At 57.8% G+C, this 52960-nt stretch carries 46 protein-coding genes (1 of these 46 running past the window's edge); 36 read left to right on the top strand and 10 right to left on the bottom strand.

All coding sequences use genetic code 11. The features are described 5' to 3' along the window. The 4 genes from HII27_RS14325 to HII27_RS14310 form a co-directional block, all read left to right on the top strand. The coding region (locus tag HII27_RS14325; RefSeq protein ID WP_185668503.1) for a prolipoprotein diacylglyceryl transferase at window positions 1–3711 on the top strand (3711 nt) is incomplete at its 5' end. A 160-nt stretch (window positions 3712–3871) separates the two neighbouring features. Further along, window positions 3872–5224, top strand: coding sequence for a TolC family outer membrane protein (locus HII27_RS14320; RefSeq protein WP_185668501.1), 1353 nt, complete (start codon window positions 3872–3874; stop codon window positions 5222–5224). A gap of 99 nt (window positions 5225–5323) precedes the next feature. Then, window positions 5324–7510: a type I secretion system permease/ATPase gene (locus HII27_RS14315; RefSeq protein WP_185668500.1), complete on the top strand. Its 2187-nt coding sequence runs from the start codon at window positions 5324–5326 to the stop codon at window positions 7508–7510. Beyond that, window positions 7497–8852 carry an HlyD family type I secretion periplasmic adaptor subunit gene (locus HII27_RS14310; RefSeq protein ID WP_185668499.1) on the top strand — a complete coding sequence of 452 codons (1356 nt, stop codon included), beginning with the start codon at window positions 7497–7499 and terminating at the stop codon, window positions 8850–8852. The genes HII27_RS14315 and HII27_RS14310 overlap by 14 nt, the downstream gene beginning before the upstream one ends. Window positions 8853–8933: 81 nt before the next feature. On the opposite strand, the gene proP is transcribed toward HII27_RS14310, so the two are convergent. Next, a complete protein-coding gene (gene proP, locus HII27_RS14305; protein ID WP_185668498.1) occupies window positions 8934–10436 on the bottom strand; it encodes a glycine betaine/L-proline transporter ProP in 1503 nt (500 codons plus the stop codon). Between the two features lie 683 nt (window positions 10437–11119). Here proP and kdgT point away from each other — a divergent pair. The 17 genes from kdgT (at window position 11120) to phnP (ending at window position 24247) form a co-directional block, all read left to right on the top strand. Next, window positions 11120–12118 carry a 2-keto-3-deoxygluconate transporter gene (gene kdgT / locus HII27_RS14300; RefSeq protein ID WP_185668497.1) on the top strand — a complete coding sequence of 333 codons (999 nt, stop codon included), beginning with the start codon at window positions 11120–11122 and terminating at the stop codon, window positions 12116–12118. Window positions 12119–12363: 245 nt separating this feature from the next. After that, window positions 12364–12699, top strand: a complete 336-nt coding sequence (locus HII27_RS14295) for a zinc ribbon domain-containing protein YjdM (protein ID WP_185668496.1) — start codon at window positions 12364–12366, stop codon at window positions 12697–12699. A 122-nt stretch (window positions 12700–12821) separates the two neighbouring features. Further along, on the top strand, window positions 12822–13268 hold the full coding sequence (gene yjdN, locus HII27_RS14290; RefSeq protein ID WP_185668495.1) for a VOC family metalloprotein YjdN: 447 nt from the start codon (window positions 12822–12824) through the stop codon (window positions 13266–13268). A 132-nt stretch (window positions 13269–13400) separates the two neighbouring features. Further along, entirely contained in the window at window positions 13401–14189 is a 789-nt protein-coding gene (phnC, locus tag HII27_RS14285; protein WP_185668494.1) for a phosphonate ABC transporter ATP-binding protein, read from the top strand. Between the two features lie 23 nt (window positions 14190–14212). After that, window positions 14213–15229 (top strand): phosphonate ABC transporter substrate-binding protein, encoded by a 1017-nt coding sequence (gene phnD / locus HII27_RS14280; RefSeq protein ID WP_185668493.1) that lies wholly within the window; start codon window positions 14213–14215, stop codon window positions 15227–15229. A 122-nt stretch (window positions 15230–15351) separates the two neighbouring features. After that, window positions 15352–16134: a phosphonate ABC transporter, permease protein PhnE gene (gene phnE, locus HII27_RS14275; RefSeq protein WP_185668492.1), complete on the top strand. Its 783-nt coding sequence runs from the start codon at window positions 15352–15354 to the stop codon at window positions 16132–16134. 20 nt (window positions 16135–16154) lie between these two features. After that, a complete protein-coding gene (gene phnF, locus HII27_RS14270) occupies window positions 16155–16880 on the top strand; it encodes a phosphonate metabolism transcriptional regulator PhnF (RefSeq protein ID WP_185668491.1) in 726 nt (241 codons plus the stop codon). Next, the gene (gene phnG / locus HII27_RS14265; protein ID WP_185668490.1) at window positions 16881–17333 is read left to right on the top strand and encodes a phosphonate C-P lyase system protein PhnG; all 453 of its coding nucleotides are present in this window, start codon (window positions 16881–16883) and stop codon (window positions 17331–17333) included. It abuts the gene before it with no gap. Further along, on the top strand, window positions 17330–17914 hold the full coding sequence (phnH, locus tag HII27_RS14260; RefSeq protein ID WP_185668489.1) for a phosphonate C-P lyase system protein PhnH: 585 nt from the start codon (window positions 17330–17332) through the stop codon (window positions 17912–17914). The genes phnG and phnH overlap by 4 nt, the downstream gene beginning before the upstream one ends. A 1-nt stretch (window position 17915) precedes the next feature. Beyond that, window positions 17916–18980 carry a carbon-phosphorus lyase complex subunit PhnI gene (locus HII27_RS14255; protein ID WP_185668488.1) on the top strand — a complete coding sequence of 355 codons (1065 nt, stop codon included), beginning with the start codon at window positions 17916–17918 and terminating at the stop codon, window positions 18978–18980. Then, window positions 18973–19818 (top strand): alpha-D-ribose 1-methylphosphonate 5-phosphate C-P-lyase PhnJ, encoded by an 846-nt coding sequence (gene phnJ, locus HII27_RS14250; protein WP_185668487.1) that lies wholly within the window; start codon window positions 18973–18975, stop codon window positions 19816–19818. Before HII27_RS14255 ends, phnJ begins: the two co-directional genes overlap by 8 nt. Beyond that, on the top strand, window positions 19815–20573 hold the full coding sequence (gene phnK / locus HII27_RS14245) for a phosphonate C-P lyase system protein PhnK (protein WP_185668486.1): 759 nt from the start codon (window positions 19815–19817) through the stop codon (window positions 20571–20573). Before phnJ ends, phnK begins: the two co-directional genes overlap by 4 nt. 108 nt (window positions 20574–20681) lie before the next feature. After that, window positions 20682–21368, top strand: a complete 687-nt coding sequence (phnL, locus tag HII27_RS14240; protein WP_185668510.1) for a phosphonate C-P lyase system protein PhnL — start codon at window positions 20682–20684, stop codon at window positions 21366–21368. Further along, window positions 21365–22501, top strand: a complete 1137-nt coding sequence (phnM, locus tag HII27_RS14235; protein WP_185668485.1) for an alpha-D-ribose 1-methylphosphonate 5-triphosphate diphosphatase — start codon at window positions 21365–21367, stop codon at window positions 22499–22501. Before phnL ends, phnM begins: the two co-directional genes overlap by 4 nt. After that, window positions 22501–23058 carry a ribose 1,5-bisphosphokinase gene (gene phnN, locus HII27_RS14230; RefSeq protein ID WP_185668484.1) on the top strand — a complete coding sequence of 186 codons (558 nt, stop codon included), beginning with the start codon at window positions 22501–22503 and terminating at the stop codon, window positions 23056–23058. Before phnM ends, phnN begins: the two co-directional genes overlap by 1 nt. Continuing rightward, the gene (phnO, locus tag HII27_RS14225; RefSeq protein WP_185668483.1) at window positions 23045–23479 is read left to right on the top strand and encodes an aminoalkylphosphonate N-acetyltransferase; all 435 of its coding nucleotides are present in this window, start codon (window positions 23045–23047) and stop codon (window positions 23477–23479) included. The genes phnN and phnO overlap by 14 nt, the downstream gene beginning before the upstream one ends. A gap of 9 nt (window positions 23480–23488) precedes the next feature. Further along, entirely contained in the window at window positions 23489–24247 is a 759-nt protein-coding gene (gene phnP, locus HII27_RS14220) for a phosphonate metabolism protein PhnP (protein WP_185668482.1), read from the top strand. On the opposite strand, the gene yjdP is transcribed toward phnP, so the two are convergent. Next, complete coding sequence (yjdP, locus tag HII27_RS14215) at window positions 24244–24582, bottom strand: DDRRRQL repeat protein YjdP (protein WP_185668481.1); 339 nt, start codon at window positions 24580–24582, stop codon at window positions 24244–24246. The two genes, phnP and yjdP, sit on opposite strands and share 4 nt — an antisense overlap. A gap of 315 nt (window positions 24583–24897) precedes the next feature. On the opposite strand from yjdP, the gene HII27_RS14210 reads away from it, so the two are divergent. The 6 genes from HII27_RS14210 (at window position 24898) to HII27_RS14185 (ending at window position 32847) form a co-directional block, all read left to right on the top strand. After that, window positions 24898–25173 (top strand): YtcA family lipoprotein, encoded by a 276-nt coding sequence (locus HII27_RS14210; protein WP_185668480.1) that lies wholly within the window; start codon window positions 24898–24900, stop codon window positions 25171–25173. Window positions 25174–25192: 19 nt separating this feature from the next. Then, a complete protein-coding gene (gene mdtN / locus HII27_RS14205; protein ID WP_185668479.1) occupies window positions 25193–26224 on the top strand; it encodes a multidrug transporter subunit MdtN in 1032 nt (343 codons plus the stop codon). Beyond that, window positions 26224–28179, top strand: coding sequence for a multidrug efflux transporter permease subunit MdtO (gene mdtO / locus HII27_RS14200; RefSeq protein ID WP_185668478.1), 1956 nt, complete (start codon window positions 26224–26226; stop codon window positions 28177–28179). Before mdtN ends, mdtO begins: the two co-directional genes overlap by 1 nt. Further along, window positions 28176–29630: an MdtP family multidrug efflux transporter outer membrane subunit gene (locus tag HII27_RS14195; protein ID WP_191092094.1), complete on the top strand. Its 1455-nt coding sequence runs from the start codon at window positions 28176–28178 to the stop codon at window positions 29628–29630. Before mdtO ends, HII27_RS14195 begins: the two co-directional genes overlap by 4 nt. 287 nt (window positions 29631–29917) lie before the next feature. Further along, complete coding sequence (fdhF, locus tag HII27_RS14190; protein ID WP_185668477.1) at window positions 29918–32065, top strand: formate dehydrogenase subunit alpha; 2148 nt, start codon at window positions 29918–29920, stop codon at window positions 32063–32065. 92 nt (window positions 32066–32157) lie between these two features. Further along, window positions 32158–32847, top strand: coding sequence for a tetratricopeptide repeat protein (locus tag HII27_RS14185; RefSeq protein ID WP_185668476.1), 690 nt, complete (start codon window positions 32158–32160; stop codon window positions 32845–32847). 127 nt (window positions 32848–32974) lie between these two features. Here the strand turns inward: HII27_RS14185 and gltP are convergent, their stop codons facing one another. Beyond that, on the bottom strand, window positions 32975–34288 hold the full coding sequence (gltP, locus tag HII27_RS14180; RefSeq protein ID WP_185668475.1) for a glutamate/aspartate:proton symporter GltP: 1314 nt from the start codon (window positions 34286–34288) through the stop codon (window positions 32975–32977). 414 nt (window positions 34289–34702) lie between these two features. Here gltP and acs point away from each other — a divergent pair, with 414 nt between their 5' ends. The 3 genes from acs to actP all read left to right on the top strand — a co-directional run bounded on the left by acs (window position 34703) and on the right by actP (window position 38794). Next, a complete protein-coding gene (acs, locus tag HII27_RS14175; RefSeq protein ID WP_185668474.1) occupies window positions 34703–36661 on the top strand; it encodes an acetate--CoA ligase in 1959 nt (652 codons plus the stop codon). 172 nt (window positions 36662–36833) lie between these two features. Next, window positions 36834–37148, top strand: coding sequence for a DUF485 domain-containing protein (locus HII27_RS14170; RefSeq protein ID WP_106928512.1), 315 nt, complete (start codon window positions 36834–36836; stop codon window positions 37146–37148). After that, window positions 37145–38794: a cation/acetate symporter ActP gene (gene actP, locus HII27_RS14165; protein ID WP_185668473.1), complete on the top strand. Its 1650-nt coding sequence runs from the start codon at window positions 37145–37147 to the stop codon at window positions 38792–38794. The genes HII27_RS14170 and actP overlap by 4 nt, the downstream gene beginning before the upstream one ends. Before the next feature lie 207 nt (window positions 38795–39001). Here the strand turns inward: actP and HII27_RS14160 are convergent, their stop codons facing one another. Then, a complete protein-coding gene (locus HII27_RS14160; protein WP_185668472.1) occupies window positions 39002–40567 on the bottom strand; it encodes a hypothetical protein in 1566 nt (521 codons plus the stop codon). A gap of 47 nt (window positions 40568–40614) precedes the next feature. Between HII27_RS14160 and HII27_RS14155 the strand changes: the two genes are divergently transcribed. Together HII27_RS14155 and HII27_RS14150 are read left to right on the top strand one after the other, a co-directional pair. Then, entirely contained in the window at window positions 40615–41910 is a 1296-nt protein-coding gene (locus HII27_RS14155) for a Gfo/Idh/MocA family protein (protein ID WP_185668471.1), read from the top strand. Between the two features lie 109 nt (window positions 41911–42019). Beyond that, on the top strand, window positions 42020–43303 hold the full coding sequence (locus tag HII27_RS14150) for an ABC transporter substrate-binding protein (RefSeq protein ID WP_396401357.1): 1284 nt from the start codon (window positions 42020–42022) through the stop codon (window positions 43301–43303). An 85-nt stretch (window positions 43304–43388) separates the two neighbouring features. Here the strand turns inward: HII27_RS14150 and HII27_RS14145 are convergent, their stop codons facing one another. Both HII27_RS14145 and HII27_RS14140 read right to left on the bottom strand, forming a co-directional pair. Continuing rightward, entirely contained in the window at window positions 43389–44078 is a 690-nt protein-coding gene (locus tag HII27_RS14145; protein WP_185668469.1) for an LrgB family protein, read from the bottom strand. Continuing rightward, the gene (locus HII27_RS14140) at window positions 44071–44481 is read right to left on the bottom strand and encodes a CidA/LrgA family protein (RefSeq protein WP_185668468.1); all 411 of its coding nucleotides are present in this window, start codon (window positions 44479–44481) and stop codon (window positions 44071–44073) included. Before HII27_RS14140 ends, HII27_RS14145 begins: the two co-directional genes overlap by 8 nt. A gap of 102 nt (window positions 44482–44583) precedes the next feature. On the opposite strand from HII27_RS14140, the gene HII27_RS14135 reads away from it, so the two are divergent. Then, window positions 44584–45468 carry a LysR family transcriptional regulator gene (locus HII27_RS14135; RefSeq protein ID WP_185668467.1) on the top strand — a complete coding sequence of 295 codons (885 nt, stop codon included), beginning with the start codon at window positions 44584–44586 and terminating at the stop codon, window positions 45466–45468. Window positions 45469–45550: 82 nt separating this feature from the next. Here the strand turns inward: HII27_RS14135 and HII27_RS14130 are convergent, their stop codons facing one another. The 3 genes from HII27_RS14130 to soxR form a co-directional block, all read right to left on the bottom strand. Then, window positions 45551–47197 (bottom strand): Na+/H+ antiporter, encoded by a 1647-nt coding sequence (locus HII27_RS14130; protein WP_185668466.1) that lies wholly within the window; start codon window positions 47195–47197, stop codon window positions 45551–45553. Between the two features lie 251 nt (window positions 47198–47448). Next, window positions 47449–48798 (bottom strand): NCS2 family permease, encoded by a 1350-nt coding sequence (locus tag HII27_RS14125; protein ID WP_185668465.1) that lies wholly within the window; start codon window positions 48796–48798, stop codon window positions 47449–47451. 409 nt (window positions 48799–49207) lie between these two features. Further along, on the bottom strand, window positions 49208–49666 hold the full coding sequence (gene soxR / locus HII27_RS14120) for a redox-sensitive transcriptional activator SoxR (RefSeq protein WP_185668464.1): 459 nt from the start codon (window positions 49664–49666) through the stop codon (window positions 49208–49210). Window positions 49667–49753: 87 nt separating this feature from the next. Between soxR and soxS the strand changes: the two genes are divergently transcribed. Further along, the gene (soxS, locus tag HII27_RS14115; RefSeq protein WP_185668463.1) at window positions 49754–50083 is read left to right on the top strand and encodes a superoxide response transcriptional regulator SoxS; all 330 of its coding nucleotides are present in this window, start codon (window positions 49754–49756) and stop codon (window positions 50081–50083) included. A gap of 252 nt (window positions 50084–50335) precedes the next feature. Continuing rightward, a complete protein-coding gene (locus tag HII27_RS14110; protein WP_185668462.1) occupies window positions 50336–50617 on the top strand; it encodes a YjcB family protein in 282 nt (93 codons plus the stop codon). A gap of 47 nt (window positions 50618–50664) precedes the next feature. On the opposite strand, the gene HII27_RS14105 is transcribed toward HII27_RS14110, so the two are convergent. Then, window positions 50665–51408 (bottom strand): IclR family transcriptional regulator, encoded by a 744-nt coding sequence (locus HII27_RS14105; protein WP_185668461.1) that lies wholly within the window; start codon window positions 51406–51408, stop codon window positions 50665–50667. Between the two features lie 155 nt (window positions 51409–51563). Here HII27_RS14105 and HII27_RS14100 point away from each other — a divergent pair, with 155 nt between their 5' ends. Further along, window positions 51564–52960: the 5' portion of an MltF family protein gene (locus tag HII27_RS14100; protein WP_317983853.1), read on the top strand. 115 nt of this gene lie beyond the right edge of the window; 1397 of the gene's 1512 nt are visible here — the first part of the coding sequence; its start codon is at window positions 51564–51566; its stop codon lies beyond the right edge, outside the window.

Genomic DNA, 52960 nt, shown 5'->3' with positions numbered 1-52960 from the left:
GATGCCGACGCCGATGCTGATGCAGACGCCGATGCCGACTCGGATGCTGATGCAGATGCGGATGCCGACGCAGATGCAGACGCCGATGCCGATGCCGATGCCGACGCGGATGCCGACGCCGATGCAGATGCCGATGCAGACGCGGATGCAGACGCGGATGCTGATGCAGACGCCGATGCCGACGCCGATGCGGATGCGGATGCCGACGCTGATGCAGACGCCGATGCGGATGCCGATGCGGATGCCGATGCCGACGCTGATGCCGATGCCGACGCAGATGCCGATGCCGATGCCGACGCCGATGCGGATGCGGATGCGGACGCAGATGCCGACGCTGATGCAGATGCAGATGCCGATGCCGATGCCGATGCCGATGCCGATGCTGATGCTGATGCAGATGCTGATGCAGACGCCGATGCTGATGCAGACGCCGATGCTGATGCAGATGCCGATGCCGACTCGGATGCGGATGCCGACGCCGATGCGGACGCCGACGCGGATGCGGATGCCGACGCGGATGCGGATGCCGACGCAGATGCCGACGCCGACGCGGATGCCGACGCCGACGCAGATGCTGATGCCGACGCAGATGCCGATGCCGATGCCGATGCGGACGCAGATGCCGACGCGGATGCCGATGCGGATGCAGACGCCGATGCCGACGCAGATGCGGATGCTGACGCCGACGCGGATGCCGACGCAGATGCCGATGCCGACGCTGATGCCGATGCGGATGCGGACGCCGATGCCGACGCAGATGCGGATGCTGACGCCGACGCTGATGCAGACGCCGACGCCGATGCGGATGCAGATGCCGATGCCGACGCTGATGCCGATGCGGATGCGGATGCGGACGCAGATGCCGACGCTGATGCTGATGCCGATGCGGACACTGATGCCGACGCGGACGCCGACGCTGATGCCGATGCGGATGCCGACGCTGATGCAGACGCCGATGCGGATGCAGACGCAGATGCCGATGCGGACGCCGACGCTGATGCCGACGCAGATGCGGATGCAGATGCGGATGCCGACGCGGATGCGGATGCCGATGCCGACGCTGATGCAGACGCCGATGCGGATGCGGATGCCGATGCGGATGCCGATGCGGACGCAGATGCGGACGCCGACGCTGATGCCGACGCCGATGCCGATGCCGATGCGGACGCTGATGCCGATGCGGACACTGATGCCGACGCGGACGCCGACGCTGATGCCGATGCGGATGCCGACGCTGATGCAGACGCCGATGCGGATGCCGATGCGGACGCAGATGCCGATGCGGACGCCGATGCGGACGCTGATGCAGATGCTGATGCGGACGCCGATGCGGATGCCGATGCGGATGCCGATGCGGATGCCGATGCGGATGCCGATGCGGATGCCGATGCGGATGCCGATGCGGACGCGGACGCCGATGCCGATGCCGACGCAGATGCGGATGCCGACGCGGACGCCGACGCAGATGCGGATGCTGACGCCGACGCGGATGCAGACGCAGATGCGGATGCTGACGCGGACGCCGATGCCGATGCCGATGCCGATGCCGACGCAGATGCGGATGCGGACGCCGATGCCGACGCAGATGCGGATGCTGACGCCGACGCCGACGCCGACGCTGATGCCGATGCGGACACTGATGCCGACGCGGACGCCGATGCCGATGCGGATGCGGATGCCGACGCTGATGCAGACGCCGACGCCGATGCGGATGCAGACGCGGATGCGGACGCAGATGCCGATGCAGACGCAGATGCCGATGCGGACGCCGATGCGGACGCCGACGCGGACGCCGACGCGGATGCCGACGCAGATGCAGATGCGGATGCCGACGCGGATGCGGATGCGGATGCCGATGCCGACGCTGATGCAGACGCCGATGCGGATGCCGACGCGGACGCCGATGCCGACGCTGATGCAGACGCTGATGCAGACGCCGACGCCGACGCCGATGCGGATGCGGATGCCGATGCGGATGCGGACGCAGATGCCGACGCCGACGCGGATGCCGATGCAGACGCCGATGCTGATTCAGACGCCGATTCAGACGCCGATTCCGACATCACCCTCAACGTCAACTTTACCGCCTCTAACCCTACAAAGGTCATCGAGGTTAACGGCGGTAGCAAAGATCCTAGCGGTAACGGCTTTGATATCGACGGCAGCGGTATGATTGTGGCGGTTGGGGCGAATGTCGTTGTATGGGTGTCTCAAGGCGATGTTGGGAAATATGTTTCTAAGGATATCCCTTCATCCAACATCCATGAATACACCTCCGGTAACGCGAATGGTACCGTGGGTAAGTCCGATATCTTTATTCTGCACGATGGCAGTACCTACACGCAGGGAGATAACACCCAGCACGCAATGAATGCGGTCAACGGCAACCGTGAAGCCAGCAGCAGTACTGCGCACGACTACATCTTTGTCCCTGGCGACTCATCGTGGAGCAACACGGATGGCACAAAAAACGTCAATGGCAACATTAACTACATCGAAAGCGTCAACCTTACCGTTAATGGACAAACGTTTTATGGTAATAACCGCTTAACTGAAATTATCTCCGGAACGGGGAAAGAAGGCCTGGATCCCGGCCATTCCGACAGTAAAGTCTCCTGGCAATACGACCTGAATATTGATGCCAACATTGAGGGAAGTAGCGATCACAACATTACCTCGATCAAATTCAGTGGGTTAGCGCCGAAAGCTACCGTCAACTATCAGGGCGTTAACTATACGGCGGACGACAATGGGAATCTGACCATCGATGTTCCAGATGGCACCCATCTGGATGCGCATTTAACCCTGACATCACCGACGCAGATAACCGATCTGGGCTCGGTCAAAGTCGATGTTGTCACCGACGTCGACGACTCATCGCCGTCTTCCGGGCCGATTGATGCCAACAGCGGCGATCACTCAATCGTCCTCGGTGGCGGTGAAGATAACCACGCGGACGACTCGACTCATACGCTATCGACGGAGGGAGACGTTCACCACGCGACTCTGGCACACGTCAGCACCGTTGGCTCAACCGAACATACCGATGATGTATCGGCAAACGATCATTCAACGGAAAGCGACTCCGCAAATCTGGCGGCGTTGAGCGGCAACGATACGCATACGGCCACAACCGATCCTGGCGATACCGCGAATACCGGTGAAACCGACACCAGCGAACCGGCGGATAACCTTGCCGGAAACCAGACGATCGACACCGCAGGTCAGGCAGAGGAAACGGATTCAGCGAACGACCATGCCGCAGCAGATCAGGATACCGCTGGCCTGTTGGCCGACAATGAAACTATCGATCTCAGCGCGATTGAGCAGGATACATCCCAGGTGCAGAGCGTGGCTAACGAAAGCCCTGAGACATCGCTGAGCATGCTGCTGGACGATATTGATAGCCAACTGCATGAGGCCGATACCGCCCAGAACGCCGAGCCACTAGAGGATAAACCAGCCTCAACGGCGACGACAGATACGCATCAAGTGGAGACTATCGATCTCAGCGAGATTATCCACGATGACAGCACCAATGATGTCAGCTCAATGATTCAGGTAGAAGCGCCAGCGGAAAATACCGAGGCGGCGGGACACGTTCAGGATGTTCCGGCGGAAAGTTCTGCCGGTGAGGGGGCGGATAGCTGGAATGCCCATAATATTGCGGAGCTGGATCATTTAATACCGCAGCCGGATACGGACGCCTGATGCGTTAGGGTCGGCTACCGCCGACTCTTTTTATTAATAGTTCGTCATAGCCACCGTTATTGGTCTGGATGAACCCTTAGCAGTAAATGATATTAATGACATTGCCTCTGGTGGCCAAAACCCGTAGCCAGGGAAATAAACGTAAGGAAAGGGCGACATCATGAACAAACACATTCGGGTATTCACCAGCTTCTCTCTGCCGCTGCTGTTCGCCAGCAGCGTAAGTGCGGCCACGCTCGAACAGGCCGTGAAAGACAGCTTGCTCTGGCACCCGCAGGTGAGCGCGTCGGTCAACAGCCGCTATTCTGCCGATGAGGATTTGCGGGCGGCAAAAGGCGGCTATCTGCCTACCTTAAACCTCTCCGCCGGTACCGGCTGGGAGCAGACCGATAACGCCAGCACCCGTGCGGCTAACGATCATCGTCGCAACCTGAACCGCAGCGAATCCAGCCTTAATCTGCGCCAGAATGTGTTTAACGGCTTTGCCACCACCAGCGAAGTGGCCCGGCAAAAGGCGACAGTGAACTCCCGGGCCTACACGGTGATGAACACCAGTGAATTGACTGCGCTGAATGCGATTCAAAGCTATCTCGACGTTCTGATGCGTCAAAAAATGGTGCAACTGGCGCAGGATAACCTGAAAAACCACGAACGCGTTTTTGACCAAATTCGCCTGCGCACCGAACAGGGCGTAGGCCGTAAGGCTGACTATGAGCAGGCGCAGGCGCGTCTGGCGCAGGCGAAAAACAACCTGCTGACCGAACAAACCAACCTCGAAGATGCCCAGGCCAACTACTACAGCGTGGTCGGTAAAGAGGCGAGCGGCCTGTCAATGCCGATGACGACCAAAGTTCCAGGCTCTCAGGCTGAAGCCCGTAAGCAGATGCTGGAAAACAGCCCGCTGCTCAAGCAGGCCGATGCAGATGTTGAAGCCACCCGTCAGCAGTATGAAGCCGCGAAATCCCGCTTCTACCCGAGCGTGGATGTCGACCTCGGCCGCCGCATGGATAACAACACCGACGGTACGCGTGGTCACGATCAGGAGTGGCAGGCGATGGTTCGCATGAACTACAACCTGTTTAACGGCGGCAGCGATAAAGCACAGCTGTCATCTTATGCCTATAAAATGCAGGAAGCGCAGGACGTCAAACGCAACGCCCTTCGCCAGTTGGATGAGGAGCTGCGTCTGTCCTGGAACGCCTGGCAGAACGCCAAACAGCAGGTGCCGATCGCCAAAGATTACGCCGATCGCAGTGCCGTGGTGCGCACCGCATATCAGGAGCAGTTCAGCATCGGTGAGCGTAGTCTGCTGGATATGCTGGACAGCGAAAACGAAGTGTTCACCGCCCAGCGCCGCTACGTCGAAATGCAGTTTGTGGAGATGTTCACCACCTACCGCATCAACGCCCGAATTGGCGATCTGCTAAAACAGCTGAATATTCAGGCGCCAACGGCCGCACAGCCGGTGGATGAGCAGCAGACGGCACACAACAACTTACCCGAACTGAAATAATCGATTTTGGGCCTGCGGGTTATCTTACTTTACGGTGAGGTAACCCCTTATACTCTTCAGCCTGTGCGAGTTTTATTCGCTGGTATATAAGGTCTGACTATGGCGTCTTATACTGATCCACTTGAGCAAGTGACTGCTTCTGCTGATAACACCATCAGGCACGATCCGCGGCAACATCATGACGATCCCCTGCTCGATTCACTGATGATCGTCTGCCAGTTGCACAACATCGTGACCAGTCGCAACGTATTAACCGGCGGTTTGCCGCTGGATGAACATCGACTTACGCTCAGCGCATTCCCACGCGCGGCGAAACGCGCGGGGCTAAAAGCACGCGTACTGCAGCGGCCGCTGGAAAAAATCACCGCCATTTCGCTACCCGCTATCGTACTCCTCAAAAACGATCAGGCCGCCGTGCTGATCGGATGGGACGACCAGCAGCGCGCCCGTCTTCTGACAACCGAAACGGAAGGCGGTGAAATAGTGCTTGAGCGTGAAGCGCTGGCAGAAAACTACAGCGGGAAAACCATTTTTATCCAGCCAGGACACGAATACGACCGCCAACCGACGGCAACGATTCCACGTACCCGCTCCTGGTTTAAAGACACGTTAAAACTGTCGAAATTCCTTTACCTGGATTCGGTTGTCGCCAGTTTTATCATCAACGTGATCGCGATTGCGACGCCGCTGTTCGTGATGAACGTCTACGATCGCGTGGTGCCAAACCAGGCCACCGCCACGCTCTGGGTGCTGGCAATCGGCATCTCAATCGCCTTTGTGTTTGATCTTATTTTGAAGGTATTACGCGGTATTTGTCTTGATATCGCGGGGAAAAAGACCGATCTCATCGTTTCGGCAGCGCTGTTTGAACGCCTGCTGGGCATGAAGATGAAAGAGCGGCCACAGCGAGTTGGCGGCTTTACGCAGCAGTTCCAGGAGTATCAGTCGGTACGCGATTTCCTCTCGTCATTCACCCTGACGGCGCTCATCGACTTCCCGTTTACCTTATTGATTTTATTGGTTATCGCTATTATTGGCGGCCCACTCGCCCTGATTCCGCTGCTCTGTTATCCGATTGCGCTGGGCATTAACTGGATGCTCCAGCGTCCGCTGCTGGAACAGGTGCAAAAAACCTATCGCCTCTCCACTGAACGTCAGGCCATGCTGGTTGAGACGATTACCGGCCTGGACGCGATTAAGGTCAACAACGCGCAAAGCGAACGTCAGTATCAGTGGGAACAGATTATCGGCCAGTTGAGCAAGCTGGAGCTGCGGGTTAAATCGCTCTCCTATCTTGCAGTCAACTTGACGGCATGGATCCAGAAAATTGCCGGCGTCGTGATGATTGTTGTGGGCGTGTACAGCATTATTGCCGGTAACCTCAGTATGGGCGGCCTGATCGCCTGCTACCTGCTCAATCGCCGTGCCATGATGCCCATTGGCCAACTTTGCAGCCTGATAACCCGCTACCAGCGCGCCAAAATGACCAAGGCCACCATCGACCGCATGATGGATCTTGACCAGGAAGTGCAGGAGGACGAAGTGCCGCTAAAGCGTGAAACGCTGTCTGGCGCTATCGAGTTCCGCGACGTGACCTTCCACTACCCGCAAAACCAGTACATGTCGTTAAACGGCATTTCGCTCAAAATTGAGCCGGGCGAGAAGGTGGGGATTATCGGCCGTAGCGGTTCCGGCAAAAGCTCGCTGGCGAAGCTGCTGGTTGGTTTCTACCAGCCAGATGAGGGCACCATCCTGATTGACGGCATTGATGCCCGCCAGCTCGACGTCCACGATGTCCGGCATAACATCGGCTACGCACCGCAGGATATCCACCTGTTCAGCGGTACGCTGCGCGATAACCTGTTGAGCGGCGCCAGCTACGTTGATGAAGAGACGATGCTGCGCGCGGCCACGCTGGCTGGCGTACATGAGTTCGCCCGTCGCCACCCTTCCGGCTACAACATGCAGGTTGGGGAACGCGGGATGAATCTTTCCGGCGGCCAGCGTCAGGCCGTCGCGCTGGCGCGGGCGCTGCTGCTCGACCCGCCGGTGCTCCTGATGGACGAACCCACCAGTTCGATGGACAACACCAGCGAAGATTTGATTAAAAAAGCGCTAACGCCGCTCGTGAGCAATAAAACGCTGCTGCTGGTCACCCACCGCGCCTCACTGCTGACGCTGGTTGATCGCCTGATTATCCTCGATAACGGCAAAATCATCGCGGATGGTCCGAAAGAAAGCGTCATGACCGCACTGAAGAAGGGACAAATTCATGCGCAACGTTAACCGAATGATGAAGTGGCTTTTTGGCGACAGAAACGCCTCAACGCTCACCTCAAACGAGGTGAACAAAGCGCTACTCGATGACTCTCCGCGCGTGGTGCGTATCACCCTGTGGGCGATCCTCGGCTTCTTTATCATCATGATTGCCTGGGCATCGCTGGCCGAAATCGACGAAGTGACGCGCGGCGACGGCAAAGCGATTCCCTCTTCCCGTCTGCAAAAAATCCAGAACCTGGAAGGGGGAATTGTCGCTGAAGTGTTCGTGCACGAAGGGGAAGTCGTCAAAGCAGGCGCGCCGTTGTTGCGTCTCGACGATACCCGCTTTCGTTCTAACGCCGGGGAGTCCGAGGCCGACCGATTGGCGCTGGAGGCGCGTATTCAACGCCTGACCGCACAGCTGGATGACAAAGAAACCCTCACCCTGTCACCCGATATTGTGGAGAAGTCGCCGGATATCGCTAACGGCGAAATGGAGCTCTTTGCCAGCGTGAACAAACGGATTCAGAGCGAGTTATCAGGCCTCGATGAGCAACTGGTGCAGAAGAAACAGGAGCTGCTGGATTACCAGGCCAAAGGCGAGCAGTACCGCCGTAGCCTGGGGCTGCTGCAACAGGAAATCAGCATGTCTGAACCGCTGGTTGCCAAAGGGGCCATCTCGAAGGTCGAGGTACTGCGCCTGCGCCGCTCCGAGGTGGAAACCCGCGGGCAGCTGGAGTCGGTCACGCTGTCAGTGCCAAGAGCCCAGGCGGCGATTAAAGAGATTGAAAGTAAAATGGGTGAGACGCGCGGCCGCTATCGCAGTGAAGCGCTGTCCCAGCTCAACGAAGCCCGCACCGAACTCAGCAAGCTCACCGCCACCGGCAAGGCCATCGAGGACCGGGTTAACCGTACGCTGGTCACTTCACCGGTACGCGGCATCGTCCAGCAACTGATGGTCAACACCATCGGCGGCGTTATCCAGCCGGGCAACGACCTGGTCGAGATTGTCCCGCTGGATGATACGCTGCTGATTGAAGCCAAAATTCGCCCGCAGGATATCGCTTTCCTGCGCCCAGGACAGGAAGCGATGGTCAAGTTCACCGCCTACGACTTCACCATCTATGGCGGCCTGAAGGCTAAGCTGGAGCAAATCAGCCCGGATACGGTGACGGACAAAGACGGCAAGAGCTTCTATGTTATTCGTCTGCGTACGGAGAAAAACCACCTCGGCAGCGATGAAAAACCGCTGATTATTATTCCGGGGATGGTGGCATCGGTGGATATTATTACCGGCAAGAAAACCATTCTGGCCTATTTGCTGAAGCCGATTCTGAGGGCCAAAGCCGAAGCGTTCCGCGAACGATAAGCACAAAAAACCCGGCGTCATCAGCCGGGTTTTTTATTGGTATGTTTCGGTGCTTACGCCGACCCTGGGATCGGGCACGGCCTACTCGTTAATTTTCGGATGCTGCATCACCAGCTGCGAGCGTTTCTCCTGCAGCGCGGCAATCTCGGCATCGATATCTTCAATCTTATGCTCGATATGGTCGTGATGCTCCTGAAGGATCTCCTTCGCTTCGGCCATATCCGATGCCGCAGGCGTTGCGCCTTTCAGCGGCCGGTTGGCGGTCTCTTTCATCATCACACCGGTCATCAGGCCGATTACCGCCACCACCATCAGATAGTAAGCCGGCATCATCAGGTTCTGCGTTGACTCCACCAGCCAGGCGGCCAGCGTCGGCGTTACACCGGCAACCAGCACCGAGATGTTAAAGGCACTCGCCAGCGCGCTGTAGCGGATATGGGTTGGGAACATCGCCGGTAACGACGACGCCATCACCCCGGTGAAGCAGTTCAGGATCACCGCCAGCAGCAGCAGGCCGGAGAAAATCAGACCAATCGAGTTGCTGTTAATCAGCACGAAGGCCGGAATCGAGAACACCAGCAGCGCAATGCTACCCACCACGATAAACGGACGACGACCAAATCGGTCGCTCAGCAGACCCATCACCGGCTGCACGAACAGCATACCGATCATAATGGCGATGATAATCAGCACACCGTGGTCTTCCGAGTAGTGCAGGTTATGCGACAGGTAGCTCGGCATGTAGGTCAGCAGCATGTAGTAGGTCACGTTGGTGGAGATAACCAGACCGATACATGCCAGCAGGCTACGCCAGTGCTTGGTGGCAATCTCTTTAAACGATACCTTTGGTCCATCCTGCAGACCCTGACGATCGCCCTGCTCCAGCTTATCGACGTGCTGCTGGAACGCCGGGGTCTCTTCTAACGCATGACGCAGATAGAGGCCGATAATCCCTAACGGCAGCGCAACGAAGAACGGAATACGCCAACCCCACTCAAGGAAGTTCGCCTCACCCACCGCAGTAGAGAGCAGTACCACCAGACCCGCACCCATCACGAACCCGGCAATCGAACCGAAGTCCAGCCAGCTGCCCATGAAACCGCGCTTACGGTCAGGAGAGTATTCAGCGACAAAGATAGACGCCCCGGTATATTCACCGCCGACCGAGAAGCCCTGCGCCATTTTACACAGCAGCAGCAGGATCGGTGCCCAAATACCGATAGTCTCGTACGAAGGAATAAGACCAATACAGAATGTACTGAGCGACATAATAATAATGGTGATGGAGAGAATCTTCTGGCGGCCGTATTTATCCCCCAGCATCCCGAAGAACAGACCGCCCAGTGGACGAATCAGGAAGGGAACGGAGAAGGTACCCAATGCGGCAATCATCTGCACGCTGGGGTCGGCATCCGGGAAGAAGACTTTACCCAGCGCATAGGCCACAAACCCATAAACCCCGAAGTCAAACCACTCCATCGCGTTACCCAGTGAAGCCGCGGTAATCGCTTTGCGCAGCTTGGCATCGTCGATGATAGTGACGTCACGAATCGTGATCGGTTTTACTTTTTTCCTTTTAAGCATGGTTTTCCTCGTTCAATTTCGCCTTGAACGCACACCCAGTGGCGACAAACACACGATGTGTTTGCGAGGATGCGTAAAGGGAACCGTGGAGATGCTGGTTCCGTTTATCCAAGCGTAGCAGGTTTGCATGTCTGCGTGAGTCGATGTTTGCGGACAATCAAACCTGTTGGGCCTGCTGGCGAGTCAGTTAAAAAGCCGCCCCTCGGAAAATGACCGTTTGAGGGACAATCCTATTTACCCTAACAGCGATTAATATTGTGATCAACTTAACAAAAGATTGAATCATGCTACCAAAGCGAAATATTCCGCTCACATTTACCTGCTCATTTCCCGCTCAACGCTAGACCCACCGCATGCTTCGCGATGTTTTTTCACCTCAATTTCGAAAAGAGTTTTTTCAGAATTTTTCACATTCACTTCACACCGTTTTTATCTTTTAGGTGCGCTCAATGTCAACATTTGAAATATGTGATCTATATATATAAAACACTGTTTTATTTTAATTGAATCATCATTTCTACAAATGCATTATAACTTCCGAAACAGCGTTAAATATGTCGATAAGTTTCCCTTAACACGAAAGCTGACTGACATAAGAACACCAGATGATAGCCATATAACACACTGAAATTATTATACTTAACCTCTTCTGTCGCCTGGGCGATACGAAGCGAGGATGTCACATGAAAATCAAAGCAACAATGGAACGAATCCCTGGCGGGATGATGCTTATCCCGTTACTGTTAGGCGCGGTATTAAATACCCTGGCCCCAACAACCGGTGAATATTTCGGCTCTTTCACGAAAGGTATGATTGGCGGAACGGTACCGATTCTGGCGGTGTGGTTCTTCTGTATTGGGGCATCCATTGATTTACGCGCTACCGGCACGGTATTACGCAAATCCGGCACGCTGGTGCTGACCAAAATCGCCGTCGCCTGGGTCGTTGCCATGATTGCGGCATCCTTTATTCCTGACACAGGTATTCAGACCGGTTTCTTTGCTGGCCTCTCCGTGCTGGCGATCGTTTCAGCCATGGATATGACCAACGGCGGCCTGTACGCCAGCCTGATGAACCAGTACGGCACCAAAGAAGAGTCCGGTGCGTTCGTGCTGATGTCGCTGGAATCCGGCCCGCTGATGACCATGGTGATCCTCGGTTCCGCAGGCCTGGCCTCCTTTGAGCCGCACCACTTTATCGGCGCCGTGTTGCCATTCCTGATTGGCTTCACCCTCGGCAACCTGGACCACGACCTGCGTGCGTTCTTCAGCAAAGCCACGCCGGTCCTGATTCCGTTCTTCGGCTTCGCGCTGGGTAACACCATCAACCTGAAAGTGATCCTCGACACCGGCCTGCTGGGTATCGTACTGGGCGTGGCGGTTATCGTTATCACCGGTATTCCACTGATTATTGCTGACCGCGTGATTGGCGGTGGTAATGGTACCGCAGGCGTTGCCGCCTCTTCTGCAGCCGGTGCTGCCGTGGCGAACCCGGTTATCATTGCACAGATTAACCCGTCGTTTGCCCCGGTTGCGGCATCCGCTACGGCACTGGTCGCCGCCAGCGTGATTGTCACCGCGATTCTGGTACCGATTATTACCGCGCTGTACGCCAAACGTTATGGCGCACCGCAATCCGCAGAAAATAAACCAGAAACGGCACCACAGCCCGCGCACCACTAATCGGTCCCCTCTCCCCCTGGGGGAGAGGGTTAGGGTGAGGGGAAATGCGCCCGCTGTACCCTCACCCCGGCCCTCTCCCTACAAGGGAGAGGGGGAAACCCACCCCTCGTTTTCTAACCATTCGTCAACCAATTCCTGGATACCACCGACAATTGCAGGGTTTTATTGTATAATCAGGGCTATTTTCGGCGATTTGCCGTTTTACAGGCCTTTGCCTTTCGCACTGCACTTTTGAGGATATATCCATGTCATTACCCCACTGCCCACAATGCAACTCCGAATACACCTACGAAGACAACGGCATGTTCATCTGCCCGGAGTGCGCGCATGAGTGGAACGATGCTGAACCGGCACACGACGGCGACGAACTGATCGTCAAAGATGCCAACGGCAACCTGCTGGTCGACGGCGACAGCGTCACCGTGATTAAAGACCTGAAGGTCAAAGGCAGTTCTTCGATGCTGAAAATCGGCACCAAAGTGAAGAACATCCGCCTGGTGGAAGGCGACCACAACATCGATTGCAAAATCGACGGTTTCGGCCAGATGAAGCTGAAATCTGAGTTTGTGAAAAAGAACTGATTTAACACGTAGTCTTGCCGGATGGCGCTTCGCTTATCCGGCAATACGCCCCCCGCCCCGCTTCGCCCCCAGAACCGACACGCACTACACTTAATGAGCACTTCTTACCTGAGGTAACGATCATGCCGTTAAGCCCCTATCTCGCCTTTTCCGGAAACTGTGCCGATGCCATTGCCTATTATCAGCAGGCGCTGGGTGCGGAACTGCGCTACAAAATCACCTTCGGCGAAATGCCGCCCTCCGCCATGGATGAAGAAGGCGGCTGCCCGTCCGGCCTGAAGTTTCCCGATAGCGCCATCGCCCACGCCAACGTCCACATCGCGGGCAGCGATATCATGATGAGCGACGGCACCTCGCCGGATGCCGTTAACTACGCTGGCTTTACGCTGGTGCTCGACACCCAGGACGTAAAAGAGGGTAAACGCTGGTTCGACAATCTCGCCGCCAACGGCAAGGTTGAAATGGCCTGGCAGGAGACCTTCTGGGCGCACGGCTTCGGCCGCGTCATCGACCGCTACGGCGTGCCGTGGATGATTAACGTGGTCAAACAACAAGCGCCCACGCTCTAACCACGCGGGAGGCCACGGCCTCCCGCGCTGTCATCAAATCCCGGTCAATTATTCATCTTCAAGTAACTATCTCTTAACCCAAATGTCACATTAATTCGCCACGATGAGGCCACCTTAAATGAGGGTCTCAGCATGCAAACGATTATTCGCGTTGAAAAGCTCAACAAAACGTTCAATCAGCAACAGGTACTCCACGCCATTGATTTGAACGTCCACGCTGGTGAGATGGTGGCTTTGCTTGGCCCATCTGGTTCTGGCAAATCCACCCTTTTACGTCATCTGAGCGGCCTTATCGTCGGCGATAAAACGCCGGGCAGCCGCATCGAACTGCTGGGTAACACCGTGCAGCAGTCGGGCCGTCTGGCCCGTGATATCCGCAAAAGCCGCGCCCACACCGGCTACATCTTCCAGCAGTTCAACCTCGTTAACCGTCTGAGCGTGATGGAGAACGTGCTGATTGGCGCGCTCGGCAGCACGCCGTTCTGGCGTACCTGCTTTAGCTGGTTCACCCGCGATCAGAAGCAACGCGCCCTGCAGGCGTTAACCCGCGTAGGCATGGCACACATGGCCCACCAGCGCGTTTCGACCCTCTCCGGCGGCCAGCAGCAGCGCGTGGCGATTGCCCGTGCGCTGATGCAGCAGGCGAAGGTGATCCTTGCCGATGAGCCTATCGCCTCGCTGGACCCGGAATCCGCGCGCATCGTGATGGACACGCTGCGCGACATTAACCAGACCGACGGCATCACCGTCGTGGTGACGCTGCACCAGGTCGATTATGCGCTGCGCTACTGCGAACGCATCATCGCGCTGCGTCAGGGACACGTGTTCTATGACGGCAGCAGCCAGCAGTTTGATAACGAACGATTTGACCATCTCTACCGCAGCATTAATCGCGTCGAAGAGAACGCGCAGGCTGCTTAACGTCCCCACAATGAGGAATGGAAATGAGTTATAAAGCCGTTGCCGCGCTGGCCTTTACCAGCATGTTTAGCCTCAGCACCCTGTTAACCCCAGCCCACGCGGAAGAGCAGGAAAAAGCGCTGAACTTCGGCATTATTTCGACGGAATCACAGCAGAACTTAAAGCCGCAATGGGAACCGTTCCTGAAGGATATGGAAAAGTCGCTGGGCGTGAAGGTCAACGCCTTCTTCGCACCGGACTACGCGGGGATCATCCAGGGGATGCGCTTTAACAAGGTCGATATCGCCTGGTACGGCAACCTCTCCGCCATGGAAGCGGTGGACCGCGCCAACGGTCAGGTATTCGCTCAGACCGTCGCCGCCGACGGCTCCCCAGGCTACTGGAGCGTGCTGATCGTCAACAAAGACAGCCCAATCAACAACCTCAACGACCTGCTCGCCAAACGTAAAGAGCTGACCTTCGGCAACGGTGACCCGAACTCCACCTCCGGTTTCCTGGTCCCTGGCTACTACGTCTTCGCCAAGAACAACGCCTCCGCCAGCGACTTTAAGCGCACGGTTAACGCCAGCCATGAAACCAACGCCCTGGCCGTTGCCAACAAGCAGGTGGATGTCGCCACCAACAACACCGAAAACCTCGACAAGCTGAAGGTCTCCGCGCCGGACAAGCTGAAAGCGCTGAAGGTTATCTGGAAGTCACCGCTGATCCCAGGCGACCCGATTGTGTGGCGTAAAAACCTGTCTGAATCCACCAAGGACAAGGTGTACAGCTTCTTTATGAACTACGGCAAAACGCCGGAACAGAAAGCGGTGCTGGAACGTCTGGGCTGGGCGCCGTTCCGCGCCTCCAGCGACCTGCAACTGCTGCCGATTCGCCAGCTGACGCTGTTTAAAGAGATGCAGACCGTGAAGGGCAACGGCACGCTGAACGACGCGGAAAAGGCCACTAAAACCGCCGAGATCCAGGCGCGTCTGAGCGACCTTGACCGTACCACGGCGGCAATTGGCGCGATGACGTCGGTCACCAAAGCGGTGCAGTAACCCTTTCCCCCTCTCCCTCAGGGAGAGGGCCGGGGTGAGGGGAAATCGGCACTGAGCTGACCCCCTCACCCTAACCCTCTCCCCAAAGGGGCGAGGGAACTCAGGAAACCCGGAGCTCAACCATGCAACACACCATCACCGTTCCCCCGCCCAAGCGCAGTTGGTTCTCGCTGATCAGCTGGGCCATCCTGCTGGCAGTGCTTGTCGTCTCCTGGAAAGGGGCGGAAATGAACCCGGTCACGCTGTTCAAAGACGCGGGCAACATGGCGACCTTCGCCGCCGACTTCTTCCCGCCGGATTTTAGCCAGTGGCAGGACTATCTCAGCGAGATGGCCGTGACCCTGCAAATCGCCGTCTGGGGTACCGCGCTGGCGGTGGTGCTATCCATTCCCTGTGGCCTGATGAGCGCCGAAAACCTGGTGCCGTGGTGGGTTTACCAACCAATGCGCCGCCTGATGGACGCCTGTCGCGCCATCAACGAAATGGTCTTCGCCATGCTGTTCGTGGTTGCCGTCGGTTTAGGCCCGTTTGCCGGGGTACTGGCGCTGTTTATCCACACCACTGGCGTCCTCTCCAAGCTGCTTTCCGAAGCAGTGGAAGCCATTGAACCCGGCCCGGTTGAAGGTATCCGCGCCACCGGGGCGAACAAAATTGAAGAGATCCTCTACGGCGTACTGCCGCAGGTCATGCCGCTCTTAATCTCCTACTCGCTCTACCGTTTCGAGTCCAACGTCCGCTCCGCTACGGTGGTCGGGATGGTGGGCGCAGGCGGCATCGGCGTGACGCTGTGGGAGGCGATTCGCGGTTTCCAGTTCCAGCAAACCTGTGCGCTGATGGTCCTCATCATCGTCACCGTCAGCCTGTTGGATTTCCTCTCTCAGCGTTTGCGTAAGCACTTCATCTGATTAGCGAGGTCTTGTTGGCTATGCACTTGTCTACACATCCGACCAGTTATCCGACGCGTTATCAAGAGATTGCGGCTCGTCTGGAACAGGAGCTGCGCCAGAACTACCGCTGTGGCGACTACCTGCCCGCCGAGCATCAGTTGGCGGCGCGCTTTGAAGTGAACCGTCATACCCTGCGCCGCGCCATCGACCAACTGGTAGAGAAAGGCTGGGTTCAGCGCCGTCAGGGAGTTGGCGTGCTGGTGCTGATGCGCCCGTTCGACTACCCGCTGAACGCCCAGGCGCGCTTTAGCCAGAATCTGCTCGACCAGGGCAGCCATCCCACCAGCGAAAAGCTGCTGTCGGTGCTGCGCCCGGCCTCCAGCCATATAGCCGAAGCGCTGGGCATTACCGAAGGCGACAACGTGATTCACCTGCGCACCCTGCGCCGGGTCAACGGCGTGGCGCTGTGCCTTATCGACCACTACTTCGCCGACCTCACGCTCTGGCCCACGCTGCAAAACTTCAGCAGCGGTTCGCTGCATGACTTCCTGCGTGAGCAAACCGGCATTGCGCTCAAACGCAGCCAGACCCGTATCAGCGCACGCCGGGCACAGGCCAAAGAGAGCCAACGCTTAGAAATTCCCAATATGGCGCCCCTGCTGTGCGTGCGCACCCTGAACCATCGTGAAGGCGATGACCAGGCGATGGAGTACTCCGTCAGCCTGACCCGCGCCGACATGATCGAATTTATTATGGAGCACTGAATGCACCTCGATACCGCGACTCGTCAGCACTGGATGTCGGTGCTGTCCCACAGCGACCCCGCCAATCTGGCGGAGAAAATGGTCGCCCTGAACATTACCGCCGACTACGAAACGATCCGTGCCCCGGAAACCGGTCTGGTCCAACTCCAGGGCCGCATGGGCGGCACCGGAGAACGTTTTTTTGCTGGCGATGCCACCTTAACTCGCGCCGCCGTGCGTTTGAGCAACGGTACCGTAGGCTACAGCTGGGTGCTGGGGCGCGACAAACCGCACGCCGAGCGCTGCGCGGTGATTGATGCGCTGATGCAGCAGCCAACCCATTTTCAAACCTTATTAGAAACCCTGATTACCCCGCTGGAAGCCGACCGTACCGCGCGCATTGCCGCACGTCAGGCTGAAATCAACGCCAGCCGGGTCGACTTCTTTACGCTGGTTCGCGGAGATAACGCATGACCCTGGAAACCGCTTTTACCCTTCCCGTGCAGGATGACCAGCACAGCTTTCGTCGCCTGTTAAAAGCCATGAGCGAGCCGGGCGTGATCGTCGCGCTGCACCAGCTCAAGCACGGCTGGCAGCCGCTGAACGTCGCCACCACCAGCGTGCTGCTGACCCTTGCCGACAACGACACGCCGGTGTGGCTATCCAACGCACTGCTTAACGATATCGTCAGCCAGAGCCTGCGCTTTCACACCAACGCGCCGCTGGTTGAGCAGCCGCAGCAGGCAACCTTTGCCGTCTCAAGCGACACCATCAGCAGCGAACAGCTGAACGCCCTGTGCGAAGGCAGCGCCGTCGCGCCGGAAACCAGCGCCACGCTGATTGTGCAGGTCTCAAGCCTCAGCGGCGGCCGCATGCTGCGCCTGACCGGTGCGGGCATCGCCGAAGAGCGGATGATCGCCCCGCAGCTGCCGAACTGCATTCTGCATGAACTGACCGAACGCCCGCACCCGTTCCCGCTCGGCGTGGATCTGATCCTCACCTGCGGCGAGCGTCTGCTGGCCATTCCGCGCACCACTCACGTCGAGGTTTGCTGATATGTACGTTGCCGTCAAAGGGGGCGAGAAGGCGATAGCCGCCGCCCACGCGCTACAGGAACATCGACGCCGGGGCGACACCGCGCTGCCGGAGCTCAGCGTCGCCCAGATTGAACAGCAGCTTAACCTGGCGGTGGACCGGGTGATGACCGAAGGCGGCATCGCCGACCGCGAACTGGCCGCGCTGGCGCTGAAGCAGGCGAGCGGCGATAACGTTGAAGCGATTTTTCTGCTGCGCGCCTACCGCACTACGCTTGCCAAGCTGGCGGTGAGCGAGCCGCTGGAAACCAGCCGCATGCGCCTGGAGCGCCGCATCTCCGCCGTTTATAAAGACGTACCCGGCGGCCAGCTGCTTGGCCCCACCTACGACTACACCCACCGCCTGCTGGACTTTACGCTGCTGGCGAACGGCGAAGCGCCAACCCTAAAAACCGACGACGGTGAGCAGTCTGCCGCGCCACACGTCTTCAGCCTGCTGGCACACCAGGGGCTGGCGAAAGCGGAAGAGGATAACGGCGCCACGCCGGATGACATCACCCGCACGCCGCCGGTCTACCCCTGCTCACGCTCCTCTCGCTTACAGCAGCTGATGCGTGGCGACGAAGGCTACCTGCTGGCGCTGGCCTACTCCACCCAGCGCGGCTACGGGCGCAACCACCCGTTCGCCGGGGAAATTCGCAGCGGCCATATTGATGTCGAAATTGTGCCCGAAGAGCTGGGTTTTGCGGTGAACGTCGGCGAACTGCTGATGACCGAATGCGAAATGGTCAACGGCTTCGTTGACCCAGCGGACGAACCGCCGCACTTCACCCGCGGCTACGGCCTGGTGTTCGGCATGAGCGAGCGCAAGGCCATGGCAATGGCGCTGGTCGACCGCGCATTGCAGGCGCCAGACTATGACGAGCACGCCGTCGGCCCGGCGCAGGACGAAGAGTTTGTCCTCGCCCACGCCGATAACGTTGAAGCCGCCGGTTTCGTCTCGCACCTGAAACTCCCCCACTACGTCGATTTCCAGGCCGAACTGGAACTGTTGAAACGCCTGCAACGGGAGCAGAAAAATGACTAATCTCAGCGGCTATAACTTCGCTTATCTCGATGAGCAGACCAAGCGCATGATCCGCCGCGCCATCCTCAAAGCGGTGGCGATCCCCGGCTATCAGGTGCCGTTCGGCGGCCGCGAAATGCCGATGCCGTACGGCTGGGGCACCGGCGGGATCCAGCTGACCGCCAGCGTGATTGGCGAAGCGGACGTGCTCAAGGTGATTGACCAGGGCGCGGACGACACCACCAACGCCGTGTCGATTCGCCAGTTCTTCCAGCGCGTGACCGGGGTGAACACCACCGAACGCACCGAAGACGCCACCTTGATCCAGACGCGTCACCGGATCCCGGAAACGCCGCTGGTTGAGGATCAGATCCTGATCTTCCAGGTGCCGATCCCCGAGCCGCTGCGTTTTATCGAACCACGCGAAACCGAGACCCGCACCATGCACGCGCTGGAAGAGTACGGCGTAATGCAGGTGAAGCTGTATGAAGATATCGCCCGCTTCGGCCATATCGCCACCACCTACGCCTACCCGGTGAAGGTGAACGGCCGCTACGTGATGGACCCGTCGCCGATCCCGAAATTCGATAACCCGAAGATGGACATGATGCCCGCGCTGCAGCTGTTCGGTGCCGGGCGCGAAAAACGCATCTACGCCGTGCCGCCGTTTACCCGCGTCGAGAGCCTCGATTTTGACGACCATCCGTTCACCATCCAGAGCTGGGACGAGCCGTGCGCCATCTGCGGGTCGCAGCATAGCTACCTCGATGAAGTGGTGCTCGATGACAGCGGCAAACGGATGTTTGTCTGCTCCGATACCGATTTCTGCCGCCAACAGAGCGAGGCAAAAAACGCATGACGCAACCATTACTCTCCGTTGACCGCCTGACCCATCTCTACGCGCCCGGCAAAGGCTTCAGCAACGTCTCCTTTGACCTGTGGCCGGGCGAAGTGCTGGGTATCGTCGGCGAATCTGGCTCCGGTAAAACCACGCTGCTGAAATCCATTTCGGCGCGTCTGACGCCGCAGGAAGGGGAAATTCGCTATCAGGACAGTTCGCTGTACGCGATGACCGAAGCCGACCGTCGTCGCCTGCTGCGCACCGAGTGGGGCGTGGTACATCAGCATCCGATGGACGGCCTGCGTCGTCAGGTATCGGCGGGCGGCAACATTGGCGAACGACTGATGGCTACCGGCGCGCGCCACTATGGCGATATCCGCGCCACCGCCCAGCGCTGGCTGGAGGAAGTGGAGATCCCGGCGTCGCGCATCGACGACCTGCCGACCACCTTCTCCGGCGGGATGCAGCAGCGCCTGCAGATTGCCCGCAACCTCGTCACCCACCCGAAGCTGGTGTTTATGGATGAGCCTACCGGCGGCCTGGACGTGTCGGTGCAGGCGCGCCTGCTCGACCTGCTGCGCGGCCTGGTGGTGGAGCTGAACCTGGCGGTGGTGATTGTCACCCATGATTTAGGCGTTGCACGCCTGCTCGCCGACCGTTTGTTGGTAATGAAGCAGGGTCAGGTGGTGGAAAGTGGGCTCACCGACCGGGTGCTCGACGATCCACACCATCCGTACACCCAGCTGCTGGTGTCGTCGGTGTTGCAGAACTAACCCTCGGTGCCATTCCCGGCGGCGCTGCGCTTGGCCGGGCTACTCCGAATTTGTAGCCCGGCCGAGCAACGCGACACCGGGGAGGCTCAAATGTTAAAGAGGCAAAAAATGAACGCGATCCGCGTCGAAAACGTCAGTAAAACCTTTGTTCTGCACCAGCAAAACGGTGTCCAGCTGCCGGTGCTGCGCGAAGCCTCGCTCACCGTCAACGCCGGGGAGTGCGTGGTGCTGCACGGCCACTCCGGCAGCGGTAAATCTACCCTGCTGCGCTCGCTGTATGCTAACTACCTGCCGGATGAAGGGCATATCCATATTAAACATGGCGACGAATGGGTCGATCTGGTCAGCGCCCCCGCGCGCAAAGTGGTGGAAGTGCGTAAGACCACCGTCGGCTGGGTCAGCCAGTTTCTGCGCGTGATCCCCCGTATCTCCACGCTGGAGGTGGTAATGCAGCCACTGCTCAACATCGGCGTGCCCCGTGAAGCCTGCGCCGCGAAAGCCGCTCAGTTGCTGACGCGCCTCAACGTGCCGGAGCGCCTGTGGCACCTCGCGCCGTCGACCTTTTCCGGCGGCGAACAGCAGCGCGTCAATATCGCCCGTGGCTTTATCGTCGACTACCCAATTTTGCTGCTCGACGAACCCACCGCCTCGCTGGACGCCAAAAACAGCGCTGCCGTGGTTAGCCTGATTACCGAAGCCAAAGCCCGCGGCGCGGCTATCGTCGGCATTTTCCATGACGAATCTGTCCGCAACCAGGTCGCCGACCGCCTCCACCCAATGGGTACACCCGCATGATTATCAATAACGTAAAGCTGGTTCTTGAGAACGACGTGGTTCACGGTTCCCTTGAGGTACAGGACGGCGAAATTCGCGCCTTTGCCGAAAGCCAGAGCCGCCTGCCCGAAGCGATGGACGGCGAAGGCGGCTGGCTGCTGCCGGGGCTGATTGAACTGCATACCGATAATCTGGATAAATTCTTCACCCCGCGCCCGAAGGTTGACTGGCCTGCCCACTCGGCGATGAGCAGCCACGACGCGCTGATGGTCGCCAGCGGCATCACCACCGTGCTGGATGCGGTCGCCATTGGCGATGTGCGCGACGGCGGCGACCGTCTGGAAAACCTCGAAAAGATGATCAACGCCATCGAGGAGACGCAAAAGCGCGGTGTTAACCGCGCCGAGCACCGCCTGCATCTGCGCTGCGAGTTGCCGCATCACACCACCCTGCCGCTGTTTGAAAAACTGGTGGGCCGCGAGCCGGTATCGCTGGTCTCCTTGATGGACCATTCGCCGGGCCAGCGCCAGTTCGCCAACCGTGAGAAGTACCGTGAATACTATCAGGGCAAATACTCGCTGACCGATGCGCAGATGCGTCAGTACGAAGAAGAGCAGCTAGCACTGGCAGCCCGCTGGTCGCAGCCGAACCGTACGGCGATTGCCGGGATGTGCCGCGAGCGCAATATCGCGCTGGCAAGCCATGACGATGCCACCCACGATCACGTGGTTGAATCGCACCAGTTGGGCAGCGTGATCGCCGAGTTCCCCACCACCTTTGAAGCGGCGGAATCCTCGCGTCGCCACGGCATGAACGTGCTGATGGGCGCGCCGAACATCGTGCGCGGCGGCTCGCACTCTGGCAACGTCGCAGCGCACAAACTGGCGGCGCTGGGGCTGCTGGATATTCTCTCCTCCGACTATTACCCGGCGAGCCTGCTGGACGCGGCATTCCGCGTCGCCGATGACGATAACAACGCCTTCACCCTGCCGCAGGCGATCCATCTGGTGACCCGCAACCCGGCACGCTCGCTGAATCTGCACGACCGTGGAGTGATTGCCGAAGGAAAACGGGCCGACCTGGTGCTGGCGCACCGCAAAGGCGAGCATATTCATATCGACCACGTCTGGCGTCAGGGAAAAAGGGTGTTCTGATGAAGGGAAAACTGGTCTGGTTAATGGGGCCGTCCGGCTCCGGGAAGGACAGCCTGCTGGAAGTGCTTCGCCAGCAGGAGCTTTCCCAGCTGTTAGTGGCACACCGTTATATCACCCGCCCGGCCAGCGCCGGGTGTGAAAACCATATCGCGCTGAGCGAACAGGAGTTTTTCACCCGCGCAGGGCACAATCTGCTGGCGCTAAGCTGGCACGCCAACGGCCTGTACTACGGCGTGGGCGTGGAAATTGACCTCTGGCTGCACGCCGGGTTTGATGTGGTGGTGAACGGCTCACGCGCCCATCTCGCCCAGGCCAAAGCCCGCTATACTGAGGCGCTGCTGCCGGTCTGTCTGCAGGTCTCACCAGAGATCTTGCGCCAGCGGCTGCACGCCCGCGGGCGGGAGAACGGCGTGGAGATTGCCGCCCGCCTGGAACGCGCCGCGCGCTATACGCCGTCGGAGTGCCACACGCTCAACAATGACGGCAGTCTGCTACAGTCGGTAGAGACCCTCCTCATGCTGATGGGGAGAAAGGAGCCACGCTATGCTTGTCTGTGAACTACGCCATGCCACCTTCGAGGACATCGAGGACGTTTACGCGCTGATGTGCGAGCTGAAACAGGCCGAATACGACAGAGACGCCTTTTACACCGGCTTCGCCGCCAATCTTCAGGATAGAAATCTGCACTATCAGCTGGCGCTGCTCGACGACGAGGTGGTGGGCATGGTGAGTTTGCATTTGCAGTTCCACCTGCATCACGCCAACTGGATAGGCGAAATTCAGGAGCTGGTGGTGATGCCACAGGTGCGCGGCACCGGCATTGGCAGCCAGCTGCTGGCGTGGGCGGAAGAGACCGCACGCGATGCGGGCGCGGAGATGACCGAGCTGTCCACCAGCGTCAAACGTCTTGATGCCCACCGTTTTTATCAGCGTGAAGGCTATGCCCCGAGCCACGTTCGTTTCACCAAAGCGTTATGAGGATGCTGTATGAGTTTGAGCCTCACCCTCAGCGGTACCGGCGGCGCGCAGGGCGTGCCCGCCTGGGGCTGCGACTGCCTGGCCTGTATGCGGGCACGACGCGCCCCGCAGTATCGGCGGAAAGCCTGTAGCGGCGTGGTCCGCTTTAACGATGCCGTGACCCTGATCGACGCCGGGCTGCACGATCTTACCGATCGCTGGCCCGCCGGATCTTTTCAGCAGTTTTTGCTCACCCACTACCATATGGATCACGTGCAGGGGCTGTTTCCGCTGCGCTGGGGCGTGGGTGACACCGTTCCGGTCTACGGCCCGCCGGATGAACAGGGCTGTGACGATCTGTTCAAACATCCCGGCCTGCTGGATTTCAGCCACACCGTGGAACCGTTCGTAGTCTTTGATTTGCAGGGATTGCAGGTCACGCCCGTACCGCTCGAACACTCGAAGCTCACCTTTGGCTACCTGCTGGAAACGCCGCATAGCCGCGTTGCCTGGCTCTCGGATACCGCCGGGCTGCCGGAGAAAACGCTGACCTTTTTAAGCAATAATCGCCCGCAGGTGATGGTGATTGATTGCAGCCACGCTCCACGGGAGCAGACGCCGCGCAACCATAGCGATCTGGCGACGATTCAGGTACTTAACGACGAGATCCGCTGCCCGCGCGTTATCCTGACGCATATCAGCCACCAGTTTGATGAATGGATGATGACCCACCTGCTGCCGCCCGGCATTGAGGCAGGCTATGACGGTATGGAAATTCGCCTGGATTAACGGTCGTAATCGTCGTCGAGGCGCTGCTCGTCGTCCGACAGCTGACGGCGTTCCTGGTCGAGCTGGCGTTGGCGATCGTCAAGCTGGCGTCGGCGGTCATCAAGCTGCCGACGACGATCGTTATATTGCTGGCTGCTCTGCGTACTGCGGCGATCGTTATAGGATCGATCGTCGTCATCCCGATCGCGGCTGGAGCGATCGCTGCTGCCCAGGTTGTAGGCATCGTTGATCGCCTGCTGAATATTGCCAATGGCGTCATCGATAATATCGGCATGCGCGAGCTGGCTGGTCAGCGACAGCGCGCAGAAGCATACGGCGGTGAGGTAACGTTTCATAGGGCCAGTCTCGTCAGGGAGCTGGCGGTAGGTTATGCAAGTGTGCACCATCGGTGTAGCGGAGGAATCTCAATTCAGCCAGCAAACAGCGAGATGCAGACGATACCAAAACAAGCCTAAAATAAGCCCGCCGGCATTCAAATTCATAATAAATATAATAACGACCACAAGAAATATAAAATATAAATAAGTTATGAATGCGATAGGAAAATAAAGCTATTTTTCTCCTGAGAAAAAATAGCCATACTGTCTCTTCTCATGGCTATTTTATATTCATCATAAATATTGTTAGAAATACACAGGATGTATTCTATTATGCAAATCATAAAATCCAGGATTAGGATAGCGCTAGAAAAAATGGCCTGGCTGATGCCTGCGCTAGGGCTGACGGGGTGTTCGTTATCCCCCGCCATCCCGGTCATTGGCGCCTATTACCCTGGCTGGCTGTTCTGTCTTATTATCGGCGTTATCCTCACGCTTATTTCACGGCGAATTATCCTTAATCGATACCCCTCATTGGCATTGGCCAGCGTGATTTATACCGCCCTCTTTGCTCTTTACTCCATGCTGGTCTGGCTGGTCTTTTTCTAACTCACATTGAGATGCGCTCATGGAAAGCTCGCAGAATAAAACTCTTCGCAACAAAATACCGGCCCTGGCGCTGACGCTGCTCGCGTTAATTGTCCTGATCTGGGTTATCTGGCGTATTGATAGCGCGCCTTCAACTAACGATGCCTATGCCGCTGCCGACACTATCGACGTGGTCCCGGAAGTGAGCGGGCGCATTATTGAACTGGCGGTGCACGATAACCAGCAGGTCAAGCAGGGCGATCTGCTTTTCCGCATCGACCCTCGCCCTTATGAGGCCAATCTGGCAAAGGCCGAAGCCTCACTGGCGGCGCTGGATAAACAGATCATGCTGACCCAGCGCAGCGTCGATGCGCAAAAATTTGCGGCGGGCTCCGTTGAGGCGTCCGTCGGCAAAGCGCGCGCAGCGGCTAAACTCGCCAGCGACACGCTGCGCCGCACCGAACCGCTGCTATCGCAGGGTTTTGTCTCGGCGGAAGACGTTGACCGTGCGCGCACCGCGCAGCGCGCCAGCGAAGCCGATCTCAACGCCGTGCTGCTGCAGGCGCAGCAGGCCGCCAGCGCCGTCAGCGGCGTGGATGCGCTGGTCGCCCAGCGTGTGGCAGTAGAAGCGGATATCGCGCTGACTAAACTGCACCTCGAGATGGCCACCGTGCGCGCGCCGTTCGACGGCCGCGTGGTATCGCTGAAAACCTCCATCGGGCAGTTCGCCTCCGCCATGCGCCCTATTTTCACCCTCATCGACACCCGCCACTGGTACGTGATTGCCAACTTCCGTGAAACCGAGCTAAGCAACATCCACGCGGGTTCCCCCGCCACCCTGCGCCTGATGAGCGACAGCGGCAAAACGTTTACCGGCAAGGTCGATTCCATTGGCTTCGGCGTGCTGCCAGACGACGGCGGCATCGTGCTCGGCGGCCTGCCGCGCGTCTCCCGCTCCATCAACTGGGTGCGCGTGGCCCAGCGCTTCCCGGTGAAAATCATGGTCGATAACCCGGACGCTGACATGTTCCGCATCGGCGCGTCGGCGGTTGCCAGCCTTGAGTCACAATAATGAACGCGCTCCATTACCTGCCGCTGCCGCTGGTCAGGCTGCTGGCGTTTTTCCATAAGGAGCTGAGCGAGCGTCGTCCCGGCCGGTTGTCACAGACGCTGCAGCTGTGGATTGGCTGCCTGCTGGTCGTGCTTATCTCGATGACCTTCGAAATCCCGTTTCTCGCCGTTTCGCTAGCGGTGCTGTTCTATGGCATTCAATCGAACGCGTTTTACACCAAATTCGTGGCGATACTGTTTGTCGTCGCCACGGTGCTGGAGATTGGCAGCCTGTTTCTGATCTACAAATGGGCCTACGGCTACCCGCTGGTGCGCCTTATCATCGCCAGCCTTATCCTGCTGGGCTGCATGTTTATGATGCGCACCCATCGGCTAGGGCTGGTCTTCTTCGCGGTGGCTATCGTCGCCATTTACGGTCAGAGCTTTCCCGGCATGCTCGACTATCCCGAAGTGGTGATGCGCCTGACGCTGTGGTGCATCGTGGTGGGCCTGTACCCTACGCTGCTGATGGTGCTGATGGGCGTGTTGTGGTTCCCCAGCCGTGCCGGAAGCCAGATGCGAGAAGCGCTCTGCGCCCGGCTGGATGACGCCCTCAAACGGCTGGCAGGCGAAGGCGCACCGCGGGCGGAAACCGACGTCGAGCGGGAAATTCTGGCGCTGCAAAAGCTGAATGTTTTCTGTATGGCCGATGATGCTGGCTGGAAAGCACACTGCGCCTGGTGGCAAAACGGCGTCAATACCGTGAGCTATCTGTACAGCACGCTGAACCGCTACGATGCCGCCACTGCCGCGCCAGCCCCGGCGTTCGTCGCACGGCTGAGGGCGGAAATCCTCTCACTGCGGCAGTCAATCACCGAAGGTAAACCGTGGCAAAGCGCATGGCAGCTCAGCGCCGAGGAACGCGCAGCGGCAAAGGCCTGCGGGCTGGAGAATCTCTGCGAGCAGCTGCGCCAGCTTGGCCTGATGGACCCCAACACGCCGCCATCGCCCGCCGTCAAAGCGCCGTCATTCGTCGCGGATGCCTTTACCAACCCGGCCTACCTGCGTTATGCCCTCAAAACGCTGCTGGCCTGCCTGATCTGCTTTATCTTCTATTCCGGCGTCGACTGGGAAGGCATTCACACCTGTATGCTGACCTGCATTATTGTCGCCAATCCCAGCATCGGCTCTTCCTACCAGAAAATGGCGCTGCGCTTCGGCGGCGCGCTGGCCGGCGCACTGCTGGCGCTGCTGGTGACGATCGCCATTATGCCGTGGCTGGACGGCATCGTTGAACTGCTCGCCGTACTGGCGCCTATCTTCCTGTTTGGCGCCTGGATAGCGACCGGATCGGAACGATCGTCCTATATTGGCACCCAGATGATCGTCACTTTCGCGCTTGCCACGATCGAGAACGTTTATGGCCCGGCCTACGATCTGGCGGAGATCCGCGATCGCGCCGTCGGGATCCTGATTGGCACCGCCGTCTCCGCCGTTATCTACACCTTTATCTGGCCGGAAAGTGAAGCCGTCCCTCTGCGGCACAAGCAGGCTGGTGCGTTAGGGATGCTCGGCAAACTGCTGCGCCTTCCGCAGCAATCTCCGGCAACGCAGCGTGACTATCTCAAGCTGCGCATTGGCTGCCACGCGGCCTTTAATGCCTGTGAGGAGATGGGCGAGCGCGTGGCGCTGGAACCCCATCAAGCCACCCATCTTGCTCACTGTCAGAGCGTGATTCGTTCGGGCCGCGAGATCCTCTACGCCTGGGATGGTGCTGAGGCACCGGAACCGGCGCTTGCCGAAGCGCTGGAGCAGTATGCCGCCGCGCTGGCGCAGGGTATCGCCTCCGCCCCGCCGCTCTCACCGCAGCAGAGCGAACCCGCACAGCGCGTCGCGCAGCAAATAGCCCGTTTACCCGATTGGACCTCCCCGGCCGAACGCGCCGGGGAACAGGCGCAAGGAGCCACCCCATCATGACCCGAACCCTTTTTCGCATCCTGCTGTGTAGCCTGTTGAGCAGCACCGCTACGCTCTCCGGCTGCGCGCTAATCCGCAGCGATTCCGCCCCCCATTCACAGCTGCAGCCGGGGCAGATAACGCTGGCTGACGATATCCATCTCGCCAGCCAGGGCTGGCCGCAGGCGCAGTGGTGGCAGCAGTTTAATGACCCACAGCTCACGGCGCTGATTGAAAAAACGCTGACCGGGTCGCACACGCTAGCCGAAGCCCGGCTACGCGAAGAGAAAGTGCAGTCGCAGGCCGATTTACTCGAGGCCGGGTCGCGGCTACAGATGGCGGCGCTGGGGATGGTTAACCGCCAGCGCGCGTCGGCCAACGGCTTCCTCGGCCCCTACGCCCTGGACGCGCCGCGCCTGGGCATGGACGGCCCTTACTACACCGAAGCGACCGTCGGCCTGGTGGCCGGGTTGGATTTCGATCTATGGGGCGTACACCGCTCTGCCGTCTCGGCGGCCATTGGCGCGCAAAACGCTGCGCTGGCCGAAACGGCGGCGGTAGAACTGGCGCTGTCGACCGGCGTAGCGCAGCTTTATTACAGTATTCAGGCGAACGACCAGATGCTCGACCTGCTGCAGCAAACCCACGACGTCATTGACTACGCGGTGCGAGCGCACCAGAGCAAAGTCGCGCAGGGGCTGGAGGCGAAAGTGCCTTATCACGGCGCGCGCGCGCAGATGCTGGCAGTGGATAAGCAGATAGCCGCCGTCAAAGGGCAAATCAAAGAGACTCGCGAATCGCTGCGGGCGCTGATGGGCGCAGAGGCGAACGAGCTGACGGAGATAAAACCAACGGTGCTGCCGCAGGTGCAGGTGGGTATCCCGCCGATGCTCTCTTACAATCTGCTCGCGCGCCGCCCAGATTTGCAGGCCATGCGCTGGTACGTGCAGGCCTCGCTCGATCAGGTGGAGGCAGCACGGGCGCTGTTCTACCCAAGCTTCGACCTCAAGGTCTTCTTCGGGCTGGACGCCATCCATATTGACGAGCTGTTCAAGAGCACCAGTCGGCAGATTAACGTCATCCCCGGCCTGCGTCTGCCGCTGTTCGACGGCGGGCGATTGAACGCCAACCTGAAAAACGCGCGCGCGGGCAGCAATATGCTGATTGAACGCTACAACCAGTCGGTCCTTAACGCCGTTCGCGACGTGGCGATCGGCGGTACGCGTCTGCAAACGCTGAACGATGAGCGCACAATGCAGGCCGAACGCGTCGATGCCACCCGTTATAGCCAAAGCGCCGCCGAAGCCGCCTTCAGCCGTGGGCTCGGCAGCCGACTGCAAGCCACCGAAGCGCGCCTGCCGGTGCTGGCGGAAGAGATGTCGCTGCTGATGCTCGACACCCAGCGCGTAGTGCAGGGGATTCAGCTGATTAAAACGCTGGGCGGCGGTTATCAGGCCGCGCCGGTTAAGTAGGCCGGAACTGCCTCGGCGTCGCGCTGCTCGGCCGGGCTACGAGTGCCAATATCAGGTAGCCCGGACGAGGCGCGCCAGCGCCGACTCCGGGATCGGTTCTCCTCCCAACAACGTCACCCGTTTTTCCCTTCGACACGTCAAATATGACGACAGCCTGTTTTTCGTCAGCGTTTTGTCCAAAAATCAGCCGTATTATCAGGGAATGCCCACAATAAAAAAGTGGCATAAAAGATGCATACTGAGGGCGACAGCGCGTATGCGCGATTTGATTAACTGGAGCGAGACCGATGAAAAAAGTCGTCACGGTTTGCCCGTATTGCGCATCAGGTTGCAAAATCAACCTGGTGGTCGATAACGGAAAAATCGTCCGGGCAGAGGCGGCTCAGGGGAAAACCAACCAGGGTACCCTGTGTCTGAAAGGCTATTATGGCTGGGATTTTATTAACGATACCCAGATCCTGACGCCACGCCTGAAAACCCCAATGATCCGTCGCCAACGTGGCGGCAAGCTGGAATCCGTCTCCTGGGACGAAGCGCTGAATTACGTGGCCGATCGCCTGAACGCGATCAAAGCGAAATACGGCCCGGATGCCATTCAGACTACCGGTTCCTCACGCGGAACGGGTAACGAAACAAACTACGTCATGCAAAAATTTGCGCGTGCGGCGATTGGTACTAACAACGTCGACTGCTGCGCACGCGTCTGACACGGCCCTTCGGTTGCAGGTCTGCACCAATCGGTCGGTAACGGCGCAATGAGCAATGCCATCAACGAAATTGATGACACTGACTTAGTCTTTATCTTCGGGTACAACCCGGCTGATTCCCACCCTATCGTGGCGAATCACGTGATTAACGCCAAACGTAAAGGGGCGAAAATCATCGTCTGCGATCCGCGCAAAATTGAAACCGCGCGCATTGCCGATATGCATATCGCGTTGAAAAACGGCTCGAATATCGCGCTGCTCAACGCCATAGGTCATGTCATTATTGAAGAAAACCTGTACGACAAAGCGTTCGTCGCCAGCCGTACCGAAGGTTTTGAAGAGTACAGCAAGATTGTCGAAGGCTATACGCCGGAGTCCGTCGAAGCGATTACTGGCGTCAGCGCGCAGGAAATTCGTCAGTGTGCGCGTATGTATGCCGGTGCGAAAAGCGCGGCCATCCTGTGGGGCATGGGTGTTACCCAGTTCTATCAGGGCGTGGAAACCGTCCGTTCGCTGACCAGCCTCGCCATGCTGACCGGTAACCTCGGTAAGCCAAGCGTGGGCGTGAACCCGGTTCGCGGTCAGAACAACGTTCAGGGTGCCTGCGATATGGGCGCACTGCCGGATACCTATCCGGGCTATCAGTACGTGAACAACCCGGCTAACCGCGAGAAATTCGCCAAAGCCTGGGGCGTAGAAAGCCTGCCAGCACATACCGGCTATCGCATCAGCGAACTGCCGCACCGTGCCGGGCATGGCGAAGTTCGCGCCGCGTACATTATGGGTGAAGATCCATTACAGACCGACGCAGAGCTCTCCGCGGTACGTAAAGGCTTCGAAGATCTGGAACTGGTTATCGTCCAGGATATCTTCATGACCAAAACCGCTGCTGCCGCAGACGTCATCCTGCCGTCTACGTCATGGGGCGAGCATGAAGGCGTCTTCTCGGCCGCTGACCGTGGTTTCCAGCGCTTCTATAAAGCCGTTGAGCCGAAGTGGGATCTGAAAACCGACTGGCAGATTATCAGTGAAATCGCGACCCGCATGGGCTATCCGATGCACTACAACAACACCCAGGAAATCTGGGATGAGTTGCGTAATCTGTGCCCGGATTTCTACGGTGCCACCTACGAAAAAATGGGCGAACTGGGCTATATCCAGTGGCCTTGCCGTGATACCGGCGATGCCGATCAGGGGACGTCTTACCTCTTTAAAGAGAAGTTCGACACCCCGAACGGTATGGCGCAGTTCTTCACCTGCGACTGGGTAGCGCCAATCGACAAGCTGACCGAGCAGTATCCGATGGTACTGTCGACGGTGCGTGAAGTTGGCCACTACTCTTGCCGTTCGATGACCGGTAACTGTGCGGCGCTGGCAGCACTGGCGGATGAACCGGGCTATGCCCAGATCAACACCGCTGATGCGGCGCGTTTAGGCATTGAAGATGAAGCGCTAGTGTGGGTGAACTCCCGCAAAGGCCGCGTCATCACCCGTGCCGCAGTGAGCGATCGTCCGAACAAAGGCGCGATTTACATGACCTACCAGTGGTGGATTGGGGCCTGTAATGAGCTGGTAACCGAGAACTTAAGCCCGATTACCAAAACGCCTGAGTATAAATACTGCGCCGTGAACGTTGAGCCGATTGCCGACCAGCGTGCCGCTGAGCAGTATGTTATTGATGAGTATACGAAGCTGAAGGCCGGACTGCGCGAAAGCGCAATGGGCTAAGCGGACTCGTTTCAACGCCCCCATTCGGGGGCGTTTTTTTATCCTGCCAATCTCTTTATACTGCCCCCTTCCTCGACTACCTACATAATAAGATGACACGACTTTTTGCATTATTATGGTTATGCCTGACGGCGCTGTCAGCGTACGCCGACGAGCCGGGCAGCCAATACCTGAAAGCCGCCGAAGCGGGAGACGCACGGGCGCAATACTATCTGGCCGATACCTGGTTTAGCTCCGGCGACCTGAGTAAAGCTGAATTCTGGGCACAAAAATCCGCCGACAGCGGCGATGCCGATGCCTGCGCCCTGCTGGCGCAGATTAAAATCACTAACCCGGTAAGCCTCGACTATACCGAAGCCAAAGCGCTGGCCGAGAAAGCCGTCAAGGCGGGCAGCCGTGCCGGTGAAGTGATCCTGGCGCGTATTCTTATCAACAGCCAGGCGGGGCAAACCGACTACCCGCGGGCGATTACGCTACTCCAGCAGGCATCAATGAACGCCGAGAGCGATTTCGCGGTGGATGCGCAGATGCTGCTGGGGCTGATTTACGCCAACGGCGTGGGCGTGAAGGAAGATGACGAAAAGGCGACGGACTACTTCAAAAACAGTTCCGCACTCTCTCGCACCGGCTATGCCGAGTACTGGGCCGGGATGATGTTCCTGAGCGGCGAGAAAGGGTTTATCCCGCAGAACAAACAGAAAGCATTGCAGTGGTTGAACCTGAGTTGCACGGAAGGGTTTGATACCGGGTGCGAAGAGTTTGATAAGGTGAGTGCGGAGTAGTTTTTTCCCGGGGTCGCATGCGCTCGCCCGGGCTACGTTACTGTAGCCCGGCCAAGCGAAGCGCCGCCGGGATCTGCACCGTCCCCAAAAACAATAATGCCGGGCAAGCCCGGCATTATTGTTCTATTTATTGATCGGCAGTTTTATCAAACTTGCCGAGCATCTCGCGCTCATACGCCAGCGCTTTCTTGCGGTCAAACTTGTGCTCCCACTTGGCGATAACCAGCACCGCCAGCGCGTTACCCACCACGTTCAGCGCGGTACGCGCCATGTCGAGAATACGGTCAACGCCGGCAATAAATGCCAGACCTTCCAGCGGAATACCAACGCTGCCCAGCGTCGCCAGCAGTACCACGAAGGAGACGCCCGGCACGCCCGCGATCCCTTTTGAGGTCACCATCAGCGTCAGCACCAGCACGATTTCCTGCCAGATGGAGAGGTCGATACCGTACAGCTGCGCGATAAAGATAGCCGCGATGCTTTGGTACAGCGTGGAACCATCAAGGTTAAACGAGTAACCGGTCGGCACCACGAAGCTGGTGATAGAAGCCGGTGCGCCGTAGGCTTCCATCTTCTCGATAATGCGCGGCAGCACGCTTTCGGAGCTGGCGGTGGAGTATGCCAGAATCAGCTCGTCTTTCAGGATACGAATCAGGATCCAGATGCTCAGCCCGCAGATACGCGCCACGATGCCCAGCACCACCAACGCGAAGAACAGGATAGCGAAATGCACCAGCAGCACCAGCTTCGCCAGCGGCCACAGCGAGGCGAAACCGAAGTTAGCCACCGTCACGGCGATCAGCGCGAATACGCCAACCGGGGCGTAGCGCATCACCATGTGGGTGACCTTGAACATGGTTTCAGAGATCGAACGGAACACCGTAACCAGCGGTTCGCGGTGGGTGGCAGGCAGCGAGGAGAGCCCCAGACCAAACAGCACCGAGAAGAAGATAATCGGCAGCATGTCGCCTTTCGCCATCGAGGCGATGATATTGGTTGGCACCAACGACAGGATGGTGCCCATCAGACCATGCGCATGGCTTTGCACTTCGGCGGTGGTGCTTTGGTATTTCGAAATGTCCACCGTCGCCAGCTGTGACATGTCGATCCCTGACCCAGGCTGGAAGACATTCGCCATGGTAATACCGATAATAATCGCTACCGTGGTGATCACTTCGAAATAGATGATGGTTTTTGCGCCAATTCGTCCTAACTGTTTTGCATCGCCGACGCCGGCTATTCCCACGATCAGCGTAGAAATAACGATCGGCACCACAATCATTTTAATCAGGTGGATGAATATATCGCCAGCAGGTGATAACAGATTCATAACTAGCCAGTCGCGGCTATCGCTATGATAATGCAGGTAACTACCGAGAATAATACCCAGCACCAGGGCAATCAGAATTTGCCAGGCCAGGCTGATTCGAGCTTTTTTCATAACTGCAGACTTCCTCAATGAAAAATACCATGCCAAACCGGAATGGTATCCATTTGAAAGGGGGTGATTTGTGTTGCGTTTACTTTTAGAGGTTTTTAACGCGCAATATCAGTATCATCTGCACGGTATCTCGCGCAACCCTTTCAGAACAGGGCTTTTCACTGCCTAAATCCATATTACCGCTGATTTCTACCAGTAATTATTTATAAGCTTTTGTTATAAAAAAAGAAAAAATCGGTATTTTTCTATAAATCCCCCTGCGGAATTATTTTTGTTCAAAGAATCAAATGAACGTTATTTGAACAATTCCAATATTGCGTGATCTGCCGCGCAAATAGTAAACAAAGCGTCTTCTCCCTCTGTTATTAACTTTTATGAGACATATTATTAACATCTTACAAGGAGAAAAAAAGCATGAGCCAAATTCACAAACACTCTATTCCTGCAAATATTGCAGAACGCTGCCTGATAAACCCGGAGCAATACCAGACCAAATATCACCAGTCAGTCACCAACCCGGATGCGTTCTGGGGTGAAGAGGGAAAAATCCTCGACTGGATGCAGCCTTACACCAAAGTTAAAAACACCTCCTTTGCCCCTGGCAACGTCTCCATCAAATGGTACGAAGACGGCACCCTGAACCTGGCAGCAAACTGCCTGGACCGTCATCTGGAGACCCGTGGCGACCAGACCGCCATCATCTGGGAAGGCGACGATGCCTCCCAAAGCAAACACATCACTTACCGCGAACTGCACCGCGACGTGTGTCGCTTCGCCAACACCCTGCTATCGCTGGGCGTGAAAAAGGGCGACGTGGTGGCTATCTATATGCCGATGGTGCCGGAAGCGGCGGTGGCGATGCTGGCCTGCGCCCGTATCGGTGCCATCCACTCCGTTATCTTTGGCGGCTTCTCACCGGAAGCCGTTGCCGGTCGTATCATCGACTCCAGTTCTCGTCTGGTGATCACCTCTGACGAAGGCGTTCGCGCTGGGCGCAACGTACCACTGAAGAAAAACGTCGACGACGCGCTGAAAAACCCGAACGTCAAAACCATCGAAAACGTGGTGGTGCTGAAGCGCACCGGCGGCAATATTGACTGGCATGAAGGCCGCGACCTGTGGTGGCACGACCTGATGGAAACCGCCAGCGACCAGCATCAGCCTGCCGAGATGAACGCCGAAGATCCGCTGTTTATCCTCTATACCTCCGGTTCCACCGGCAAGCCGAAAGGCGTGCTGCACACTACCGGCGGTTACCTGGTGTACGCCGCGACCACCTTTAAATATGTCTTCGACTACCATCAGGGCGATATCTACTGGTGTACCGCCGACGTGGGCTGGGTCACCGGTCATAGCTATCTGCTGTACGGCCCGCTGGCCTGCGGCGCGACGACGCTGATGTTCGAAGGCGTGCCAAACTGGCCTACCCCGGCGCGTATGTGCCAGGTGGTGGACAAGCATAAGGTCAACATTCTCTATACCGCGCCAACGGCGATTCGTGCGCTGATGGCGGAAGGCGATAAAGCCACCGCGGGCACCGACCGCTCTTCCCTGCGCATTCTGGGTTCCGTCGGCGAGCCGATTAACCCGGAAGCCTGGGAGTGGTACTGGAAGCAGATCGGCAACGAGAAGTGCCCGGTGATGGACACCTGGTGGCAGACCGAAACCGGCGGCTTTATGATCACCCCGCTGCCGGGCGCTATCGAGCTGAAGGCCGGCTCCGCCAGCCGTCCATTCTTCGGCGTGCAGCCTGCGCTGGTTGATAACGAAGGCCATCCGCAGGAAGGAGCGACCGAGGGTAACCTGGTGATTACCGACTCCTGGCCGGGCCAGGCGCGTACCCTGTTCGGCGACCATGAGCGCTTTGAGCAGACTTACTTCTCCACCTTCAAAAACATGTACTTCAGCGGCGACGGCGCACGTCGTGATGAAGATGGTTACTACTGGATCACCGGCCGCGTCGATGACGTGCTGAACGTCTCCGGCCACCGCTTAGGTACCGCAGAAATCGAATCGGCGCTGGTTTCACATCCGAAAATTGCCGAAGCCGCCGTCGTTGGCATTCCGCACAACATTAAAGGCCAGGCGATTTACGCCTACGTCACGCTGAACCACGGCGAAGAGCCGACGCCAGCGCTGTATACCGAGGTGCGCAACTGGGTCCGTAAAGAGATTGGCCCATTGGCAACCCCGGACGTGCTGCACTGGACCGACTCGCTGCCAAAAACCCGTTCAGGCAAGATCATGCGCCGTATTCTGCGCAAGATCGCCGCTGGCGACACCAGCAACCTGGGCGATACCTCTACGCTCGCCGATCCGGGCGTGGTGGACAAACTGCTGGAAGAGAAGCAGGCCATCACGATGCCGTCATAAGGGCAGACTTCCCCCTCTCCTGTTCACCGGGAGAGGGTCGGGGTGAGGGTGCACCGCCGTACACCGCCCCTCGCCCGATCCTTTTTCCGTTCGGAGAAAGGAACAGTACGGTGTTCTGGTTCTGATTTGCACAACAAAAAACACTACGTAAAAAACCTCTGGAGACTCTGTGATGAATGATCAAATTTGTCAGCAGATAGAAGATAGTGCGCATTTCAGGGAGCTCGTCGAAAAACGGCAACGGTTTGCCACCTTCTTATCGCTGATCATGTTAGTGGTGTACGTCGGTTTTATTTTACTCATCGCTTTTGCCCCTGGCTGGCTTGGCACGCCGCTGCATCCGGGCACTAGCGTCACGCGCGGCATCCCGATTGGGATCGGCATTATCGTCATTTCCTTCTTGCTGACCGGCGTCTACGTCTGGCGGGCCAACAATGAATTCGATCGCCTGAACAAGGCCGTACTGCGTGAGGTAAAAGCATCATGAAGAAAGTCCTGACGGCGCTGGCCGCCACACTTCCTTTCGCAGCCAACGCGGCCGATGCGATTAGCGGACACGTTGAGCGCCAGCCAACCAACTGGCAGGCGATTATCATGTTCCTGATTTTCGTCATGCTGACGCTGTACATCACCTACTGGGCCTCAAAGCGCGTACGTTCACGCAGCGATTACTACACCGCTGGCGGCAACATTACCGGTTTCCAGAACGGGCTGGCGATTGCTGGTGACTTTATGTCAGCGGCCTCGTTCCTCGGTATCTCCGCGCTGGTGTACACCTCCGGCTATGACGGACTGATCTACTCGCTCGGCTTCCTCGTCGGCTGGCCAATCATTCTGTTCCTGATTGCCGAACGCCTGCGTAACCTCGGCCGCTACACCTTTGCCGACGTCGCCTCGTACCGACTGAAGCAGGGGCCAATCCGTATGCTCTCCGCCTGCGGCTCATTGGTGGTAGTCGCGCTGTACCTGATCGCCCAGATGGTCGGTGCCGGTAAGCTTATCGAACTGCTGTTCGGCCTCAACTACCACGTCGCCGTGGTGCTGGTTGGCGTGCTGATGGTGATGTACGTGCTGTTCGGCGGCATGCTCGCCACCACGTGGGTACAAATCATCAAAGCGGTACTGCTGCTGTTCGGCGCCAGCTTCATGGCCTTTATGGTGATGAAACACGTCGGCTTTAGCTTCAATAACCTGTTCACCGAAGCGATGGCGGTACACCCGAAAGGCGCGGCCATCATGAGCCCTGGTGGGCTGGTGAAAGATCCGATATCGGCGCTGTCGTTGGGTCTCGGCCTGATGTTTGGTACTGCGGGTCTGCCGCACATCCTGATGCGTTTCTTCACCGTCAGCGACGCCAGCGAAGCGCGTAAGAGCGTGTTCTACGCGACCGGCTTTATGGGCTACTTCTACATCCTGACCTTTATCATCGGCTTCGGCGCGATCATGCTGGTTGGGGCGAACCCGGCGTTTAAAGACGCAGCGGGCGCGCTGATTGGCGGCAACAACATGGCGGCGGTTCACCTGGCCGATGCCGTGGGCGGTAACCTGTTCCTCGGCTTTATCTCTGCGGTCGCCTTCGCCACCATTCTGGCGGTGGTCGCCGGCCTGACGCTGGCCGGAGCTTCGGCGGTTTCTCACGACCTGTACGCCAACGTCTTTAAGAAAGGCGCGACCGAACGTGAAGAGCTGAAGGTCTCAAAAATCACCGTGCTGGTGCTGGGCGTGGTAGCGATTCTGCTGGGCATTCTGTTCGAGAATCAGAACATCGCGTTCATGGTGGGCCTGGCGTTCTCCATCGCGGCAAGCTGCAACTTCCCAATCATCCTGCTCTCCATGTACTGGTCAAGACTGACCACTCGTGGCGCCATGATTGGTGGCTGGCTGGGCCTGCTGACGGCGGTGGTACTGATGATCCTTGGCCCAACCATTTGGGTGACGATCCTCGGCCACGAGAAGGCTATCTTCCCGTATGAGTATCCGGCGCTGTTCTCTATTGCCATCGCCTTTATCGGTATCTGGTTCTTCTCCGCCACCGATAACTCCGAAGAAGGTAATCGTGAACGCGAGCAGTTCCGCGCGCAGTTCATCCGTTCGCAGACCGGTCTGGGCATCGACCAGGGCCGCGCACACTAAAATCCCCTCCCCGGCCGCCTGGTCGGGGATCACATTTTTTCCCCCTTTAGGTGACGTTTATCACGTCGCTAAAACGAAAAAAGCCGATGCGCATCACAAGCTTTATCTGCGATTCGCAAAGGCCATCACACTTTTCCCGTTTTCACGCCAATCCCCGGTTTTACCTCTACGACGTTTACAGACAACGCTCGCCGCGCTTTTTATTCTTTACTCAAGGCTTCTGGCAAAGCGGGTTAAGCGCTCCGGGCTTAACAGCAGCGGCAAGAACAGCGGGCCGCTGGCGGGCGGGTTCACCAGCCAACGTTCCAGCGTATCGGCATAACGAAGTAGCTGCTGTTGATGCTTTTGCAGCGTGTCGGCGGGCAGGCTTTGCGGGCCGTAGTGATCCAGCCACAGGGCGTCGGTCACCGCCGCCGCGACGCGAGAGAACATCTGGCTGTAGATTTCCGCGCTACGCCAGGCGGCTAGCAGCACCTCCAGCGTGTCGTCCGGGCAGGTAATTCGCGGCATCAGCTCTCGCAGATTTTGCACCGTGCGGGCCGCGAGGAAGCAGGCGGCCTCTTTTTCCAGCGTCACCCGCTCGCGCTGCTCTTTGCCAAGCGCCGGGTCGTCAGTCGGCATTAAGGGCTGCCAGGCGTGCATCCAGTTGGCGCTGCGGGTGTCCATATGCAGCAACTGCTGCGCCTGAGAGAGGCTCTCCGGGATCTGGCTTTGGTAGTGCAACCGCCGTCCGAGGAAGTTCGGCGTTTTACACAGCCAGTCGTAGCTGGCGTGGACGATGGCAGAGAGCTGATGTTTATCCTGCGTCGAGCGAAAGCCAAGCTGCTGATGCGCGGCCCAGCGTTCAAAGGCCGACGGCGCGGCATCGTCAACCTGGTTGGCGGCAGACAGCCCAAAGAGATTAATCGCGTTGGCGGAGTCCATGACCCGGCTATCGGGCAGCCACTGCCAGCTTACGCGAGAGGTAATGGCCTCAATTTCGTTCTCGGCGGCGCTCAGCGCCCAGCTCAGGCGGCCGCTGATCTCATCGGCCAGATAGCACGGCAGCGCGGTCCAGCCGTAGCCTGTACCGAAAAGATCGTACTCGATCCATTTTTTATGCCCCGGCAGCGTCGCAATGTGCGGGTGGTTCGCAAAACCGGGATGATAGTCCAGTTCGGTGGCTTTGATAGAGGCGCGAACGTCGTCCGAGAGCCGAGCAAGAATGTTGGAAAGCTGCTGGCGCGGCCAGCTGTCATCAATAAAGTCGCGCAGCACCAGCTTTTTCCCTTGGGCGCGCAGCAGGCTCCAGACATCGTGCAGGCTCTGCTGCCAGCGAGCGGTCTGAAAGTCCGGGGTGGTCAGGCTCAGAATCATGCCGCTGAGGTGCGGCAACGACGGCAATAGCGGATGCAGTATCGCGGCATAAAACTGCTGCCAGAAATCCGGCGCGCTTCTTTCGTCGAAGGTCAGTTCGGGAAATTTACGCTTAACAATATCGTCATTAGGCGCCGCTTCCCCCTGTAACCAGAACGAAAGGTTATTTTCCGCCAGATAACGGTCAACGCGTTTTAAATACTGCAACGCGTAATGCTGCTGATGAATAAGGTTCTCGACGTGGAGTTTCGGACTCAACGGCAAGGGCGTCGCAAGAATGGAAAGCAGTTCCTGTTGGTGCAGGATGATGCCGGTGAAACCGTGCTGTTTCGCGCTTTTAACGCCCTGAATAAACCAGGGCCAGTGCCAGATAAAAGTGCTGTTCAGCTCCATCAATTGATGCGGAATACGTTTCATGGCGTCGCCTTGCTGATTTTGGTGTTGATATATTAATCGAGGATGTCATGAAAAAATATGCGTTGGTCGGGACTGGAGGTCGTGCAGGTTTATATATTTCCGCTATTGGTGGAACCTGGCGTAATAACGCCAAAATGGTCGCCTTTTGCGACACCAACCAGACGCGAATGAATTACGCCAATACGCTGCTGCAAAAAGAGGGAGCCGAGCCGGTCTCCACCTGGAAAGCGGCGCAGTTTGAAGAGATGATCCGCGAAACCCGCCCGGACATCGTCATCGTCACCACCATGGACCGCACCCACGACGACTATATCGTTCGGGCGCTGCACGCGGGCTGCGATGTGATCACCGAAAAGCCGATGACCATCGACGAGAAGCGCGCGCTGCGTATTCTGGACGCCATCGAAGAGACCGGGCACACCGTGCGTGTGGCCTTCAACTACCGTTACGCGCCGCACCACAGCAAGGTACGCGAGCTGCTGATGCAGGGCGTGATTGGCAACGTCACCTCCGTTCACTTCGAGTGGCTGCTCAATACTGAGCACGGCGCAGACTATTTTCGCCGCTGGCACCGCGAAAAACGCAACAGCGGCGGCCTGCTGGTACATAAATCGACTCACCATTTCGACCTGATGAACTTCTGGCTGGCAAGCTATCCGGAGCGCGTGTACGCCGAAGGCAGCCTGCAGTTCTACGGCAAAGAGAACGCCGAGAAGCGCGGCGTCAGCCAGTTCTACCCGCGCACCCACGGCTTTGCCGAAGCGAAGGACGACCCGTTCGCGCTGAATATGGCGGACAACGAACAGCTGAAAGCGCTCTATCTGGACGCCGAGCACGAAGATAACTACTTCCGCGACCAGAGCGTGTTCAGCGACGGTATCACCATTGAAGACACCATGTCAGTGCTAGTGAAATACCAGAACCAGGTACAGCTCACCTACTCGCTTAATGCCTATCTGCCGTGGGAAGGGCTGAACGTGGTGTTTAACGGCACCGAAGGCCGTCTGGAGATGAAGATCGTCGAGAAATCCTACGTCAACGCCGGTGGCAAACGCGAAAACGAAGGCAGCCTGGAGCAGTGTGATATCACCGTCTTCCCAATGTTTGCCGAGCCGTGGAAGGCGGAGTTTAACCTCGGTGAAGGCGGCCACGGCGGCGGCGATAACGCCATGCTGGCGGACCTGTTTGGCGAGCCGGGCAACGACCCGCTGCAGCGCGCCGCCGACCACCGCGCGGGGGCAATGTCTATCCTCACCGGTATTGCGGGCAACATTTCGATGCAGCAGCAGCGCCCGGTGAACTTTAAGGAGTTTGAACTGGTTTCCCGTCTGACAAAACGTTAAGCCGCATGCTTTCCGGCGCGGCAGGGAGACTGCGCCGGAGTGACTGGTCAGTATTTTGCTGTTACTCACCTGTTTAATAACGCTATTAATGCCTCTATCCTGGAGACAAATAATGAATAAACTCGTTTCAGGTGTCATCGCATCGCTGTTATTTTCCTGTACCTCTGCCTGGGCGCAGCAGCCCGTTGAATTACGCATGTCGTGGTGGGGCGGCAATAGCCGTCACCAGGCGACGCTGAAAGCGCTGGAAGCCTTCGAGAAAAAGTACCCCGATATTAAAGTGAAGGCCGAATACACCGGCTGGGACGGGCACCTCTCGCGCCTGACCACCCAGATGGCCAGCGGCACCGAGCCGGACGTGATGCAGACCAACTGGCCGTGGCTGATCATCTTCTCCAAAAACGGTGAAGGCTATTACGACCTCAATAAGCTCAAGGGCGAGCTTGATTTCAGCCAGTATCAGCCCAAAGATTTGCAGTCCACCACCGTCAAAGGCAAGCTCAACGGTTTGCCTATCTCAGTCAACGCGCCGGTCTTTTACTACAACGATGTGACCTGGCAAAAAGCCGGGCTGGCCTACCCTAAAACCTGGGACGAATTCTTTGCCGCCGGAAAGGTGTTCCAGCAGAAACTGGGCAACAACTACTATCCGTACACCATGGTCGATCAGGACGTGATTCTGCTGCTCAACGCCTACATGATGCAGAAACACCAGAAGCCGATGTTCAACAGCGACGGTAAGTTTGCCTGGGATGAGGCGCAGTGGATTGAGGCGTTCAACTTTGTGAAGCGGCTGAGCGATGACCACGTACTGCCGTCACCGAAAACGCTCTCCGCCTACGGCAAGGGCAATCTGTATGAGATGAAGCCATGGATTAACGGCGAATGGGGCGGCCTGTTCACCTGGAACATCACCATCCGGATGTTTGCCAACAACATGACGCCACCGGCGAAACTGGTGCTCGGCGACTATGTGATGCAGCCGGGAACGGACGAGTCCGGCGTCTACTTTAAAACGTCGCAGATGTTCTCGATAGCGAAATCGACAAAGCATCCGAAAGAGGCGGCTATTCTGCTGAACTTCCTGGTCAGCGACCCGCAGTCGGTGGAGGCATTAGGGCTGGAGCGCGGTATTCCGCTGAACAAGGCGGCAGAAACGCTGCTGACCGAAAAAGGGGTGATTGATCCGAATGACCCGGTCGTCGCCGGATTGCGCCAGGCACAGTCGCTGCACACCACCGCTGTCGCCACGCCGTATATTGAGGATTTGCAGGTTATCGATCAGTTTACCTCGGCCCGCGAAAAGCTCGACCTCGGTAAGCAGACGACTGCAGAGGTAGTCGCCGATTTCCGCCAGCAGGTGGAGCGCATTGTGCGGCGGTTGAATCGCTAGCTTTTCCTGATGGCGCGTCGCTTATCAGGCCTACGGGATTGCGCCCTTGTAGGCCGGGTAAGCGCAGCGCCACCCGGCAGCAGCATCAGAACATTATCCAGCCCACTAACGGCGCCACCAGCACCATCACCACGCCGGACAGCATCATCACCAGGCTCGCCACCACGCCTTCCTGCGGCCCCAGCTCATAGGAGCGCGCCGTCCCGGCACCGTGCGATGCCGCGCCGAAGCCCGCGCCTTTTGCCATCCCTTCACGAATGGATAAGCGCAGGAACAGCACGTCGCCAATCGCCATGCCGAATACGCCGGTCACCACCACAAATAGCGCCACCAGCTCAGGCTGGCCGCCGAGCGACTTTGCCGCCGCCAGAGCAAATGGCGTGGTGATGGAACGCACCGCCAGGCTACGCTGGATTTCATCCGGCAGCGTAAACAGCCGTGCCAGCCACACCGAACTGGTCACCGCAACTACCGTCGCCGTGATCACTCCCGCCGACAGCGACATCCAGTGGCGTTTGATGATCGCCAGGTTGTCGTACACCGGCACCGCAAACGCAATGGTCGCCGGGCCGAGCAGCCACAGCAGCCAGTGCGCTTCGCCCATGTAGTTCTGATAGGAGATATGGCCGAACACCAGCATCAGCACCAATAACACCCGGGTTAGCACTAGCGGCATCAGCGGCAGCTTGCGAAAGCGGCGATAGAGGCGTTTGTTGGCAAAGTAGAGCACCAGCGTAATCGCCAGGCACAGCACGCTCAGCTGAAAGTTACTCATGGCGCATCCGCTTCAGTTCGTAGCGATAAACCTTATCGACCACCCATGCGGTCGCCGCCAGCACCATCATCGTGCTCAGCGCAATCACCACAAATATCCGCCAGCCGTCGACCATCAGCAGTTGGGCATAGTTCACCACCGCCACCACTGCCGGCACAAAGAACAGCAGCATTTCCGCCAGCAGCCAGCGCGACCCCGCGCGAACCCATTTCAGCGGCACGATATGGCAGACAATCAGCGCCAACAGCAGCACCATGCCCACCAGGTTAGCGGGCAGCGGCAGATGCCACCGGTTCACCAGATAGTCAGCAAACACAAACAGCCCCGCGTACAGCACAACCTGTACCGGAACCTGAAGACGGTTTAAAACGGAGGGCACAACGCGCCCTAAGGCCTCAGCCATGGAGGGATGTCCAGAAAAAATGAGAGAGGCACAGTATAGTGAGACAACGATGATGACAAAAATGAATTAAACTCATCGGTAGCATAGTTAAGAGGCATAATCATGGACATCAGAACGCTGCGCTACTTTGTCGAAGTCGTTCGTCAGCAGAGCTTTACCCGCGCGGCGGAGAAGCTCTTCGTGACGCAACCCACCATCAGTAAGATGCTCAAAAATCTGGAAGACGAGCTGAACTGCACCCTGCTCATTCGCGATGGCCGCAAGCTGTTGATGACCGATACCGGGCAGGTGGTGTTCGATCGCGGGCTGGCTATCCTCGACGAATTTCGCCAACTGGAGGCCGAGCTTAGCGACATTAACCATCTCAACAAAGGCGTGCTGCGCCTCGGTATTCCACCGATGGTTGGCATGCTGATGGCCGGGCCGATTAGCCTGTTTCGCCAGCGCTATCCCGGCGTGGAGCTGAAAATTTCCGAAGGCGGCGGCCTGACCGTGCAGCAGGCGGTAATGAACGGCGAGCTGGATCTGGCGATGACGGCGCTGCCGGTGGAAGAAGAGAGCGCACTCACTACCCGGCTCTTGTTCAGCCACCCCCTTTGCGTACTGGTGCCGCGCTCCGGCGACTGGCTGGAACAGACCTCGGTTTCACCACAGCAGCTCGCCGCCCACCCTTTGCTTATCTACAACGAAGATTTCGCCCTTAGCCGCCAGCTGATGCAGCTGTTTGCGCGTCACAACGTCAAGCCGCGCATTGCGGTGCGCAGCGGGCAGTGGGATTTTCTCGCCGCGATGGTCCAGGCGGGCGTTGGCGTGGCGATTCTGCCTGAGCCGATTTGCCGCAGGCTTGATGAGAAAACCCTGCGCTGGCTGCCGCTGGAGAGCGATCTGCGCTGGCAGTTAGGGATGATTTGGCGGGAAGGGGTCTATTTGTCTCACAGCGCCCAGGCGTGGCTGAAGTGTTGCGAGGGGTTTAAGGTGCCGGAGTAGAAGTTTAGGCACGGTGCGCCCCCTCACCCTAGCCCTCTCCCCATAGGGGAGAGGGAACTGGCTGGCACACGCTTTATCCGTATTACGCATCTTCAATCAACAGCGCTTCCAGCAGGTCGAGGTCGTGCAGCAGCTTCTGCAAAGTCTCGTTGCTGATCTGGCGCGTCGCACGCAAGTGGTACAGCTCCCCGCGCTCGGAACGCAGCGCCGCAAGGCGGAAGCGGCGTTCAAGCTGCTCTTCCAGCATCGAAGTTTCTACATCGTTACGCCCATCGACACGGCGACGCAGGTTACCAATCACACGTGAACTGACCTCGGTCAGCAGCTGGTTATCGATATTCTCGGTGGTATCCGCAGCAAGACGCTCTTCCATTTTCTGGATGGCGACAATCGCCACGTCAGCCGTTGCGGCCCGCGCCAGGCGCTCTTCTTTACGCTGCTGGACGTTATCGCTCGACTCAATATGACGCAGCAGAATCGGCAACGCGATCACCCCGACAAACAGCGAGAACAGAATCACGCCCGCAGCCAGGAAGATCAGCTCATAGCGCGCCGGGAAGGCGTCGCCTGAAGGCAGCAGCAGCGGGATGGAGAGCACACCAGCAAGGGTAATCGCCCCGCGCACACCGGCCACGGAAGAGATCAGCAGCTCACGGGTGGTCCACGAACCAAACTCCATCGGTTTCTTTTTCAGGAAGCGCTGGCTCAGCTTACGCATCGTCCACAGCCAACCAAAACGCACCAGCATCAGCGCCGCGTAAATCAGGATGATATCGGTAAACAGCATCCAGGTTTCAACGTTCGGGTCAGCCTCTGCCGCTACCAGCGAGCTTTCGAGGATATCCGGCAATTGCAGACCCAACAGCAGGAACACCATGCCGTTAAACACAAATTCCAGCATCGCCCAGGTACTGTTGGCACGCAGACGCATCGCCAATGGCGCGGTGCGCATCACGCCGGAACGGGTGATGGTCATCCCGGCCGCTACCGCCGCGAGGATACCGGAAACCCCGATATGTTCGGCGATCAGGTAAGAGGCGAACGGCAGAAGGAACAGCAGCACAATCTGCGTGGCAGGTTCATCACCGCCCCAGCGGCTGAGGAAGCGCATTGAGCGACCGTACGACCAGCTGACCACAAAGCCCGCCAGGATGCCGCCAATCGCCACTTTGAGGAATTCCACCGTGGCGCCACCGACGGTAAAGACCATCGTGCCCATCGCTACCGCGACGGCAAACTTCAGCGACACCAGGCCAGAGGCGTCGTTCATCAGCGCCTCGCCCTGCAGAATCCCCATGATTTTTTTCGGGATGCGCCCTTCACCGACAATCCCGGAGAGCGCCACGGCATCGGTCGGAGACAGCACGGCAGCCAGCGCAAAGGCTGGAATCAGCGGAATACCCGGCACAATCCAGTAGATCAGGAAGCCAATCCCCACCACCGTCACCAGCACTAACGCCAGCGCCAGCCCGAGGATCTCTCGCCCATGCTCAATAAACTCACGGGTCGGCGTTTTCCAGCCGTCGGCAAACAGCAGCGGCGGGATAAACAGAACGAGGAACAGTTCCGGGTCAAATTCAACGTGCAAACCAAACGTCGGCCACGCCAGCAGCGCGCCGATGGCGATTTGCATTAATGGAAGTGGGATCTGGAAGGGCATTACGCGCGTAACCACCCCGGAGAGCGAAACCACAAGGGTCATGATGAGTATGGTAAAGAATATTTCCATGCGTTCCCTGTTTACAGCGTTGTCTTATTATTCAAAACATGAAGCGTCGTGCTTCCGAGTTTACGTTACCCAGATTAACGCAAAAGGAAACGAGAGGTGGCTGAAAATAGAAAAAAAGTCCGGACGCGTAGCCCGACCAAGCGGAGCGCCGCCGGGGCAGGTTCCGAACCGTTCCCGACGGCGCTCCGCTTGGCCGGGCTACAAATAAAAAACCCGCCATCAGGCGGGTTTTTTGTACGGCAGTGGCGAGATTAAATCGCCCAACCGCCCGCATAGAACACCACCAGCGCCGCCGCAATAATCACGGTGCCGATGTTCAGCTTACGCCATTCGCCAGAAACCACGCGGCCAATCACCAGGGTCGCGAAGCCAATCATGATGCCGGTAACGATGTTACAGGTCAGCACGATCATCACGGCGGTGATAAGCCCGGACATCGCGTCAACAAAGTCGTTAAAGTCGATGCGCGCCACGTTGCTCAGCATCAGCAGGCCGACGTACATCAGCGCAGGTGCGGTGGCATAGCCTGGAACCAGGTAAGAGAGCGGGGAGAGGAACAGAATCAGCAGGAACAGGATGCCGACGGTGATCGCCGTTAAACCCGTTTTACCGCCTGCCGCCGTACCCGCTGCGGATTCGATATAGACCGCTGCCGGGGATGCGCCCACAACCGCCGAGAACACACTGCTCAGGGAGTCAGTGGTCAGCGCTTTGCCGCCATTGATAATCTGGCCGTCTTTATCCAGCAGGTTTGCCTGACCGGCTACCGCACGGATAGTCCCGGTGGCGTCAAACACCGCGGTCATCACCAGTGCCAGTACGCTTGGCAGCACAACCGGGTTCAGCGCACCCATAATATCAAGGCTGCCGATCAGCGAGTTGCCTTTGTCATCGCTCAGCGATGGCATGGCGAACACGCCGGAGAAATGCACGTTGGGATCGAAAATCAGACCGACGATGGAGACACCGATGATGGTCAGCAGAATGCCGCCCGGTACCTTCAATTTCTCCAGACCGATGATCATCGCCAGACCGACCAGCGTCATAATGACCGGGAAGCTATCGAACTGACCCAGCGCAACCGGCAGGCCGTCCAGTGGGTTTTTCACTACCATGCCAACGCCGTTCGCGGCGATCAGCAGCAGGAACAGGCCGATACCAATGCCCGTACCGTGCGCAATGCCCTGCGGCAGATTGCGCAAAATCCAGCTACGGATACCGGAGGCAGAAATGATGGTAAACAGCACACCCATCAGGAATACCGCGCCCAGCGCAACCGGAATACTGATGTGCTGGCCCAGCACCAGGCTGAAAGCGGTGAAGGCGGTCAGTGAGATCGCACAGCCGATCGCCAGCGGCAGGTTTGCCCACAGGCCCATCACGATAGAACCGACACCGGCCACCAGGCAGGTCGCCACGAAGACCGCAGCCGGTGGGAAACCGGCTTTACCCAGCATGCCCGGCACCACGATCACCGAGTAAACCATCGCCAGGAAGGTAGTTAGACCGGCGACAATCTCCTGACGAACGGAGCTACCACGTGCAGAAATTTTAAACCAGGCGTCTAAAGAACCGCCGGTACGCGCTGAAGGCGTAGACATAGAAAACATCCCCTGAGAGTTTTTATCATTCGTTCGTCTGCGTGGTGGAACATCCACTTCCAGCTAAGCGTCATCTCCATGTGCTACTTGCGGCAATAGGGGAGCCACAAAAAAGCAAACGATTAACTCCGCGCAGACAAAACGATATTCGGAATTCCTTACCCTCGGCGTGTGCGAGATAAGGTTGACCCGCTCATTTTCGGCGTAAGATGCGTCCGAAATTTGAAGGCAAACGATTATCTGGCTTTTATGCCCCTTTTTTCAACAGAAGTTTGCCCTGGTTTATGAAAATTAACGAATGCCGATGAAGAATTGCTCAACCCATGCGCAAACGTTATCGTCCATGCGCAATCCGGCAACATTTCTATGGCAAAAATGTCGCAATTTTCCGGAGAGGAATGCATAAGGATTATTCTTCTTCCAGCAAACGCGCCCCGGTCCCTTCTTCCCCCAGTTTATCGCCGGGGTTACGCAGCGGGCAGTCGCGCAACGACATACAGCCACAGCCGATGCAGCCGTCAAGTTGGTCACGCAGCGCCTCCATGGCGTGAATGCGTTTATCCAGCTCTTCGCGCCACTGGGTGGTGAGATGCTTCCAGTCTTTTGGCCCGAGGGTATGGTTTTCCGGCAGCACGCTGAACGAGTCGCCGATAGTCGCCAGCGGAATGCCGAGGCGCTGGGCAATTTTAATGATCGCCACATAGCGCAGCACATCGCGCTTATAGCGCCGCTGATTGCCACTGTTGCGTGTGCTGTGGATCAGCCCTTTGCTTTCATAAAAATGTAACGCAGAGACCGCAACCCCAGTTCGTTTCGCTACTTCACCGGGTGATAACAGCGTTTTTATGCGCGTCGTCTTTTTTTCCATAATCCGCTTTACCTCAAGTTAACTTGAGGAATTATACTCGCCGACAGAACAGAAATCGACGCAAAAATAGACAACGGGGAGAGCCTTATGTCCCATCGGGAAATTATTCAAACGCTAATTGAATGGATAGATGAACATATCGATCAACCGCTTAATATCGACATCGTGGCCCGTAAGTCCGGCTACTCGAAGTGGTATCTGCAAAGAATGTTCCGCACCGTGATGCATCAGACGCTGGGTGACTACATCCGCCAGCGACGCCTGCTGCTTGCCGCAGAGGCGCTACGCACCACCCAGCGGCCTATCTTTGATATCGCCATGGATCTCGGCTACGTTTCGCAACAGACCTTCTCACGCGTATTCCGCCGCGAGTTTGACCGCACGCCGACGGACTACCGCCACCAGATCTCTGCCTAACCCGCATTCAGGCTGCTGCACCGCGTGTGGCGGCCTTATCCATGCTTACAGGATGGTTATTGGATTGACAAAAATCCTGCGTTTACCTCTGGTGAATAAAACAACAAACGTGATATAGTTCACATAACGAGATGAAACAGAAACACTGTTTCACTCAATTTGTGAATGCCTTCAGATAGCCAGAGCGCCCAGTGCCTCATTACACAAGTGCTGTCAGGGCAGCTTGTTGTTTATCTCTGAGGAAAAGGTCCCATGCTTTCACTTACCGCAGGCGTTACGCTGTTACGCTGGCCGTTAACCAGCGCCGTGCTGATGTTCGTTGCTAGTACCCTGAAAATCAAACTCCGTAAAGCCGACTACATCGGCCTGGGCGCTATTTGCAGCATGCTGGGTCTTGCGGCCGCCTGCTGGTTTGCCACCAGCTTATTAGGGATAACCATGGTCGAAATTTCCACCATTACTAACAATATCAAAGATGTGATGGTTGAAGTGATGAGCCAGACGCCGCCAGAATGGCCGGTCGCGCTCTATTAATTGCAGAAAACCCCGCTTCGGCGGGGTTTTTTATTGTCTGAATGCGGCTATTCCCCGTCTAAGGCCAACGCAATACGCCGGGCCGCTTTTTTGAGTTTGTCCTGCCACTCCCCCACGTTGCTTTGCGCAAAATGTTGAGTCGATGAGACCAGCGCCAGCGCAGCACAGTGCTCTTTTGGCGCAAAACGCAGCGGCACCGACAGCGATGACACCCCCGCCGCTAGCTCTTCATCCGCCCGGTAGCAGCCCGCTTTGCGAATTTGCAGCATCCGTTTCAGGAACGCCTCTTCCGTGTCGCCTAATCCTGCCGTCAGAACCTCTTCACGAAAACGTTCGTACAGCCCACGCTGCTGCTTCGAGGTTTGGTTGGCGATCACCACCTTTGGCGCGCTGCCGGAAAACATCGGGCGCGGACGGCCTCGGCCGTAAATCAACGCAATTTCCTGAGTCGAGGACTCGTGATGCAGGTCGAGAAACACATCGCCATCAAGCCTGGAGAGCGTGCAATGACAGCCCGTCTGCTTCACCAGCTCACGCATTTGCGGGATGCTGGCTGCCAGCAGCGGGTCGGTGCTGCGGATGACATAATCCAGCAGAGTGATGCGCGGCCCCAGCGCATAATAGCCACCGTTAAAGCGCTGCAGCAGGCCAGTGTGCATCAGCTCTTTCAGGTAGCGATAGCCGGTGGGCGTGGAGCATCCCAGCGCTTCCACGATACGGTCGGCTTCCCACACGGGGCGTTCTGCAGTGAACAGGTCAAGTACCGACAGCATCCGATTCAGGCTGGTCATTATGTCTCTCCATGGCACAAAATGTGCATTGTAGCCGTTGCCATCGATGCTAACCAGATAGCGGCCTCCGACGGCCTGAAAAAGCCATACTCCTGCCAGGTTTTTTAGCCATCTTCTACTAAAATTGACGGATGCGCCTTGCGGAGTGCCGCACCATGAACGCCATCCCTTTTCATCGCCTGATTACCGTCTGTTTAAGCGCCCTGCTGCTGTCCACCCCGGCTTATGCCGCCCCCAAACCGGATGAACAAAGCGATGCGCTGGAAGTGAATATCGAAAGCATCATGCAGCCGTGGAAAGGCGACCTGCCCGGCATGCTTGACCGTCGCGTGATTCGCGTTTTAACCACCTACAGTAAAACCTTCTTTTTTATCGACAAAGGACAGCAGCGCGGCGCGACGCACGATATTTTCGCCGCCTTTGAGCGCAGCCTGAACGCACAGCTAGCAAAGGATAAGAAGCTTAAGCAGAAGCATCTGAAGGTGCGGATTATTTTTGTGCCGGTGACCCGCGATAACCTGTTTACCGCGCTCAACGAGGGAAAAGGCGATATCGCCGCCGCTAACCTGACCATCACACCGTCCCGCCAGCAGGCGGTTGCCTTTACTGATCCTATCTATAACGATATCAAGGAGCTGCTGATTTCCGGCCCCGCGTCACCGCAGGTTAACAACCTGGATGACCTTTCCGGAAAAACGGTGTTTGTGCGTAAATCGTCGAGCTATTACGAGAGCCTGACCGCGCTCAACGCGCAGTTCGTCAAAGCGGCAAAACCACCGGTCATCATCAAAGCCGCCCCGGAGGCGTTGGAGGATGAAGATCTGCTGGAGATGCTCAACGCCGGGCTTATCCCGCTGACGGTGGTTGATCATCACAAGGCGGTTTTCTGGCAGCAGGTCTTCCCCAAAATTCAGGTGCATGAGGATGTGGTGCTGCGCGATAACGGCAGCATCGCCTGGGCGGTGCGCAAAGATAATCCCAAGCTCCTCACTGAGCTTAACGGCTTTGTGAAAGAGAACCGCCAGGGCAGCACGCTGGGCAATACGCTGCTGCTACGCTACCTGAAAAGTGCGAAATACGTAAAGAACGCGGCGGCGGAAAAAGAACGACGTAAATTTCTGAAAATGGTGGAGGTGTTCAGGAAATATGGCGATCGCTATGACGTTGACTGGCTGCTGATGGCGGCGCAGGGCTACCAGGAATCGCGGTTAAATCAATCGGTGCGCAGCCACGTCGGGGCCATCGGCGTGATGCAGGTGATGCCGAAAACCGGCAAGGAGCTGAAGGTCGGCGATATCAAACAGCTCGACCCCAATATTCACGCCGGGGTGAAGTACATGCGCTGGATGATCGACCGCTACTACGGCGACGAACCGATGACACAGCTGGATAAGGCCCTGTTTTCGTTTGCCTCTTATAACGCGGGCCCGGCGCGGATTGCGCGTTTACGGGTAGAGACGCAGAAGCGCGGTTTTGATCCGAACGTCTGGTTTGGCAACGTCGAGAATCTGGCCGCCGAGAAGATCGGTGCGGAGACGGTGACTTACGTTGG

Origin of the sequence: Kluyvera sichuanensis (assembly GCF_014218705.1) — a bacterium.
Lineage (GTDB): Bacteria > Pseudomonadota > Gammaproteobacteria > Enterobacterales > Enterobacteriaceae > Kluyvera > Kluyvera sichuanensis.
Note: the sequence above shows the minus strand (reverse complement) of the source record. Positions and strands in the feature narration are given on the sequence as shown.

What these genes read in the sequence shown, in the direction of transcription:
- phnF (WP_185668491.1), top strand. Translation starts at nt 16,155, where the DNA reads ATGCACTTGTCTACACATCCGACCAGTTATCCGACGCGTTATCAAGAG.
- HII27_RS14105 (WP_185668461.1), bottom strand. Translation starts at nt 51,408, where the DNA reads ATGACCAGCCTGAATCGGATGCTGTCGGTACTTGACCTGTTCACTGCA.
- phnD (WP_185668493.1), top strand. Translation starts at nt 14,213, where the DNA reads ATGAGTTATAAAGCCGTTGCCGCGCTGGCCTTTACCAGCATGTTTAGC.
- HII27_RS14315 (WP_185668500.1), top strand. Translation starts at nt 5,324, where the DNA reads ATGGCGTCTTATACTGATCCACTTGAGCAAGTGACTGCTTCTGCTGAT.
- phnH (WP_185668489.1), top strand. Translation starts at nt 17,330, where the DNA reads ATGACCCTGGAAACCGCTTTTACCCTTCCCGTGCAGGATGACCAGCAC.
- actP (WP_185668473.1), top strand. Translation starts at nt 37,145, where the DNA reads ATGAAGAAAGTCCTGACGGCGCTGGCCGCCACACTTCCTTTCGCAGCC.
- mdtO (WP_185668478.1), top strand. Translation starts at nt 26,224, where the DNA reads ATGAACGCGCTCCATTACCTGCCGCTGCCGCTGGTCAGGCTGCTGGCG.
- proP (WP_185668498.1), bottom strand. Translation starts at nt 10,436, where the DNA reads ATGCTTAAAAGGAAAAAAGTAAAACCGATCACGATTCGTGACGTCACT.
- phnC (WP_185668494.1), top strand. Translation starts at nt 13,401, where the DNA reads ATGCAAACGATTATTCGCGTTGAAAAGCTCAACAAAACGTTCAATCAG.
- HII27_RS14125 (WP_185668465.1), bottom strand. Translation starts at nt 48,798, where the DNA reads ATGTCTACGCCTTCAGCGCGTACCGGCGGTTCTTTAGACGCCTGGTTT.
- HII27_RS14110 (WP_185668462.1), top strand. Translation starts at nt 50,336, where the DNA reads ATGCTTTCACTTACCGCAGGCGTTACGCTGTTACGCTGGCCGTTAACC.
- HII27_RS14130 (WP_185668466.1), bottom strand. Translation starts at nt 47,197, where the DNA reads ATGGAAATATTCTTTACCATACTCATCATGACCCTTGTGGTTTCGCTC.
- gltP (WP_185668475.1), bottom strand. Translation starts at nt 34,288, where the DNA reads ATGAAAAAAGCTCGAATCAGCCTGGCCTGGCAAATTCTGATTGCCCTG.
- HII27_RS14170 (WP_106928512.1), top strand. Translation starts at nt 36,834, where the DNA reads ATGAATGATCAAATTTGTCAGCAGATAGAAGATAGTGCGCATTTCAGG.
- HII27_RS14155 (WP_185668471.1), top strand. Translation starts at nt 40,615, where the DNA reads ATGAAAAAATATGCGTTGGTCGGGACTGGAGGTCGTGCAGGTTTATAT.
- yjdP (WP_185668481.1), bottom strand. Translation starts at nt 24,582, where the DNA reads ATGAAACGTTACCTCACCGCCGTATGCTTCTGCGCGCTGTCGCTGACC.
- phnK (WP_185668486.1), top strand. Translation starts at nt 19,815, where the DNA reads ATGACGCAACCATTACTCTCCGTTGACCGCCTGACCCATCTCTACGCG.
- phnP (WP_185668482.1), top strand. Translation starts at nt 23,489, where the DNA reads ATGAGTTTGAGCCTCACCCTCAGCGGTACCGGCGGCGCGCAGGGCGTG.
- HII27_RS14140 (WP_185668468.1), bottom strand. Translation starts at nt 44,481, where the DNA reads ATGGCTGAGGCCTTAGGGCGCGTTGTGCCCTCCGTTTTAAACCGTCTT.
- HII27_RS14160 (WP_185668472.1), bottom strand. Translation starts at nt 40,567, where the DNA reads ATGAAACGTATTCCGCATCAATTGATGGAGCTGAACAGCACTTTTATC.
- HII27_RS14145 (WP_185668469.1), bottom strand. Translation starts at nt 44,078, where the DNA reads ATGAGTAACTTTCAGCTGAGCGTGCTGTGCCTGGCGATTACGCTGGTG.
- HII27_RS14295 (WP_185668496.1), top strand. Translation starts at nt 12,364, where the DNA reads ATGTCATTACCCCACTGCCCACAATGCAACTCCGAATACACCTACGAA.
- HII27_RS14195 (WP_191092094.1), top strand. Translation starts at nt 28,176, where the DNA reads ATGACCCGAACCCTTTTTCGCATCCTGCTGTGTAGCCTGTTGAGCAGC.
- phnJ (WP_185668487.1), top strand. Translation starts at nt 18,973, where the DNA reads ATGACTAATCTCAGCGGCTATAACTTCGCTTATCTCGATGAGCAGACC.
- HII27_RS14320 (WP_185668501.1), top strand. Translation starts at nt 3,872, where the DNA reads ATGAACAAACACATTCGGGTATTCACCAGCTTCTCTCTGCCGCTGCTG.
- soxR (WP_185668464.1), bottom strand. Translation starts at nt 49,666, where the DNA reads ATGGAAAAAAAGACGACGCGCATAAAAACGCTGTTATCACCCGGTGAA.
- HII27_RS14255 (WP_185668488.1), top strand. Translation starts at nt 17,916, where the DNA reads ATGTACGTTGCCGTCAAAGGGGGCGAGAAGGCGATAGCCGCCGCCCAC.
- HII27_RS14185 (WP_185668476.1), top strand. Translation starts at nt 32,158, where the DNA reads ATGACACGACTTTTTGCATTATTATGGTTATGCCTGACGGCGCTGTCA.
- HII27_RS14210 (WP_185668480.1), top strand. Translation starts at nt 24,898, where the DNA reads ATGCAAATCATAAAATCCAGGATTAGGATAGCGCTAGAAAAAATGGCC.
- phnG (WP_185668490.1), top strand. Translation starts at nt 16,881, where the DNA reads ATGCACCTCGATACCGCGACTCGTCAGCACTGGATGTCGGTGCTGTCC.
- phnE (WP_185668492.1), top strand. Translation starts at nt 15,352, where the DNA reads ATGCAACACACCATCACCGTTCCCCCGCCCAAGCGCAGTTGGTTCTCG.
- phnL (WP_185668510.1), top strand. Translation starts at nt 20,682, where the DNA reads ATGAACGCGATCCGCGTCGAAAACGTCAGTAAAACCTTTGTTCTGCAC.
- HII27_RS14135 (WP_185668467.1), top strand. Translation starts at nt 44,584, where the DNA reads ATGGACATCAGAACGCTGCGCTACTTTGTCGAAGTCGTTCGTCAGCAG.
- soxS (WP_185668463.1), top strand. Translation starts at nt 49,754, where the DNA reads ATGTCCCATCGGGAAATTATTCAAACGCTAATTGAATGGATAGATGAA.
- phnN (WP_185668484.1), top strand. Translation starts at nt 22,501, where the DNA reads ATGAAGGGAAAACTGGTCTGGTTAATGGGGCCGTCCGGCTCCGGGAAG.
- yjdN (WP_185668495.1), top strand. Translation starts at nt 12,822, where the DNA reads ATGCCGTTAAGCCCCTATCTCGCCTTTTCCGGAAACTGTGCCGATGCC.
- mdtN (WP_185668479.1), top strand. Translation starts at nt 25,193, where the DNA reads ATGGAAAGCTCGCAGAATAAAACTCTTCGCAACAAAATACCGGCCCTG.
- acs (WP_185668474.1), top strand. Translation starts at nt 34,703, where the DNA reads ATGAGCCAAATTCACAAACACTCTATTCCTGCAAATATTGCAGAACGC.
- phnM (WP_185668485.1), top strand. Translation starts at nt 21,365, where the DNA reads ATGATTATCAATAACGTAAAGCTGGTTCTTGAGAACGACGTGGTTCAC.
- kdgT (WP_185668497.1), top strand. Translation starts at nt 11,120, where the DNA reads ATGAAAATCAAAGCAACAATGGAACGAATCCCTGGCGGGATGATGCTT.
- HII27_RS14310 (WP_185668499.1), top strand. Translation starts at nt 7,497, where the DNA reads ATGCGCAACGTTAACCGAATGATGAAGTGGCTTTTTGGCGACAGAAAC.
- phnO (WP_185668483.1), top strand. Translation starts at nt 23,045, where the DNA reads ATGCTTGTCTGTGAACTACGCCATGCCACCTTCGAGGACATCGAGGAC.